The sequence below is a fragment of the Clostridium sulfidigenes genome (assembly GCF_052067195.1).
Taxonomy (GTDB): Bacteria; Bacillota; Clostridia; order Clostridiales; family Clostridiaceae; genus Clostridium_J; species Clostridium_J sulfidigenes.
Genome location: NZ_JBQHQR010000020.1, coordinates 1 through 57,671 on the forward strand (window position 1 = coordinate 1; position 57,671 = coordinate 57,671).

54 protein-coding genes and 2 riboswitches are annotated in these 57,671 nt (G+C 29.0%); of the genes, 35 read left to right on the plus strand and 19 right to left on the minus strand.

Going from position 1 to position 57,671, the window contains the following annotated elements; all coding sequences use genetic code 11:
• Positions 1-113 precede the first annotated feature (113 nt).
• The 3 genes from ACTNBA_RS17420 (at position 114) to ACTNBA_RS17430 (ending at position 3,532) form a co-directional block, all read left to right on the plus strand.
• Entirely contained in the window at positions 114-704 is a 591-nt protein-coding gene (locus ACTNBA_RS17420) for a DUF1836 domain-containing protein (protein WP_441075555.1), read from the plus strand.
• A 203-nt stretch (positions 705-907) separates the two neighbouring features.
• On the plus strand, positions 908-1,261 hold the full coding sequence (locus ACTNBA_RS17425) for an ArsR/SmtB family transcription factor (RefSeq protein WP_035135755.1): 354 nt from the start codon (positions 908-910) through the stop codon (positions 1,259-1,261).
• Between the two features lie 24 nt (positions 1,262-1,285).
• Complete coding sequence (locus ACTNBA_RS17430; protein ID WP_441075556.1) at positions 1,286-3,532, plus strand: heavy metal translocating P-type ATPase; 2,247 nt, start codon at positions 1,286-1,288, stop codon at positions 3,530-3,532.
• A gap of 101 nt (positions 3,533-3,633) precedes the next feature.
• On the opposite strand, the gene ACTNBA_RS17435 is transcribed toward ACTNBA_RS17430, so the two are convergent.
• Together ACTNBA_RS17435 and ACTNBA_RS17440 are read right to left on the minus strand one after the other, a co-directional pair.
• Positions 3,634-4,089 carry a CBS domain-containing protein gene (locus tag ACTNBA_RS17435; protein ID WP_035135753.1) on the minus strand — a complete coding sequence of 152 codons (456 nt, stop codon included), beginning with the start codon at positions 4,087-4,089 and terminating at the stop codon, positions 3,634-3,636.
• Between the two features lie 121 nt (positions 4,090-4,210).
• Positions 4,211-5,452 carry a patatin-like phospholipase family protein gene (locus ACTNBA_RS17440; RefSeq protein ID WP_441075558.1) on the minus strand — a complete coding sequence of 414 codons (1,242 nt, stop codon included), beginning with the start codon at positions 5,450-5,452 and terminating at the stop codon, positions 4,211-4,213.
• 271 nt (positions 5,453-5,723) lie between these two features.
• Here ACTNBA_RS17440 and ACTNBA_RS17445 point away from each other — a divergent pair, with 271 nt between their 5' ends.
• The gene (locus ACTNBA_RS17445; protein WP_441075559.1) at positions 5,724-6,182 is read left to right on the plus strand and encodes a hypothetical protein; all 459 of its coding nucleotides are present in this window, start codon (positions 5,724-5,726) and stop codon (positions 6,180-6,182) included.
• A gap of 100 nt (positions 6,183-6,282) precedes the next feature.
• Here ACTNBA_RS17445 and ACTNBA_RS17450 read toward each other — a convergent pair whose 3' ends face one another.
• The 4 genes from ACTNBA_RS17450 to hemA all read right to left on the minus strand — a co-directional run bounded on the left by ACTNBA_RS17450 (position 6,283) and on the right by hemA (position 11,095).
• Entirely contained in the window at positions 6,283-6,726 is a 444-nt protein-coding gene (locus ACTNBA_RS17450; protein ID WP_441075560.1) for a ferritin-like domain-containing protein, read from the minus strand.
• Positions 6,727-6,850: 124 nt separating this feature from the next.
• The gene (nhaC, locus tag ACTNBA_RS17455; protein WP_441075562.1) at positions 6,851-8,296 is read right to left on the minus strand and encodes a Na+/H+ antiporter NhaC; all 1,446 of its coding nucleotides are present in this window, start codon (positions 8,294-8,296) and stop codon (positions 6,851-6,853) included.
• A 269-nt stretch (positions 8,297-8,565) separates the two neighbouring features.
• Entirely contained in the window at positions 8,566-9,840 is a 1,275-nt protein-coding gene (gene hemL / locus ACTNBA_RS17460) for a glutamate-1-semialdehyde 2,1-aminomutase (RefSeq protein WP_441075563.1), read from the minus strand.
• Positions 9,841-9,853: 13 nt separating this feature from the next.
• On the minus strand, positions 9,854-11,095 hold the full coding sequence (gene hemA, locus ACTNBA_RS17465; RefSeq protein WP_441075564.1) for a glutamyl-tRNA reductase: 1,242 nt from the start codon (positions 11,093-11,095) through the stop codon (positions 9,854-9,856).
• A gap of 199 nt (positions 11,096-11,294) precedes the next feature.
• Here hemA and ACTNBA_RS17470 point away from each other — a divergent pair, with 199 nt between their 5' ends.
• Positions 11,295-11,942: a TIGR01906 family membrane protein gene (locus tag ACTNBA_RS17470; RefSeq protein WP_441075566.1), complete on the plus strand. Its 648-nt coding sequence runs from the start codon at positions 11,295-11,297 to the stop codon at positions 11,940-11,942.
• 24 nt (positions 11,943-11,966) lie between these two features.
• On the opposite strand, the gene ACTNBA_RS17475 is transcribed toward ACTNBA_RS17470, so the two are convergent.
• Genes ACTNBA_RS17475 through ACTNBA_RS17485 form a run of 3 tightly spaced genes read right to left on the minus strand, consistent with a single transcriptional unit; the run spans position 11,967 to position 15,092 of the window.
• Positions 11,967-13,142: a SpoIIE family protein phosphatase gene (locus ACTNBA_RS17475; protein WP_150845551.1), complete on the minus strand. Its 1,176-nt coding sequence runs from the start codon at positions 13,140-13,142 to the stop codon at positions 11,967-11,969.
• A 1-nt stretch (position 13,143) separates the two neighbouring features.
• Positions 13,144-14,850: a [Fe-Fe] hydrogenase large subunit C-terminal domain-containing protein gene (locus tag ACTNBA_RS17480; protein ID WP_441075567.1), complete on the minus strand. Its 1,707-nt coding sequence runs from the start codon at positions 14,848-14,850 to the stop codon at positions 13,144-13,146.
• Positions 14,841-15,092: an NAD(P)H-dependent oxidoreductase subunit E gene (locus ACTNBA_RS17485; protein WP_346848118.1), complete on the minus strand. Its 252-nt coding sequence runs from the start codon at positions 15,090-15,092 to the stop codon at positions 14,841-14,843. Before ACTNBA_RS17485 ends, ACTNBA_RS17480 begins: the two co-directional genes overlap by 10 nt.
• 150 nt (positions 15,093-15,242) lie before the next feature.
• Between ACTNBA_RS17485 and yfcE the strand changes: the two genes are divergently transcribed.
• Positions 15,243-15,788: a phosphodiesterase gene (yfcE, locus tag ACTNBA_RS17490; RefSeq protein ID WP_441075568.1), complete on the plus strand. Its 546-nt coding sequence runs from the start codon at positions 15,243-15,245 to the stop codon at positions 15,786-15,788.
• A 36-nt stretch (positions 15,789-15,824) separates the two neighbouring features.
• On the opposite strand, the gene ACTNBA_RS17495 is transcribed toward yfcE, so the two are convergent.
• Positions 15,825-16,007: a hypothetical protein gene (locus ACTNBA_RS17495; RefSeq protein ID WP_035132251.1), complete on the minus strand. Its 183-nt coding sequence runs from the start codon at positions 16,005-16,007 to the stop codon at positions 15,825-15,827.
• Positions 16,008-16,385: 378 nt separating this feature from the next.
• On the opposite strand from ACTNBA_RS17495, the gene glyA reads away from it, so the two are divergent.
• From glyA to ACTNBA_RS17555, 12 genes are all read left to right on the plus strand, one after another.
• A complete protein-coding gene (gene glyA, locus ACTNBA_RS17500; RefSeq protein WP_441075601.1) occupies positions 16,386-17,618 on the plus strand; it encodes a serine hydroxymethyltransferase in 1,233 nt (410 codons plus the stop codon).
• 135 nt (positions 17,619-17,753) lie between these two features.
• Positions 17,754-17,926: riboswitch (cobalamin riboswitch) on the plus strand.
• 260 nt (positions 17,927-18,186) lie between these two features.
• Positions 18,187-19,683 carry a cobyric acid synthase gene (locus ACTNBA_RS17505; protein WP_441075569.1) on the plus strand — a complete coding sequence of 499 codons (1,497 nt, stop codon included), beginning with the start codon at positions 18,187-18,189 and terminating at the stop codon, positions 19,681-19,683.
• Between the two features lie 17 nt (positions 19,684-19,700).
• Positions 19,701-20,663 carry an adenosylcobinamide-phosphate synthase CbiB gene (cbiB, locus tag ACTNBA_RS17510; RefSeq protein WP_167403113.1) on the plus strand — a complete coding sequence of 321 codons (963 nt, stop codon included), beginning with the start codon at positions 19,701-19,703 and terminating at the stop codon, positions 20,661-20,663.
• Positions 20,664-20,701: 38 nt separating this feature from the next.
• The gene (locus ACTNBA_RS17515) at positions 20,702-21,826 is read left to right on the plus strand and encodes a pyridoxal phosphate-dependent aminotransferase (RefSeq protein WP_441075570.1); all 1,125 of its coding nucleotides are present in this window, start codon (positions 20,702-20,704) and stop codon (positions 21,824-21,826) included.
• A gap of 30 nt (positions 21,827-21,856) precedes the next feature.
• Positions 21,857-22,495 carry an NAD(P)-dependent oxidoreductase gene (locus tag ACTNBA_RS17520; RefSeq protein WP_150845543.1) on the plus strand — a complete coding sequence of 213 codons (639 nt, stop codon included), beginning with the start codon at positions 21,857-21,859 and terminating at the stop codon, positions 22,493-22,495.
• A 32-nt stretch (positions 22,496-22,527) separates the two neighbouring features.
• Positions 22,528-23,400, plus strand: a complete 873-nt coding sequence (hemC, locus tag ACTNBA_RS17525; protein ID WP_441075571.1) for a hydroxymethylbilane synthase — start codon at positions 22,528-22,530, stop codon at positions 23,398-23,400.
• A gap of 19 nt (positions 23,401-23,419) precedes the next feature.
• Positions 23,420-24,874 carry a uroporphyrinogen-III C-methyltransferase gene (gene cobA / locus ACTNBA_RS17530; RefSeq protein WP_441075572.1) on the plus strand — a complete coding sequence of 485 codons (1,455 nt, stop codon included), beginning with the start codon at positions 23,420-23,422 and terminating at the stop codon, positions 24,872-24,874.
• A gap of 60 nt (positions 24,875-24,934) precedes the next feature.
• The gene (hemB, locus tag ACTNBA_RS17535) at positions 24,935-25,900 is read left to right on the plus strand and encodes a porphobilinogen synthase (RefSeq protein WP_441075573.1); all 966 of its coding nucleotides are present in this window, start codon (positions 24,935-24,937) and stop codon (positions 25,898-25,900) included.
• A gap of 202 nt (positions 25,901-26,102) precedes the next feature.
• Positions 26,103-27,881 carry an aminopeptidase P family protein gene (locus ACTNBA_RS17540; RefSeq protein WP_441075574.1) on the plus strand — a complete coding sequence of 593 codons (1,779 nt, stop codon included), beginning with the start codon at positions 26,103-26,105 and terminating at the stop codon, positions 27,879-27,881.
• A 366-nt stretch (positions 27,882-28,247) separates the two neighbouring features.
• On the plus strand, positions 28,248-28,679 hold the full coding sequence (locus ACTNBA_RS17545; RefSeq protein ID WP_035132265.1) for an NfeD family protein: 432 nt from the start codon (positions 28,248-28,250) through the stop codon (positions 28,677-28,679).
• Entirely contained in the window at positions 28,680-29,621 is a 942-nt protein-coding gene (locus ACTNBA_RS17550; protein WP_035132267.1) for an SPFH domain-containing protein, read from the plus strand.
• A gap of 188 nt (positions 29,622-29,809) precedes the next feature.
• Entirely contained in the window at positions 29,810-30,283 is a 474-nt protein-coding gene (locus ACTNBA_RS17555; RefSeq protein WP_346848128.1) for a hypothetical protein, read from the plus strand.
• Positions 30,284-30,340: 57 nt separating this feature from the next.
• Here ACTNBA_RS17555 and asnB read toward each other — a convergent pair whose 3' ends face one another.
• Complete coding sequence (gene asnB / locus ACTNBA_RS17560; protein ID WP_035132270.1) at positions 30,341-32,206, minus strand: asparagine synthase (glutamine-hydrolyzing); 1,866 nt, start codon at positions 32,204-32,206, stop codon at positions 30,341-30,343.
• 307 nt (positions 32,207-32,513) lie between these two features.
• Between asnB and ACTNBA_RS17565 the strand changes: the two genes are divergently transcribed.
• The 9 genes from ACTNBA_RS17565 to ACTNBA_RS17600 all read left to right on the plus strand — a co-directional run bounded on the left by ACTNBA_RS17565 (position 32,514) and on the right by ACTNBA_RS17600 (position 42,987).
• Positions 32,514-33,080, plus strand: coding sequence for a DEAD/DEAH box helicase family protein (locus ACTNBA_RS17565; protein ID WP_441075576.1), 567 nt, complete (start codon positions 32,514-32,516; stop codon positions 33,078-33,080).
• A 195-nt stretch (positions 33,081-33,275) separates the two neighbouring features.
• A complete protein-coding gene (locus ACTNBA_RS17570) occupies positions 33,276-33,605 on the plus strand; it encodes a HesB-like protein (RefSeq protein WP_035132274.1) in 330 nt (109 codons plus the stop codon).
• Positions 33,606-33,827: 222 nt separating this feature from the next.
• Positions 33,828-33,938 carry an iron-sulfur cluster assembly accessory protein gene (locus ACTNBA_RS19145; RefSeq protein WP_479723507.1) on the plus strand — a complete coding sequence of 37 codons (111 nt, stop codon included), beginning with the start codon at positions 33,828-33,830 and terminating at the stop codon, positions 33,936-33,938.
• Positions 33,939-34,322: 384 nt separating this feature from the next.
• Positions 34,323-34,493: a hypothetical protein gene (locus ACTNBA_RS17575; RefSeq protein ID WP_167403110.1), complete on the plus strand. Its 171-nt coding sequence runs from the start codon at positions 34,323-34,325 to the stop codon at positions 34,491-34,493.
• Between the two features lie 216 nt (positions 34,494-34,709).
• The gene (miaB, locus tag ACTNBA_RS17580) at positions 34,710-36,068 is read left to right on the plus strand and encodes a tRNA (N6-isopentenyl adenosine(37)-C2)-methylthiotransferase MiaB (RefSeq protein ID WP_441075579.1); all 1,359 of its coding nucleotides are present in this window, start codon (positions 34,710-34,712) and stop codon (positions 36,066-36,068) included.
• A 47-nt stretch (positions 36,069-36,115) separates the two neighbouring features.
• Positions 36,116-38,740, plus strand: a complete 2,625-nt coding sequence (mutS, locus tag ACTNBA_RS17585) for a DNA mismatch repair protein MutS (protein ID WP_441075581.1) — start codon at positions 36,116-36,118, stop codon at positions 38,738-38,740.
• Between the two features lie 29 nt (positions 38,741-38,769).
• Positions 38,770-40,623 (plus strand): DNA mismatch repair endonuclease MutL, encoded by a 1,854-nt coding sequence (gene mutL / locus ACTNBA_RS17590; protein WP_441075583.1) that lies wholly within the window; start codon positions 38,770-38,772, stop codon positions 40,621-40,623.
• 18 nt (positions 40,624-40,641) lie between these two features.
• Positions 40,642-41,583 carry a tRNA (adenosine(37)-N6)-dimethylallyltransferase MiaA gene (gene miaA / locus ACTNBA_RS17595; RefSeq protein ID WP_441075585.1) on the plus strand — a complete coding sequence of 314 codons (942 nt, stop codon included), beginning with the start codon at positions 40,642-40,644 and terminating at the stop codon, positions 41,581-41,583.
• Between the two features lie 120 nt (positions 41,584-41,703).
• Positions 41,704-42,987, plus strand: coding sequence for a methionine gamma-lyase family protein (locus ACTNBA_RS17600; protein ID WP_441075586.1), 1,284 nt, complete (start codon positions 41,704-41,706; stop codon positions 42,985-42,987).
• Positions 42,988-43,062: 75 nt separating this feature from the next.
• Here ACTNBA_RS17600 and lexA read toward each other — a convergent pair whose 3' ends face one another.
• Entirely contained in the window at positions 43,063-43,671 is a 609-nt protein-coding gene (lexA, locus tag ACTNBA_RS17605; RefSeq protein ID WP_035132284.1) for a transcriptional repressor LexA, read from the minus strand.
• A 114-nt stretch (positions 43,672-43,785) separates the two neighbouring features.
• Here lexA and ACTNBA_RS17610 point away from each other — a divergent pair, with 114 nt between their 5' ends.
• The 4 genes from ACTNBA_RS17610 to ACTNBA_RS17625 all read left to right on the plus strand — a co-directional run bounded on the left by ACTNBA_RS17610 (position 43,786) and on the right by ACTNBA_RS17625 (position 47,846).
• Positions 43,786-45,042: a DEAD/DEAH box helicase gene (locus tag ACTNBA_RS17610; protein WP_441075587.1), complete on the plus strand. Its 1,257-nt coding sequence runs from the start codon at positions 43,786-43,788 to the stop codon at positions 45,040-45,042.
• A 66-nt stretch (positions 45,043-45,108) separates the two neighbouring features.
• Positions 45,109-45,711, plus strand: a complete 603-nt coding sequence (locus ACTNBA_RS17615; RefSeq protein WP_441075588.1) for a protein kinase — start codon at positions 45,109-45,111, stop codon at positions 45,709-45,711.
• 137 nt (positions 45,712-45,848) lie between these two features.
• A complete protein-coding gene (locus ACTNBA_RS17620) occupies positions 45,849-46,538 on the plus strand; it encodes a peptidylprolyl isomerase (protein ID WP_441075589.1) in 690 nt (229 codons plus the stop codon).
• 444 nt (positions 46,539-46,982) lie between these two features.
• The gene (locus tag ACTNBA_RS17625; protein ID WP_441075590.1) at positions 46,983-47,846 is read left to right on the plus strand and encodes a hypothetical protein; all 864 of its coding nucleotides are present in this window, start codon (positions 46,983-46,985) and stop codon (positions 47,844-47,846) included.
• A 65-nt stretch (positions 47,847-47,911) separates the two neighbouring features.
• On the opposite strand, the gene ACTNBA_RS17630 is transcribed toward ACTNBA_RS17625, so the two are convergent.
• The 3 genes from ACTNBA_RS17630 to ACTNBA_RS17640 all read right to left on the minus strand — a co-directional run bounded on the left by ACTNBA_RS17630 (position 47,912) and on the right by ACTNBA_RS17640 (position 49,497).
• Positions 47,912-48,355, minus strand: a complete 444-nt coding sequence (locus tag ACTNBA_RS17630; protein WP_035135877.1) for a MarR family winged helix-turn-helix transcriptional regulator — start codon at positions 48,353-48,355, stop codon at positions 47,912-47,914.
• A gap of 184 nt (positions 48,356-48,539) precedes the next feature.
• A complete protein-coding gene (locus tag ACTNBA_RS17635; RefSeq protein ID WP_035135880.1) occupies positions 48,540-48,788 on the minus strand; it encodes an AbrB/MazE/SpoVT family DNA-binding domain-containing protein in 249 nt (82 codons plus the stop codon).
• 217 nt (positions 48,789-49,005) lie between these two features.
• Entirely contained in the window at positions 49,006-49,497 is a 492-nt protein-coding gene (locus ACTNBA_RS17640) for a YajQ family cyclic di-GMP-binding protein (protein WP_035135882.1), read from the minus strand.
• Positions 49,498-49,677: 180 nt separating this feature from the next.
• Here ACTNBA_RS17640 and ACTNBA_RS17645 point away from each other — a divergent pair, with 180 nt between their 5' ends.
• Together ACTNBA_RS17645 and ACTNBA_RS17650 are read left to right on the plus strand one after the other, a co-directional pair.
• Positions 49,678-50,097 carry a hypothetical protein gene (locus tag ACTNBA_RS17645; RefSeq protein WP_441075591.1) on the plus strand — a complete coding sequence of 140 codons (420 nt, stop codon included), beginning with the start codon at positions 49,678-49,680 and terminating at the stop codon, positions 50,095-50,097.
• A 427-nt stretch (positions 50,098-50,524) separates the two neighbouring features.
• On the plus strand, positions 50,525-52,126 hold the full coding sequence (locus tag ACTNBA_RS17650; RefSeq protein ID WP_441075592.1) for an ABC-F family ATP-binding cassette domain-containing protein: 1,602 nt from the start codon (positions 50,525-50,527) through the stop codon (positions 52,124-52,126).
• A 49-nt stretch (positions 52,127-52,175) separates the two neighbouring features.
• On the opposite strand, the gene ACTNBA_RS17655 is transcribed toward ACTNBA_RS17650, so the two are convergent.
• From ACTNBA_RS17655 to thiW, 3 genes are all read right to left on the minus strand, one after another.
• Positions 52,176-53,174: a tyrosine recombinase XerC gene (locus tag ACTNBA_RS17655; RefSeq protein WP_441075593.1), complete on the minus strand. Its 999-nt coding sequence runs from the start codon at positions 53,172-53,174 to the stop codon at positions 52,176-52,178.
• Positions 53,175-53,265: 91 nt separating this feature from the next.
• Positions 53,266-54,099, minus strand: coding sequence for a hydroxyethylthiazole kinase (gene thiM / locus ACTNBA_RS17660; RefSeq protein ID WP_441075594.1), 834 nt, complete (start codon positions 54,097-54,099; stop codon positions 53,266-53,268).
• Positions 54,100-54,148: 49 nt separating this feature from the next.
• A complete protein-coding gene (gene thiW / locus ACTNBA_RS17665; protein ID WP_441075595.1) occupies positions 54,149-54,652 on the minus strand; it encodes an energy coupling factor transporter S component ThiW in 504 nt (167 codons plus the stop codon).
• A gap of 94 nt (positions 54,653-54,746) precedes the next feature.
• A riboswitch (TPP riboswitch) is annotated at positions 54,747-54,848 on the minus strand.
• A 141-nt stretch (positions 54,849-54,989) separates the two neighbouring features.
• On the opposite strand from thiW, the gene ACTNBA_RS17670 reads away from it, so the two are divergent.
• Entirely contained in the window at positions 54,990-55,676 is a 687-nt protein-coding gene (locus tag ACTNBA_RS17670; RefSeq protein WP_441075596.1) for a CPBP family intramembrane glutamic endopeptidase, read from the plus strand.
• A 27-nt stretch (positions 55,677-55,703) separates the two neighbouring features.
• Here ACTNBA_RS17670 and purB read toward each other — a convergent pair whose 3' ends face one another.
• Positions 55,704-57,134, minus strand: a complete 1,431-nt coding sequence (gene purB, locus ACTNBA_RS17675; RefSeq protein WP_035135775.1) for an adenylosuccinate lyase — start codon at positions 57,132-57,134, stop codon at positions 55,704-55,706.
• Positions 57,135-57,346: 212 nt separating this feature from the next.
• Here purB and ACTNBA_RS17680 point away from each other — a divergent pair, with 212 nt between their 5' ends.
• A complete protein-coding gene (locus tag ACTNBA_RS17680; protein ID WP_035135773.1) occupies positions 57,347-57,553 on the plus strand; it encodes a DUF378 domain-containing protein in 207 nt (68 codons plus the stop codon).
• Positions 57,554-57,671 lie beyond the last annotated feature (118 nt).

Here is a 57,671-nt window from a genome sequence, read left to right on the forward strand (position 1 = left end):
GCTATAGGTGATTGAACTAATCCACAGCGTCTTATGTTAAGTATAGTAAAAATTATTATGAAAGGGAAAGTATAGTGAATTTTTACTATGAGTTCATTATACAAGGTGATTATGTGAACTTTAATATAGAAAATTTAGAAGAGCTTTTAACTAATATGAACTTAGATGATAGGATTAATATTAATAAAATACCAGATATTGATTTATATATGGATCAGGTAATTCAATTATTTGAAAATAACTTAGAGCATATAAAAAGAAACCCTACGGACAAGATTTTAACCAAAACTATGATAAATAACTACTCTAAAGACAAATTGCTTTTTCAAAATAAAAATAAAAAATATTCTAAAGATCATATTCTTTTAATGATTTTAATTTATGATTTAAAGCAAACTTTGTCTATAGCTGATATAAAAAAATTATTTACCCCTATGGTAAAAATATTATCAGAAGAAAAATCAAATTTTGATTTAAGTAATATATATAATGAATATCTTTCATTAAAGAAAAATCAAATTGATAAAGAAAAAGAATTCTTAACTTCAATTGTCAATGATACAACTAATTTATGTGAAAAAGAAACTACTAAAAATTATGAGGATTATAAAAAAATATTTTTGATTATATTAACACTTTTAAATTCAGCTTCCTTAAATAAGAGAATTGCAGAAAAGATGATAGATACTTATTTTAATGAATAAATTTTAAATCAATGAATAAATAAAATGACTGCCTTTATAGACGGTCATTTTATTTTTAGGTGTAAATTTATAATTAATGCTTATATTATAAATTATATGAAATATTTAATTAAATATATTGTTTGAAAAGTATTGACAAAAAAAAGAAATGAGCATAGTATAAACATATGAACAAGTATTCATATGAAAGGGGTATGTAATATATGTATAAAGAAGAGGTTTGTATGCAAGTTTGCATACATGATGAAATTACTGAAAAATTAAAAGATAAAACTTTAAATGATACTACAGTAGAAGAACTGTCAAATTTATTTAAGTCCATGGCAGATCCTACTAGGGTTAAAATATTAAATATTTTGTTAAATACAGAAGCTTGTGTTTGCGACATAGCAGCTTTAACTAATATGACACAATCTGCAATATCTCATCAATTAAGAGTACTAAAGCTAGCTAGGATTGTAAAATCAAGAAAAGATGGAAAAGTTGTATATTATTCTTTAGATGATGATCATGTTAAAGATATTTTCTATAAAGGACTTAGCCACGTTAATGAATAAACTAGTTATAGGGGGAGTAAAATAATGGGACAAACAAAAAGGCTTTATGAAATTCAAGGATTGCATTGCGCAAATTGTGCTTTGAAAATCGAACGTGAACTAAATCAATTATCTTACGTACAAAGTGCTGTAGTCAACTCTGTGACATCAAAAGCTATTTTAGAGGTTGATGAGGACACTAATAGAGAAATAATATTTGATGATGTGGAAAGCATATCTACTAGAATTGAACATGGAGTTAGAGTTAAAGAAATTGAAAAAAATATTATAAGTAAAAAAAATGTTAAGGTTCAGGGAAATATAAAAAGTATTAATTCTAATTCAAATGATAATAAAGTTAAGGAAGAAAAGGTTACCTACAATGATTCTCATAGTGATGATTATATTCATAATCATAACCATGATCATGGAGAAGGGTTTAAAAAGAAACAAATAATAAAATTTATTATAGGAATTTCTTTGGCAGTTGCTGGAGTATTAACTAAGGATATGATAAGTTTATTTTTATTTATAGCTTCTTATCTAGTAATTGGTGGAGATATTCTGCTTATTGCCGGCAAAAATATAATAAAAGGTCAAGTTTTTGATGAGAACTTCTTAATGAGTATAGCTACAATTGGTGCATTTTTAATTGGTGAATATCCAGAAGCTATTGGAGTAATGCTATTTTATCAAATAGGAGAGTTTTTTCAAGAATTGGCAGTTAATAAATCTAGAAATTCTATATCAGAGTTAATGGATATTCGTCCAGACCATGCAAATTTAAAATTAAGTAACGGGGATATATCTTCTGTCTCTCCAGAAGAGGTAGGCATTGGTGATATAATAGTTGTTAAGCCGGGTGAAAAAATTCCTTTAGATGGAGTTGTAGTAAGGGGAGATTCTCAAATAGATACTTCTGCTTTAACAGGAGAATCTGTTCCAAGAGTAGTTAAGGAAAGAGCTGAAGTTTTAGCTGGATCAATAAATAAAACTTCTCTTATTGAAGTTAAAATAACTAAGGAATTTAGTGAATCTACAGTATCAAAGATTCTTGAATTAGTAGAAAATGCTTCAAATAAAAAAGCACCAACAGAAAAATTTATAACAAAGTTTGCTAGATACTATACTCCTATTGTGGTTATATTAGCAATTCTACTAGCTTTCTTACCACCGTTAGCTATGGGTGAAGATTTATATACCTGGTTATATAGAGGACTATCATTTTTAGTTGTATCTTGTCCTTGTGCCCTTGTGATATCAATACCTTTAAGTTTCTTTGGCGGGATTGGAGGAGCATCTAGAAGTGGGGTGCTTGTCAAAGGAGGGAACTATCTTGAAGCATTGAGCAAAGCAGAAGTGGTAATTTTTGATAAAACAGGTACATTAACAGAAGGAAGCTTTGAAGTTACAAAAATTACTCCTTATGGATTCATTACTGAGGACATGTTAATGGAATATGCGGCATATGCTGAAATATATTCTAATCATCCTATTGCAAAATCTATTGTAGAATCCTATAAAAAAATTAGTACGAAGGCTATTATTGATAAAAGTAGAATAAAGAGTTATGAAGAGATTCCAGGTAAAGGTGTAAAAATATACTTTGGTGATAGATATATATATGCAGGAAATTATAAACTGATGGAAGAACTTGAAATTAGGTATGTAAAATCAAATGAAGTGGGTACTATTATATATGTTGCAGTAAATAATAATTTTGTAGGAAGTTTAGTGATTTCTGATAGAATAAAAAATACTTCACCTATGGCTATTGCAAAGTTAAAAGAACTAGGGATTAAGAAAACTGTTATGCTTACTGGAGATAATAAAACAATTGCTGAATATGTTGCAAAGGTTATTTCTATTGATGAGGTTAGAGCCGAATTAATGCCACATGAAAAAGTAAGTGAAGTAGAAAAAATATATAATGGCCTTTCTAAGAAGGGAAGATTAATATTTGTTGGAGATGGAATAAATGATGCTCCCGTATTAGCTAGAGCAGATATAGGGATAGCAATGGGGGGAATAGGCTCAGATGCAGCTATAGAAGCTTCTGATGTTGTTATTATGACTGACGATCCTGAAAAAATATCTACATCTATAAAAATAGCTAGGAAGACACAAAAAATTGTAGTTCAAAATATTGTATTTTCCTTATTGATAAAAGCTATAGTCTTAGTATTAACAGCTCTAGGAATTACCAATATGTGGATGGCGGTATTTGCAGATGTAGGAGTTACAATAATAGCTGTATTAAATGCTATGAGAGCTATGAAGATGGAAGAATAAATAAAAGTTTAACTTAAAAATACTAAAATGAAGAATTAAAATATATTAAAACCCTTTAATGTTTTTAGCATTAAAGGGTTTTTAAACTTAAGTGATAATTATTAACTTATTTTTGACATAGTTTTAAATTCGCTAAACTCATCACTATTATCTACCTCAAATAATTTCTTATAACAATATGATATTATATCTCCTCTTTTTATAATTCCAATGAATATATTTGAGTCATCAACTACTGGAACGAAATTTTGTGATTTAGCAACAAGTATTAGACTTTCAATATCAGAATTAATTGATACGGGTTTATCTTTAAAATGTCTTGGTATATCCTTTATTAAAACATTTTCTGTATCCTTTAAGCTTAATTCGGAAGAATTTTTTAATTTCCAAAGAAGATCACCTTCTGTTAAAGTACCTACATATTTTCCTTTATCATCCACTAAAGGTATAGAAGTATATCTATGATATTCCATTCTCTCCATTGCTCTTCGCATAGTAGAACTAACCTTTTCAAAAATTACTTCGCTTTTAGGAGTTAGAAAAAAGGCAATGTTCATATTTTATCATCCTCCAATAAATCAATATTCAATAAGTATACTAAAAAGCTATACTTTAATTATAACATAGTTTTTAGACTAAAAGAGAGTAAAGTTTTTAATAATTTAAGAACATGTAATGCTATAAATTGATTCTATAATTAATTAAACACAAAAACATATGAGCAATAAACTCTTTAGGAAATGTAATTGCTAAAGTGTTTCTAAAGGCTATTGTAGATTTAGATGTATCTAAAAGATTGCAATTTTTTAAAATTAAATAATCTTTTAGTGAAAGTTCCTTACTATTTATATTTTTTTTGTATACATTTACTTTTTGTAAAATTTTATTTAAAAGTTCATCATATCTATATACAATATTTCTTTCAATTTCTAAAATTTCTGCAGTGATTTCCATAGCCATGATAATATTAACACGGCTTTTTGTTATTATGCCTGAAAAGTTTTCAATTTTTTTTATAGTTCTTAATAGTTTTAAATGATTGTATATGGAATTATTAAAATTTAATGAATCAGTTATAAGTTTAAACTCAATGGCATTAATATTTACTAATAATCCCTTAGGGAACTCATCTTTGAAAAAATAATAGTTTTGTCCTGTTAATTGCTTAAAAGTTTTTAATGTATCTAAATATCCTATACTTATATTTCTTTTAATTCTTTCACTATCAAAACTAATAATTGGACCAAGATTTTCACTACATTTTATTTCTATTATAGGTATATCATTTATATTATTAATTTTTTGACTGAATCCAGGTCCATCTATATCCACTTGGATTATAGCAGAACAAGGGCTATTTAAAAGCATGCTGGTTGGAATATTATTATACATACCTCCATCAACAAAAGTGACACCATCAATAACCATATGCTTTAGGCCAGGCAGAGAGCAACTTGCCATTATATAGTCAATAATTTTTCCGTAAGGAATATCAGTCTTAAATATTTCTATAGGTTTTAGGGGATACATAGTAAGGGTAACAATACCAAAATCTATAGGTGAATTCCTTATTATATCTTCATTTAAATAGCGTTGTAGTAATCTTTTTAAAGGTGTATGATCTAACCCTCTATTAGATATAATATTTTTCATGAATTTAGGAAGGTTTTTAAATGATAGATTTTCATCTATAGAAAAATTATCATCAATATTGAAGCAAGTTGAAAAATCTATTGATAGCCATAACTCTTCTAAGTCATTATAATTATTGCTACATATAAAAGCACTATTAATAGCTCCAATAGAAGTTCCAACTACCGAAGATATATCTATATTTAATTCTATTAAAGCTTTCCACACTCCAACTTCATAAGCACCCCTAGAACCACCACCACCTAATACTAATCCATAACTATTCAAGCGTTATAACACCCCTTTGGTAAGCAAAATTAACTTAAATATAATTCTACTTAATATTATATTATACTAAATGAGTTAAATTTGATAATTATTATAATGATTATATTATATATACTAATAATTACTATTTATTCGTTGAACTTTTATGTAAAAAACTATATAATTAGTATATACTAACAATAGAATTATAGTATAGTAAACTATTTTAAATGATATAATTTAAAAATGTCGGAAGATTTCAATAATAACCAAGATGAGAAGGAGATTAGTTATGGAAATAAGTTTAAATTTAATAGAAGAAGCAATTAAATCCAATAGTATTGAGGAAGTTAGAAAAGCATTAATTGAATACATAAGAGTTGAGCCGGAAAATTCAGAAAAAATTATAAATGCATTAAATTATGCTAAAGAAAACATTAAGGCATTATTTGAAATTCATGATGGAGCAAAACTAGAAGAGGATAATAAGTGGACTAAAGAATATTTTTTGAAAACTCTTCAAGATTTATCGAATAACTTTTCAGAAGAAAGATTTAACCATTTGTGCTTAGTAGGAGCTTTTATATATCCAAATGAAGATATTATAGAACAGGATACAGTTATAATTAACAATGTGAAACCTATTTCAGATGCTGAAATTAAATTTGAAAAAGTAAAGTCTGCTCTTGCATTAGGAACTGGACTTTTAATAGGATACATCATTGGTAAAAAGATTAATAAAAAAAGATAATATATATTAAAATGCCCTATTAGTATTTTATTGAATTAATACTAATAGGGCATTTTAATGTTTTTAGGAATTATAATGTATTGAAATTATTTTACAATTTTTATTGAAAACTACCACTATATAATTCACATCTTTCAATATGATTAATATGTTTTTGATAATCTTTATTCATTAAATTTATAGTAGTATAGCTTTCACGATTAATAAAATTAGGATCTGATATTAATTTACAACCTAAATTTAATACATTATTTGCAGCTTCACAAGTTTTTTTTAAAAGCTCTTTGTCAATAACTGTAGCATCAATATTAATATATGAATTTATATCAACACAATTATCAATTTCTATAGGATTACCACCTAAATCAGTTATTATATTACATATTCTATATGCATGTTTTTGGTAGTCATTTCGAACTTTAGATATTTGAGAAATAACATCTTCGTTTTTAGAGTGCTTTATATAATCTTCAAAAATGTTTATATCAATATATATGCCCTGTAATAATTCATTTAAACTATTAACTATATATTTTTTATCCAAGAAAATCAACTCCTTGCAATAATATTCATTATATTATTGCCTAAGTGGTATTGACATTATTCATATTAGAAAATATTATAAAAGGATAAAAAGGCCATTTAATATATGACCTTTTCAAAGCATACTAGGATTTGATAACTGGTTTGTCTAGTTTTTCTGGGTCTTCTAGTTTTTCCATTGAGAATCCTGTGTATCCATAAACTATTGATATTATAGGATTTATATAGTTCAAGAAGCAGAATGGTGCATATAAGAAACAAGAAACACCAAGAGTAGTAGACATAAATGCTCCACAGGTGTTCCATGGAATAAATGGTGATGTTAATGTTCCAGAATCTTCTAGAGCTCTAGATAAATTCTTAGGTGCTAAGCCACGTTTAGCATACTCATCTTTATACATTCTACCTGGAATAACTATAGATAAATATTGATCTCCAGCAAGTATATTAACAACAATGCAAGAAATTATAGTAATTAGTACAAGAGAACCTGTATTAACGGCAAGTCTAAGTAATTTTTCAGCAAGTACATTTAAGAATCCAGCTTTCTCCATTATACCACCAAAGGTCATCGCACATATAATTAAAGAAACGGTATACATCATACCTTGAAGGCCGCCTCGAGTTAATAGTTCATCTACAATTTCAACTCCAGTTTCACTTACATATCCATCATTTAAAATGTTAACTATATCACCATAATTAGAACCTTGTACTAAAACAGCTAAAAGAACTCCCGTAGCAACACCTATTAGTAGTCCTGGAATTGCAGGCATTTTTTTTATAACAAGTATTATTACTATTATTGGAGGTAGCAATAGAATTGGGTTAATTACACCAGAGGCTTTTAGTCCATCAAATATTATATTCAACTTTGATACATCCAATTCTTGGCCTGCATATTTCATCCCAAGTATAGCGAATAGTATAAGAGATATTATTAAACTTGGCGTTGTAGTATAAAACATATGCTTAATGTGATCAAATAAAGTAGAACCAGCCATAGCAGGAGCTAAGTTAGTTGTATCAGAAAGCGGTGACATTTTATCTCCAAAATATGCACCAGATATTATAGCACCAGCTATCATTGGAGTAGGGATTCCTAAACCAATACCTACGCCTATAAGTGCAATACCTACAGTACCAGCAGTTGTCCACGAACTTCCAGTAGCTAATGAAACTATAGCACAGATTATGCATGTAGCAACTAAGAATATACCAGGAGATAAAATTTTAAGTCCGTAATAAATCATTGTTGGTACAGTACCACTTAATATCCAAGCACCAATTAAAACTCCAATTATCATAAGTATTATAATTGCTTGCATTGACATTTGAATAGTGTCGATAAATCCTTTTTCGAGATCTTCCCATTTAAATCCAATACATAAAGCTGTAATAGTTGCAGCTGCAGCTGCAATTATTAAAGGAATATGTGGACTTGATTCATAGAATATAATTGCAATAGATAGAGAAATAATGAGAACTAAAATAGGTATAAGAGCTTGCCAAACTTTTGGCTTTCTAGGGGGGGAAGATATCTTACTAGATTTTTGCTTTTTTTCTTTCATTAACAACACACTCCTATATTAAATTCCAATTTAAGTAATTAAATAAATTATATATCAGTATAATTATAATTGCAATACTATTCAGAAAATTTATGAATTAAAAAGTCGTATTTAATATTATGCAATTTTATAAAAAATAATTGATATAAACAGCTATTATAATTAGTTTATGAAACTTGATAAATTATTATATTCATTTTATTATAATAAAAAAAAGAGTACAAAAAAACTTTGTACTCCAAGTTATTATAAATGTTATAATTATACACTTATATATTGAATGATTTATAGGCTGTAAGAAATTTATTTATATCATCTTCGCTATGAGAAATTGATAGGAACATTGCTTCAAATTGTGACGGTGGTAAATTAATTCCTTTGTCTAACATATGCATAAAATATTTTCTGAATATGTTTGTATTACAACTTTTAGCCTCTTCGTAATTATTAATTTCATTTAAATCTGTAAAAAATACAGTCATCATTCCACCAACTCTATTAATTACTACATTTATATTTTTTTCTTTTGAAATTTCTTTAATACCATTTTCTAATCTTGTTCCTATGGTTTCTATATGGGTATATATATCTTGTTTTTCATGTAATTCTTTAACTGTTGCTATTCCAGCAGCCATAACAAGAGGATTACCTGACATGGTTCCTGCCTGATACACAGGGCCTAATGGAGCAAGTAGTTCCATGATTTCACGTCTTCCGCCATAAGCCCCACAAGGTAAGCCGCCTCCAATAATTTTACCATAGGTAATAAGATCAGGTTTAACATTTGGGAATAGCTCTCTTGCGCCTTTATATGCAATTCTGAAACCACACATTACTTCATCAAATATCAATAAAGTACCATTATCTTTACAAAGTTTATCTAAGTTCTCCATGAACTCCATAGAAGGTTTAACAACTCCCATATTTCCAGCAATAGGTTCAATAATAACACAAGATATATCATTACTATAAGTAGTAAATATTTCTTTTAAATTATCTATATCGTTATAATTAGCAACAATTGTATGCTCTATGTGTTCTTTAGGTATACCAGCACTTCCAGGTATGCCACAAGTCATAACACCAGAACCTGCACTTACTAAAAATCCATCATAATGACCGTGATAACAACCAGCAAATTTAACAATTTTATTTCTCTTAGTATAGCCTCTTGCTAATTTAATTGCACTCATAGTAGCTTCAGTACCAGAGTTAACCATCCTAATCATATCAATTGAGGCAGTTTCACATAAAAGTTTTGCTAAGTCTAATTCTAATTTTGTTGGTGCACCAAAGGCTATAGCTGTTTCTGAAGTATTTTTTATAGCATCAACAACTCTGGAGTTACAATGCCCTAAAATCATAGGTCCCCAAGCTCCAACAAAATCTATGTATTCTTTATTTTCTTCGTCATATATTTTAGAACCCATACCAGATTTTATAATAGGAGGGGTGATACCCATATCCTTAAGTGCTCTTACTGGACTATTAACTCCTCCGGGAATATACTTTTTGCTTTCTTCAAATATAGTTTTATTGTTCATTAAGCTCTTCCTCCTAATTAATTTTATTTAGAAAAATACGTTCAATTAACTCATAGGCGTCCTTATTATTTCCTTTTAAAGTTTCTTCTTTTAAAACTTCAATGGCACGATTTATATATGTGTTAGCACTACTTTTTAAAAGGGTAGCTACAAGCTTGTCATTATCTTTAGTGTACTTTTTATTTTTAAAGGTTTTAAGATTATTTTCCACAAGTAATTTACCTTCTTCTTTTACATCTTTAATTATACCACTTAAGGACATTAACTTTAAAAAATTATTATATTCATCATAGTATTTCTTTATTATATATTTATTTGAATTCATAATATTTCTTCGCTGAATCTTATTTTCTTTATCTACATTTTGAAGATTATCTAAATTAAATAAACATATATTTTTTAATTCACTACAAGAATCTTCAACATTAATTGGTAAGGAAAGATCAAAAATTAAAATTGGTTGTGAAGGGAGATCTTTCTTTAGTACAATTGGAGTAGGGGAAGAAGTACAGCATATTAAAGCATCTATATATTTATAAGTATATACCATATTATCAATGGGTATAATTTCAATCTTTTTATTTTCCATTAATTTTATATTTTTTATTATAGTACTATGATTAATAACCTTATCTGTATTTCTTACTACAATATATATTTTATCTAAGATATCTTGTTTTCCTATAAGATAATTTAAAGTTAATTGAGCCATTTTACCAAAACCTAATATTAATATATTTTTACAACCTTGGTCTATAGCTTTTTTAGCAGCAATAGATGAATAGGACACAGGTGTCTTATATAGTTTACTTTCGGTTTTAAACTCTTTACCACAACTAATAGCCATTGTAAATAGCTTATCAAAAGAAGCTTTTATAACTTTTAACTCTTTACTTTTTAAGTAGGCATCCTTTACTTGACCTAAGATTTGATCTTCACCTAAAATTTTTGAATGAAACCCACAACTAACTTCCAGTAAGTGAGTTATAGCCTTGCTATCATTAGAGTAAAATATATATTTAATAAATTCTTCATCCCAATTAAGTGTATTGAATACTTCTTGTATTATGATATTTTGAGATAGGGAAGATTTTAAGTATATTTCTGTTCTATTACAGGTATTAATTATAACAACTTCTTCGCATAGAGTTTCTTTCATTTTTAGTAATATTCCATCTATATTATCTTGGGATATTGCTAGTTTAGCTCTTAAAATTAAGTCAAGTTCTTTCTTTATTCCAATTAAATGAATCATTTTTACCCCCAAATCTATGAAATTACTAAATTTTATTTAATCAAATTTAAAACCCACTACAAGTGGGCACATTATAACTCATATATTGTAACATGAAAATTATACTATATGAAAATTTTTTTGACAATGATAAAATAGGATAATAAAATTGTATTGTATAGATTACTAATTTCTAACAAATAAAAGGTGAGGTAATACTATGAAAAAAATTATTCTAAATATACTTATTTCTATTACAGGTTTTGTTTTAGTTATTCTTATTTCTACTTTAATAGTAACAAGCATAAAACCTATTTATACTTACAGTATTAATAAATTTAATATGGAGGAGAGAACAAGCTTATCTATTGAGGAGATGAAAAAAAATTATTCTTATGTAATAGACTATTTGTTATATAATAACAACGACAAATTTGAACTACCATCTTTAGAATCATCAGATGCTGGTGCTTTTCATTTTAAAGAAGTAAAGGAATTATTTAAACTTGCTAAGATTACTATATTAAGTTTAATAATTACGTTAGCCATATTGTCTGTACTGTATACTAGCAGTTATAAGAGCTATATTTATATAAAATATATTTCCATTATATCAATTATAACTCCAGTTTTAATCTCAATAGTTGTAAGTATTAACTTTAATTTTTTCTTTACAATATTCCATAAAATTTTTTTTAATAATGATAAATGGATTTTTGATCCCAACACAGATCCTATTATAAACATACTACCTGAAGAGTTTTTTGCATTATGTGCTGTTTCTATTGGAATTCTTTGCATAGTCATTGGAATAGTATTATATGTGGCGTATTACAATTATAATAAAAAGATTTTAAAAAGATATTAGAAAAAATCTAATATCTTTTTGAAATTAAAGATAATTTACATTTACTTTTTTACCTAATGCAGTTAGTAATCTGGCTATGTCTTTAACAATCTTAATTTTTAAATTAAATTCATCTGGAAAAGATGGATTTTGATGAGCTGGATTAACTGCTTGCCCTATATATATATCTATGGATGTACCTTCATTAATTAACATATTAGTAATTCTAGAGGCTCCATCAGAGCCATTTATAGCACAGGGTATAGCATTCCTTTTAATAGAATTTAGATAATTTTTTAATAATTCTTTTACTTTATTTAAAGTTAGTATGCCTTCTGTAACCAAGTCTATACCTTTCATAAATCCCATAGGCGGGACTTCTGAAGTATAATGCTTTAAGTCTATCTCTATCGGGGTGTGTAATGCATTAGATATTATATTTGCAGTAGTGCCACCACATACAATTTTTTTACCTGTAGCATTTTTCACAAGATTTATAAGAATATCATCATCATCCTTATTTTTAGGCGGCCCTGTAAAGAGAGAGATGTTTTGTTCCTTTCTTATCTTAATAGTTACTACTGTTGTATCATCCCCAGGTTTATTATCATATAAGTCTTTACAAACTTCTAATAGTTGTCTACATATGTTTTGAGCAATCACCTCTTTGTGGAGTACATTAGTTAGATATCTATTTATATGAGGCCATTCCCAACCTAAATTTAAGAGTCCACCTACACCAGCATGTACAACTCCGTCACTTATAATAACTAGAGCATCAGATTCATTCATATAAAATCTACTTTCAAAAATAACTTTACCATTCACTATACGTCGATTCTTCTTGATGTCACAACTACGATTATTTCTAAAAAGAAAAACAGGTGGATTATCGTACTCTACCATATATACCTCGCCACTGTTTTTAATTTTCACAATTGTAAAAGTGGAGTAGGCTAACTTTCTAACTTGACATTCAGGCAATGTATTAATTATAGTATCTATAGTCTCATCTATAGTAGCTCCTTCTTTTAACATAGTAACTGCAATCTTAGATGTTAAAGTTCCTAGTATATTAGCTTTAACACCACTGCCAAGACCATCTGACATCACTACAATAATTCCATCTTCTGTATTAGCAATTTCAACGTTGTCACCACAAAGTTCTTCACCGTGTTTATTCATACTCATATTAGCTACATCTAAGTAATATTTTCTCATATTAGTCTTCCTCTTCTAATACTTTTTTTAACTCTAGGATAGCAACTTTAGTTTCTGCAGTAGTTTCACCAAGTAAGCTAGCAATTTCTTGAGCAACCATCATTTGCTTGTTTATAATTGTTTGGGTAACATCAATAGATTTACGCTTCAATTCAGTCAATTCTAATTTCCTATTTTCTTCCTCAGTTATGTCTGTAAATGTTATTAATAAAGATGAGTGATTTTTAATATAAATTACACTTTTATACCCATGAAAATCTAACTTACTGTAGAAAACTTTTTTACCTAAAATATTCTTTTTTGTGTCGGCTACTTTTTTAAAGTCTAAGTCGTGTATAATTTCTGTTATAGGAACTCCTATTATACTTTCTTTTTCACAATTTAAAAACATTCTTCTTCCAGAGGGATTAATGTCCTTAATCAATAAGTTATCATCAATTATAATTAAAGCATTAGGTGAATTTTTAAATATTTCACTATTCATATTTTCTGCTAATGATCTCATATAAGGTACACACATCTCAACCTCAGACATTCCATTGTAAACAGCAATAGCCTTTTCAACACAAGTGTTGTATCCACAAGCGCCACAGTTTAATTCATCTTCTTTAGTGTATTTTCCCATTTGTTTAAGAAGAACTTTAATTTCATCGTCTTTAGGTGTTAGCATATGGATTTTTTTATTTTCAAAGTTTCTTGTAAGATTAAGATTATCCTTATTTATATTAATAACTTTTGAATTATTATTTTTGGTTTTTAAGTAATCTTGAATTCTTTGGAGTCTAGTGTATACAGATTCATTATCGGATAATGTGCCTGGACCGCCAAGACAACTTTCATTACAGGCACTTAATTCTATACACACATTCTTTAAAGTGCTATTTTTAAGTTCCTCTAAAATAACTTTACAATTTTCCAGACCGTGAACCCTAATTACATTTAAATCTTTTTTATCAATAGTAGGTCTTATGGCATTTAATATTCCACCAACTACAGGATAGCGATCACCTCTTGTAGTACCGCTAAAATCTACTCCTCCATCTTCTAGTTCAGAATATTCAATACCATTTTCTTTTATATAGTCGATGATTTCGTCAAAGGTTAACACAGAATCAACAAATCCTAAATTAGATTCAGATAAAGCTTCATATTTTTTAGATACACATGGACCTATAAAAACAGTATAAGGTTCCTCATATCTATTTTTTATGCTTTTTCCATGGGCGACCATAGGAGAGGATACTGGTAAAACTAATGGAATTAATTCAGGATAATATTTTTCTATTAACATTACTATGGAAGGACAGCAACTTGTGATAAATTCACTACTTGAACTACAATCAATCCTACATTCATATTCTTGAGTTACTAGTTCTGCACCTATGGAAACCTCTTCAATATAAGAAAAACCTAATTTTCTTAGAGCAGTTATCAATTTAGAAGGATGAGAGAATACTCCTCTAAAAGCAGGTGCTAATTGAGCAACAACTGTTTTATTGCTATTTAATGCTGCTTTGACATCATCAATATCTGAAAGCACATGACGGGCGTTTTGAGGACATACGACTAAACAATGACCACAAAAAATACATCTATCTTCTTGGATTTTAGCTTGATCATTTAAGACTTCTATAGCTTTAACTGTACAAGTACGTACACATTTGTAGCAATTTTTACAGTTAGCGGAGGAAAAATTCATTACTTGCATAGATTCACCTTCTTAACTATATATTCTTCAAAGAATTTATCTACTTCATCTTCATTTACAGTATAAATGTTATCATCGACAGTAACACATACCGAATCAGTACAATGACCAAGACAAAATGAAGCTTTTAATTCTATTTTATCTGTTAAATTATTTAATTCTATTAAGCTCTTAATTCGGTTTATAACATTGTGAGAACCTCTTACATAACAAGCACTTCCAACACAAACTTTAACAATCAAAATAAAACCCCTCCTTAATCTGTATATATGTTATATAATAAATTATAGAACTTTGGTAAAATACCGTCAATCACATGTTGTTATACATTTGACAATGTTATAAAAGTAATGTAAATAATAAGTATAAAATTTATTATGGGAGGATATAAAATGAGATTAGTAGTTATTTCTGATATTCATGGTTCTTCAAAATACACAAAAAAAGCTATAGAAGTATTTAATAGAGAACAGGGTGATTATTTATTAATTCTTGGAGATATACTTTATCACGGGCCAAGAAATCCATTACCGGAAGAGTATGATCCTAAAGAGGTAGCAAAGATACTAAATGAATATAGATATAAGATAATTGCAGTACGTGGAAACTGTGATTCGGAAGTTGATCAAATGTTATTGGATTTTCCATGCATGGGAGATTATTCTGTAGTTTTATATAATAACAAAAGATTTTTTTTAACTCATGGACACAAATATAATGAGAATAATATGCCTAATATATCTACAGAAGATATAATGCTACATGGTCATACACATATATTAGGTATTAATAAAAAAGATGGCATTTCTATAATTAATCCAGGTTCTATTTCTTATCCAAAGGAAAATAATCCTCATAGCTATGGAGTTGTATATGGAGATGTATTCTATATAAAAACATTAGAGGGAACTATAATTCAAGAAATAGTATTGAACTAAATAATGTTCTATATTAAAAAGTAGAGGGTATTTCCTCTATTTTTTAATTATTTTATCAATTATATTAGATTCAATTAATTCACTTTTACTAAATCCGTTTCTAAAGTATCTCACTTGTTTATACTTAACTCCACCCATTTCAAAATCAAGGATATCAATTCTATCTCCCTTAAAAACTTCAGCTTCTTTCTTGCCTTTTAGAAATATATGAATTTCCATATCATTCCTCCTTATAGTTATTAATTAAATAGATTATATAACAACATAGATGATTTATTCAATAATATAACTAAAGGAATTATTAAATTAAGTTAAATAGTATTTTAAAAAGTTAAATATATAGAAACTATTTAAGGGTGTTTTTGTACACATAAAGTCATATAATTAAAAAATTTCAAGAATAATTAAAAAATTGAGTAGGTTAACATGAAAATAAATGTTATAATAATATGTAAAGGTTCTGGTGGTTATATTGTTGCTATCTGTGCTGCAAAACTAAGTACTAAAGCTTTACTAACGCAAAAGAAAAAACTTGTTAAAAAGCTATTCACATGGTTCCACCAAAAACAACTAATTTTAATTGCAGGAGGAGTATGTATGAACTTAGAACATGTTAAAAACATTGATACGGAAATTTATGAAGCAATTTGTCTTGAGACTGCTAGACAGGAAAGTAAAATCGAACTTATCGCTTCAGAAAACTTTACAAGTGAGGCTGTGAGAGAGGCTATGGGGTCCACTCTTACAAATAAATATGCAGAAGGATATCCAGGAAAAAGATATTATGGTGGTTGCGAATGTGTAGACGTTGCTGAAAACATTGCTAGAGATAGAATGTGTAAACTATTTGGCGCAGACCATGCCAATGTTCAACCTCACTCAGGTTCTCAAGCTAACATGGCAGTTTATATGAGTGTATTAGAACCAGGAGATAAAGTATTAGGAATGAATTTATCTGATGGTGGACACTTAACCCATGGAAGTTCAGTTAACTTTTCAGGAAAGTTATATAAATTTATATCTTATGGAGTAGGTGAAGATGGATTTATAGATTATGATGCATTAAGAACTGTAGCTTTAGAGGAAAAACCTAAAATGATAGTTGCGGGGGCTAGTGCTTACCCAAGAATAATAGAATTTGATAAAATAAGATCAATATGTGATGAGATAGGTGCATATATGATGGTAGATATGGCTCATATAGCTGGGCTTATTGCCGCAGGTGTACATCCTAGCCCAGCTCCATATGCAGACTTTATTACAACAACAACTCATAAAACTTTAAGAGGACCAAGGGGTGGGGCAATACTTTGTAAAGATAAGTATGCAAAACTAGTAGATAAAACTATATTCCCTGGAATACAGGGTGGTCCATTAATGCATACTATTGCAGCTAAAGCTATTTGCTTTAAAGAAGCTCTAGACCCATCTTTCAAAGAGTATCAGCAAAAAGTTTTAGAAAATGCTAAAGCTCTTGCAAGTGCATTAAAAGAAAGAGGATTTAAATTAGTGTCTGATGGTACCGATAATCATTTAATTCTTGTGGATTTAAGAAATAAAGATATTACAGGAAAAGCAGCGGAGCATCTATTAGACGAAGTTGGAATCACTGTAAATAAAAATACAATACCTTTTGAATCCCAAAGCCCATTTGTAACTAGTGGTATTAGAATAGGTACACCTGCTACTACTACTAGAGGTTTTGGAAAAGAAGAAATGATTGAAATTGCTGATATAATGAATTGGGCAATTGATAATAGGGATGCTGATTTATCACCTGCTAAGGAGAGAGTTAAAGCTCTTTGCAATAAAATTCCATTATATAAGTAAAATATTTGTCATAACTAAAGACCTATCATTTTCAATGCTAGGTCTTTACATTTTTTACAGAATATAAAAGTGAATGCAAAGTAAAATTTACATTATATTGACTTATGTGTTTAAACCTCTTATAATTATGGGTGAAAATTAAATAGTATTTTAGGTGCTTTTTAAAAGTGAAAAGGGAATATGGTTAAAATCCATAGCAGCCCCCGCTACTGTAAATGATGACGACCCTCAAATACCACTCTTAATAGGGGAAGGTGAGGTTAGAGTGATTCATAAGCCAGGAGACCTGCCTAAATATAAGCTTTCGGAGGGAAATGAGCTATTTTAGTGACTAAGTTAATATGTATAAGTAAAATTAAAGATTTTGGTAAGTTTATCTTACTTAGATTTAAACTTATATTTTTTATTTTACTAAGATGGAAATTTTAATTATTTGGCAAGGGAGCTTTTCTTCCTTGCTTTTTTATTTTATTTAAATTGAAACTCGACTCACTGCGTTCGCTGAGTAAGTGATTCACCCCAAATCAAAGATTTGGGTTCTCTACTTAATAGAAAGAAGGTATTATAAATGGCTAAAATAATGATTCAAGGTACAGCTTCTTCTGTAGGAAAAAGTATACTAGTTACTGCATTATGTAGAATATTTAAACAAGATGGGTATTCGGTATGTCCATATAAGTCACAAAATATGTCTCTTAATTCATATATAACTTTGGATGGAAAAGAGATGGGGCGTGCTCAAGTTTTGCAAGCTTATGCTGCGGGACTTGAACCGGAGGTATATATGAATCCTATTCTACTAAAACCTACTACAGATAAAAATTGTCAAATTATTTTTAATGGAGAAGTTTATGGTTATTCCAATGCAAAGGAATATCACAATTTAAAAGTTAAATTTAAGGATGATTTAAAGTCTGCTTTTGAAAAATTAGAAAATCAATTTGATATTATTGTTATGGAAGGGGCAGGAAGTCCAGCAGAAATAAACTTAAGAGACAACGATATTGTTAATATGGGGATGGCTGAACTAATAGACGCACCTGTTTTACTTGTAGGTGATATCGATAAGGGAGGCGTATTTGCTTCTTTGCTAGGTACTATTATGCTCCTTAGTGATAGTGAGAAGGATAGAGTTAAGGGAACTATTATAAATAAGTTTAGAGGAGATATATCTTTACTTAAACCTGGAGTAGATAGTTTAGAGGAGTTAACTCATAGGGATTGCTTAGGGGTTGTTCCATATTTTAAATTAGACTTAGAGGATGAAGATGGAGCTGTTGACCTTAATAAAAATATCACAGATAAAATTGATATAGCCATTATAAGGTTACCACATATATCAAACTTTACTGATTTTGATGCATTATCTATAGAACCAGATGTTTCTGTAAGATATGTGGAAACTGTAACTGAATTTAAAACTCCTGATTTAGTTATAATTCCTGGAACTAAAAATACCCTAGGGGATTTAGAATATTTAAAAAAATCAGGTTTATATAACAAAATTAGAGAATATGAAGTTAATGGGAAAATCATAGGTATTTGTGGAGGATATCAAATGCTGGGGAAGGTATTAGAGGATCCTTATGGAGTTGAAACTACACTAGAGTCTATGGAAGGATTAGATATTTTACCTATAAAAACAGTTTTTGAAGAGAAAAAGATTACAACTAGAGTTAATGGTATCATAGCAAAGGATTTAATAAACAATGATACACCTTTAAGTATTTATGGATATGAAATACACATGGGAAAAACTACGCTTTTAGATGAAGGTAAAAGCCTTATTAACATAAATAAGAGCAATAATGAAGAAGCTAATCATTTAGATGGAGTAGTAAATAATAAAGGAAATGTTATGGGAACGTATATTCATGGTATTTTTGATGGGGTTGAGTTTAGACAACACATTATTAATGAATTAAGAAGAGACAAGGGAATTGAAGAGAAGGTTTCTATGCCTTATGAGCACTTAAGAGAAAAGGAATTAGATAAACTAGCTGACCTTGTAAGAGCCTCTATAGATATGAATAAAATATATAAAATAATGGGCTTAAATAGATAGTGGGAGAAGTTATCATGATTAATTTTCATATATCCTTAAATATACTTTGTGTATCTTTAGCAGTTATTTTAGACTTTATTTTAGGTGATCCTAATTGGCTACCACATCCTATTATATATATAGGAAAACTTATTGGAGCTATAGAAAAGTGGCTAAGAAAACATTTCCCTAATAATATTAAATTGAAGTGGGCTTCTTTATTTATGGTGTTTATGGTTTGTATAATTACATACACTATTCCATATTTATTACTTAAGCTATCTATAATAAATAATATTGTTTTTATAGTAGTTAATACTTTAATAATATGGACAACGCTTGCTGCTAAGAGTCTTCATACAGCCGGAATTCAGGTCTATAATGCTCTTGTTCATGATGATATAAAAGAAGCTAGAGTTAAGCTTTCATATATTGTAGGTCGAGATACAACTTCTTTAAGTAAGGATGAAATAATTCGAGGTGATGTAGAAACTATAGCTGAAAATACTTCTGATGGTATAATTGCACCTATAATTTATGCCATCATAGGAGGGGCACCACTTGCTATGATGTATAAAGGAATTAACACCATGGATTCTATGGTAGGGTACTTAAATGAAAAATATAAGAATATAGGTTTTTTCCCAGCAAATGTTGATGATATATTTAATTTTATTCCTGCTAGACTAACTGGAGTATTAATGTGTCTTACAGCATGGGTAGTTAAGGGAAGGATAATTGAATCCTTTAAGATTATGATTAGAGACAGAAAGAATCATAAAAGTCCTAATTGTGCCTATCCTGAGGGAGCTACTGCTGGAGCCTTATCTATTCAATTAGGTGGTGCTAATACCTACTTTGGAGAAATAGTAGAAAAACCAACTATTGGAGATGCTACAGAAGCTTTAAGTCATCAACACATTAAGAAATCTATAATACTAATGTATAGTAGTGAAATTTTACTAATAATATTAAGTTTAGCATCTGTAATTATACTTTAGTTAAAGGTGAGTGTTTATATATACTTGCACATATTAAGATGAAAGGTGGTATATATATTTTGAAACATGGAGGAGATATATATACTGAAGGTACTTTAATTGGAAGAAAACTTTTAGACTTTAGCTCAAATGTAAATCCTATATCCATATCTAAGGATTTTAAGGGAAATATAGGAGAAGCTTTAGAAAAGGTACCTCTGTATCCAGATATAAAATATAGAGAATTAAAAAATAACCTATTAAATTATTTATTTAAAAGTAATGAGTATTTTAATGGAAATGCCTATGGTAAAGAGTATTTTAATAGCATAGGTATTGAAAATATTATAGTAGGAAATGGAGCAGCTGAAATTTTAGATTTAGTTATAAGCTACTTGAATTCTATAACCATAGTTGTTCCTTCCTTTGTAGAATACGAAGATTTTAGTAAAAAACATAAATTGAATATCAATTATTCTTTTTTAAATGAGTTTATGGAATATGATTATGAAGATATTTTTGCACAGATACAAAATACTGAGGGGTTAATAATAGCTAATCCCAATAATCCAAATGGTTGTATTATTGATCATTGTAAATTTAAAAACATATTAGATTATTGTGAAGCTCATAATAAATTAGTGATTATTGATGAAGCGTTTATAGAGTTTGTATTAGATAATAATAAGAGTATAATTAATTATATACATAATTATAGTTGTATTGTAATTGTTAGAGCTATAACAAAATTTTTCTCCATGGCAGGAGTTCGTTTGGGCTATGCTATAAGTAGAAATAATAAATTACTAGATTTCATTATTTGTAATCAAAATCCTTGGACAGTAAATTGTTTTGCAGAAGTTGCTGCTAAGTATGCATTATTTGATGAAAAGTTTATAGATGAAAGTAAAAATTGGTTGATATCCGAAAGAGCATTTATGAAAAAATCTTTGAATCATATAAACATTATACAAAATGTGTATGAAAGCAAGGCTAATTATTTTCTTTGTAAGATAAAAGGAATTACAAGCTCACAACTTTTAAAACAGCTTATGGAAAAGGGTATTTTAATTAGAAATTGTAATAACTATACTGGTCTTAATGATAGTTTTGTAAGGGTAGCTATAAAAACTAGAGATATGAATGAAACTATTATAAAAGCTTTAAGTGAAATTAGTAACTAAATAAATATTAAAATAAAGGATAGGATTCTCATGGATAGTTTTAATGATTCCGTATTTATTTCATTGAATGGTATGAATACTAAAGTTTTAATATTAGGAGGAGGAAAAAGTGCTTTAATAAAAGCTAAAACTCTTTTAAATAGTAAGTTTGTGGTTCATTGCATCTCAGAGCAGTTTACAGATGAATTTAAGTTGTTAGATGGTGCTTATGGTAATTTGAAACTTCTAGATAAAACTTTTACTAATGAGTTATTGGAGGATTATCATTTAATTGTAATTTGTACAAATGATTCTAAATTCAACGAAAATATTAGGAATATATGCAACAGTAAAAATAAAATTTTTATTGATACTACCCTTCCGGAGAATTCTAAAGCTGTTCTTTGTGCTACAGGAAGAAGTGAAAATATTGCTTTGGGGCTTCGAATTAAAGGAAAAAATCCTAAAGCATCGGTTTTTTTATGCAATAAGGCAAAGGAGTATCTTCAGAACTTTGACAATTATATAGAATTTATAACTCATATTAGAAATAATGTAACAACTTTAAATAATAAAAGTGAAATTCTAAATTTTATATGTTCTGAAGATTTTCTTTTCTTCTTTAACCATGGATACCATATTGAGATTTTGCAATTATTTTATTCAGATTTAATAAATGAATGGGTATAGATTTAAATTATACAATGAATGGAGGAGTAGAATTGAATTTAAAATTAGCTACACGAAAAAGTAAGCTTGCTCAAGTTCAAACTGATTATGTAATGGATTTGGTTGAAGAGCTACATAATATAAAATGTGAAAAGGTTCTTACAGATACTTTAGGAGATAAAAGACTTGATGTAACATTAGATAAAATAGGTGGAAAGGGAGTCTTTATAAAAGAGTTAGAAAAATTAATGATTGATGGAAAAGCACATGGAGGAGTCCATAGTATGAAGGATGTACCCTATGAGCTACCAGATGGTTTCTCTATTGCTGCTACACCAATAAGGGAAGATGTAAGGGATGCCTTTGTTTCTATGAATGGTGTTTCATTTTTTCATTTACCTAAGGGGGCTAGAGTTGGTACTAGTAGTAAAAGAAGAAGTGAGCAAATTCTTCTTCTAAGACCAGACATTGAAATAGTTCCTGTAAGAGGTAATGTTCAAACAAGAATTGATAAGATTGAAAATGAAAACTTAGACGGAATAGTATTAGCAGCTGCTGGATTAAAGAGATTAGGATTAGAAGGAATTATTACCAATTATTTTGAAACAAATGAAATAATTCCTGCTATTGCACAAGGAGCTTTAGGTATAGAAATTCATGAGAGTTGTGAATATGCAGATGAATTAAGGGCTCTAGATAATGAGGAAGTTAGAATTTGCGTAGAAGCTGAAAGAAGTTTTATGAGAGAGTTAAAGGGTGATTGTCATTCTACTATTGGTGCATATGCTTCTATAGAGGATGATGTAATGACTATTATGGGTATATATGAAGTCAATGGTAAATTAGTAAAAGACACTATAATAGGAAATAAAGAAGAATATTTAAACTTAGGAAAAAAATTATCACAAGTTATCTTAAATAAGTAGATATTTAATAGGAGGATTTATGGGAAAGGTTTATTTAATTGGAGGTGGTCCAGGATCACCAGACTTAATAACATTAAGAGCTATAAAGGTTTTAAGAGAATGTACAGCTATACTTTATGACAGATTATCTGGTTCTGAAATATTAAAATATGTAAATAGAGATGCAAAACTTTATTATTGTGGAAAAGAGCCAGGATGTCACTATAAAACTCAGGAAGAGATTAATGATACCTTAGTTAAATTAGCAAAAGAAGGACATATTGTTGGAAGAATTAAAGGTGGAGATCCATACATATTTGGTCGTGGTGGTGAAGAAGCTTTAGCTCTAATAGATGAAAATATTGATTTTGAAGTAGTGCCAGGTATAACTTCACCTATTGCAGCACTCAATTATGGTGGCATACCTGTAACTCATAGGAAAATTGCCCAAAGTTTTCATGTCTTTACTGCTAAAAGTGCAGCTGGTTTAAACTTAGATTTTGAAACTATAGCTAAATTAAAGGGTACTTTAATTTTTATGATGGGTTATGAACAATTAGGAGGCATTTGCAACGGTCTTATTACTGCTGGATTAGGAGAAGAAACTCCAGTAGCTCTTGTAATGAGTGGAACTACCTCTAATCAAAAGAAAGCAGTAGGAACTTTAAAAGATATAACTGAAATAGCAAAGGAAAAGGGCATATCAAATCCATCTATCATTGTAGTGGGAGAAGTAGTCAAATTCAATGATAAGTTGAATTGGTTTGAGAAGTTACCTCTATTCGGAAGAAATATTTGCATAACTAGGAGTAAAGCTCAAAGCAGGGAAATTGGCGATGAATTATCTAAATTAGGAGCTTCAGTTACAGAAATAAATTCTATTGCAATAGAACCTAATCCTGAAAGTATTAAAGCTATTGAAAATAAATTAGAAGACTATAAGTATATATTATTAACTAGTATTAATGGAGTTGAAATGCTATTTAATGCATTATACCATAACAGTATAGATATAAGAAAAATTAAAGGTGAGTTTGTTTCCATAGGAGATGCTACTACTAAAGCTTTAAAAGCTAAGGGAATAATTCCAACTTTAACAGCAGAGGAATTTACAGGTGAAGGTTTATTTAAAGCTATAGAACTAAAGGTTTCATCAGGAGATAAAATATTAATTCCACGCTCCAAAAAGGGGAGAGACTATATTGTAAATGAACTTCGAAATATTGGAGCTGAGGTAGATGATATACCAGTATATGACACAGTTATTGGTGAAAATCCTAATTTAGTTTCTTTTGATAATTGTGATACAGTTGTATTTACTAGTCCTAGCACCGTAGAAAATATGATTACTTTAGTTGGAATAGATAAGGTAAAAGAAAAATCAATTATATCAATAGGGCCTATTACTTCAAAGGCATTAAATGTTCATCAATTATCCTATACACAATGTGATAAAATTGGAACTCAAGGTATTATAGATACCTTAATAAAATAAATTTTTTTAAGACTGAAAGGTAGGTGTATCATGGCCTTGCATTAATAGGCCATGTTTATTATGTTCAAAAGATATAGAAGATTAAGAGAAACTAGTGCAATAAGAGATATGGTACGTGAAACTATTTTAAATAGTAATGATTTTATATACCCAATTTTTGTGGTTGAAGGAGAAAATATTAAAGAAGAGATTCCATCTCTAGTAGGGAATTACCACTGGTCTTTAGATAGATTACCAGAAGTTATAGATGAAGTTATTGCTGCAGGAGTAAAAGGTATAATCTTATTTGGACTTCCGGACGAGAAGGATGAAATTGCTTCTTCAGCTTTCTGTGAAGAGGGTATAGTTCAAAGAGCAATAAGAAAAGTCAAAGAAATCTCTAAGGAATTATTTGTTATTACTGATGTATGCATGTGTCAATACACTTCTCATGGTCATTGTGGAGTTATTAAAAATGAGAGAGTAGATAATGATGAAACCTTAAAGTACTTAGCTAAGATTGCACTTTCTCATGCTCAAGCTGGAGCTGACATGATTGCACCTTCAGATATGATGGATGGTAGAGTTAAAGCCATAAGGGATATCTTAGATGAAAACGGATTTAAGCATATATCTATAATGAGTTATAGTGCAAAATATAGTTCTGCTATGTATGGTCCTTTTAGAGCAGCTGCAAATTCAGCTCCTCAATTTGGAGATAGAAGCAGCTATCAAATGGATCCTGCCAATGGTAAGGAAGCTATGAGAGAAATTGCAGCTGATATTGAAGAAGGTGCTGATATAGTAATGGTTAAACCAGCTATATTATATTTAGACATAATAAAAGAGGCCAGTATGACTTTTAATATGCCTATAGCTGCCTACAATGTCAGTGGAGAATATGCTATGATAAAAAATGCAGGAGAAAATGGATTAATTGATGAAAAAAGAGCTGCTCTTGAAATGTTAACTTCAATAAAAAGAGCGGGTGCTAAATTAATTATAACTTACTATGCATTAGAAGCAAGTAAATGGATTAAAGAATAAATAGATTTAACATAAAAACTCATTGTAATAAAGCAATGAGTTTTTTTATACAACAATAATTAGAAATCAGAATTTAGATATTTGGTATAATGAATAATTTTAAAACAAAATTCATACTTATAAATTATATCATTGATTGTATAAAATTTTAGCAGTATAATAGGTTTAGATGTTTATTAGTAGAAAATAGGGGTGAATATGGATGAATGTTAAAGAAAAAATTGAAAGCCTAAGAAGGGCTATGAAGGAAAATCAATTATCAGCTTACATTATTCCTAGTTTTGATTCTCATCAAAGTGAATATGTAGCTGAATACTTCAAAGCTAGAGCATGGATTTCTGGCTTTACAGGTTCAGCAGGAATTGTAGTGGTAACTCTTAATAGAGCAATACTATGGGCAGATGGTCGTTATTATATTCAAGCTGAAAAGCAACTATCTGGTACAGGAATAGAGCTTTTTAAAATGGGACAACCTAAGGTTCCTACTTTCACAGAATTTCTAAAAAAAGAACTTAATCCAGGAGATATAGTTGGTTTTGATGGTTCTGTAATGCCTATTGGAATATATAAAACTATGACAGAAACATTTAAAAGCAGAAAAATAAAAATAAATCCAGAAAAGGATTTAATATCTCCAATTTGGAGTGATAGGCCAGCTATGCCTAATACAAAGGTGTTTCTTCATGATGTTAAATTTGCAGGTAAATCAGCATCAGAAAAACTTGCTATTATTCGTGAAAGGATGAAGGAAATAGGGGCTGAATATTACGTATTAAGTTCCTTAGATGATATCGCTTGGACATTAAATATTAGGGGAAATGATGTAGAAAGCAGTCCTGTAACAATATCTTATTTATTAATTAGCATGGATTATGTTAAGTTTTTCATAGATAATAATAAATTAACTGATGAAGTTATATCCAATCTAAAGGCTTCTTCTGTAGATATATTAAAGTATAATGAGATATTCAATAACTTAAAAGAACTTAAAGATACATCTATATTATTTGATCCAAATAAAACTAATGTGAAAATTCTTACCTCATTAAATGAATCTATTTCTAAAATCGAAAAAAGAAATATAACTACAGATTTAAAAGCTATAAAGAATGAAGTTGAAAGAAGTAACTTTAGAAACTGTACTATAAAAGATGGAGTTGCTATGGTTAAGTTTATAAAGTACTTAAAAGAAAATGTAGGTAAAGAACAAATATCTGAGATGTCAGCCACAGATACTCTAATTAAATTGAGAAGTGAACAAGAGTATTTTGTTGAACCAAGTTTTTCAACTATAGCTGCCTATAAAGAGCATGCTGCCATGATGCATTATTCTGCTACGCCAGAAAGTAATTATATTTTAAAGCCAGAAGGGTTATTTTTAGTGGATTCAGGTGGACAATATTATGATGGAACTACAGATATAACAAGAACAATAGTTCTAGGTGAATTGACCGAAGAAGAAAGAAGAGACTTTACTCTTGTAGTTAAGAGTAATTTAGCTTTAACTATGGCTAAGTTCTTATATGGAGCTACTGGATCTAATTTAGATGTTATTGCAAGAACACCACTTTGGGAAGCAGGAATTGACTATAAATGTGGAACTGGTCATGGAGTTGGATTTTTCCTTAATGTTCATGAAGGACCACAAAACTTCTCACAAGTTCCTAATACAGTAGTATTTGAAGAAGGAATGAATGTTACAAATGAACCTGGTGTATATAAAGAAGGTAAGCATGGTATTAGAATAGAGAATTTACTATTTGTTACTAAAGACAATGAAACAGAATATGGGGGACAATTTATGAAGTTTGATGTAGCTACCTATTGTCCTATAGATTTAGATGGTATAAAAATAGATATGCTTACAGAAAAGGAAAAATTATTCTTAAATAATTATCATAAAGAAGTATATAAATTGTTATCACCTTATCTAAATACAGAAGAAAAAGAATTTTTGAAGAAAGAAACTAGAGAAGTTTAAACTTATATTACAAATTATTGTTTCATAACAAAACAAAAATCATCTCTACATAATAGGGATGATTTTTATTATAGCATTTTAATATTATAGCATTTTAACTATTCCAGATATTATAATTAGTAACATACCTATAAACAAATAACTGAACATATTAGAATCACGGTTCATGGCAATACCTCCAAACTTACTGGTGTTTATATGTACACTTATAATATATACGCTATATAGGTGGAAAAAATACCTAATTAAATAATATAAAAAAATATAATATTTTACTATAATGTGATATAATTATACTTAATACACAAACATATAATAATTTATATATGCTTGTTAATATTATTTAAATTTGAGAGGTGATATTTAATGGATTTAAACTGGATTTGGTTTGGATTACTTATTTTTGTAATAGTTGTAGATATAACTACAAGTAGTTTTACCTTTTCATGGTTAGGGTTAGGATTTATTCCTGCTTTTATTGCAGGATATTTTGTAGACTTTACTACACAAATATGGATTGCTTTAATACTAGGAACTATTGCAATTATATTTGGATTAAAGGTGTCTAAAAAATATATTAACGTAAATCTACCAACTGAAAAACCATTGGTTGGCAAGTATGAAGATAGAGAGTTTGTATCTGAAGTTAAATTAGAAAGTAATAGGGAATGTAGAATAAAAGTTAACGAAGTTTATTGGACAGCTAGAAATATAGGTGAAGATATAAATATTGGTGATACTTTTAAGGTGTTAAAAATTGAAAATAATAAATTGATAATTAAAAAAGGAGTGATTTAAATGGAATTAGTAATTGGTGTTTTAGTCATACTATTTGTAGTTCTAGTCATCATAATTTCATCAGTTAAAGTAGTTAACACTGGTTCTAACTATGTTATGGAGAGGTTTGGTCAATTTTATAAGGTATTAGAACCTGGCTGGCACTTAACAATACCTTTTGTGGACTTTATTAGAAAGAAGGTATCTGTTAAACAACAAATACTTGATATACCACCACAAAACGTAATAACTAAAGATAATGTTAATATTTCTGTAGATAACGTTATATTTTATCAAGTTTTAAGTGCAAAGGATGCAGTTTATAACATAGAAAACTATGTTCAAGGTATAATGTATTCCACTATAACTAATATGAGAAATATTTTAGGTGATATGACTCTAGATGAAGTATTAGCAGGAAGGGACCTTATAAACTCAAAATTATTACAAATCGTTGATAATGTTACTGATGCTTATGGAATTAAGTTATTGTCTGTAGAAATTAAAAATATTGTACCTCCATCAGAAATTCAACAGGCTATGGAAAAACAAATGAGAGCTGAAAGAGATAAGAGGGCGATGATTCTTCAAGCAGAAGGATCAAGACAATCAGAAATTGAAAAAGCTGAAGGAGAAAAGAGAAGTAAAATACTTGCTGCTGAAGCGGAAAAAGAAGCAAATATTAGAAGAGCAGAAGGATTAAAAGAATCTCAATTACTAGAGGCAGAAGGTAAAGCAAAAGCTATTGAAAAAATTTCAGAAGCAGAAGCAGAAGCGATAAGAAGAGTAAATGAAGCTATAATTCAATCAGGAACTAATGAAACTGTTATAGCTTTAAAACAAGTTGAAGCTCTTAAAGAGATGGCTAATAATCCTGCTAACAAGCTTATATTACCAAATGAAACACTATCTTCCCTTGGAAGTATAGCAGCTATTGGTGAAATGTTAAAAAATAATAAATAGTAATAAAACAAAGCATTAGGATACACCCTAATGCTTTGTTTTATATATAAATAATCACAATATCTATATTAAAATGTTGAAATTATTAAATAAATATTGTAAAAAATTCTATATTAGCATATACTCTTAATACAGTGAAATGAGAAAGTTTATATAAATATATAATTTAAAAGGTAGGTGAAAATTTTATGAATAATTTAAACATTGATTTAGACTTAATGTTAGAGCTTAGCTTATCAGAAACAAGAGGTGAAGGGGAATGTTATTTAAACTTGAATGATGGTGAATTTTCTTATATTCCTCAAAGTATTATAGAAGCATTAAAGGATGAATCCAAATTTGATAAACTTGAAAGTTGGGAAAAGGAATTAGCTACAGAAGCAGAAGATGTTACTATGAATTATAGTGATAATTATCTTTATATTCCACTAATAGATGAAAGTATATTAGTGAATTCCATGAAAAGCTACTTAGATACTTTAAATCCTAATGACAAAAATGAAATTTATAGTAAGGTTGATTGGTCAAATCCTCTATTAACTTTTAATAGAGTTTTAATTAATAAAGACAAATTAGATGAATTTTATACCTTTAGAGATGAATTTTTAATTAATCATTTAATTGATTGGTTAAAAGAGAACAACATAAGTGTAGTTAAATAGTTTTATAATACAAATAAAAAGACGTAGAATTCTTATTAGAGTTCTACGTCTTTAATCTTAATCTAGAAAAGGAGTTTCTCTTTCTATATATACTTTATGCCAAATTAAGAATATAAGTATTGTCCAAATCTTTCTACTTAAGTCAAATGGACCCTTTCTATGATCTTCTACTAATTTAATAGCAGCAGCTTTATTTACAAATTCATCAGCGTTACTATTTTTTATTATGTCCATAGCCCATTGATAAAGTTCATCCTTAAGCCATAATCTTATTGGAACTGGGTATCCCAGTTTTTTTCTATCTAGAGCAGTTAAGAATGGTAATTCTGATTTAAAAGACTCTCTTAATAAGTATTTTGTTACATGACCATTGATTTTTTCATCTGCAGTGAGCTTTGAAGCAACTTTAAACACTTCTTTATCTAGGAATGGTACCCTAAGCTCTAAAGAATGAGCCATAGTCATTCTATCAGCTTTAACAAGGATATCTCCTGTAAGCCATGTATTAAAATCTACAAACTGCATTTGAGTAATAGGGTCATACTGAGCAGCTCTATCATAGATATCATTCATAGATCGCTTAATTGTATATTTTGACTCATACTTATTAAGTATTCCTTCTTTTTCATCATCTAAGAAGATTTTTGCATTACCCACATAACGCTCTCTCATAGGAGTACAGCCTCTATCAATAAAGCTTTTTCCTCTTGTTCCTTCTGGTATAAGTGATGCACCAGATTTTAAGGCTTTCTTTAAGAAGCCAGGTACATAATCAAACATTTTTAACGAATTAGGTTCATGGTAAATAGTATATCCACCAAATACCTCGTCAGCGCCTTCTCCAGATAAAATAACTGTAACATGCTTAGCTGCTTCTTTTGCTATAAAATAAAGTGGTATAGCTGCAGGGTCTGCTACTGGTTCATCCATATGCCAAATTATTTTAGGTAATTCATTGGCAAATTCTTCATAAGAAACTATTTTACTTATGTTTTCTAGCCCTAGTTTATCAGCTGATTCTCTAGCTAAGTCAATTTCACTATATCCATTTCGGTCAAAACCTATGGTAAAGGTCTTTAAGTCCGGCATGTGTTTTTTTGCTAAAGCAGTTACTACAGTAGAATCAATCCCACCTGATAAGAAAGATGCAACAGGAACCTCAGATTGCATATGCAGTTCAACAGAATCTTCTATGGCCTTACGAATTTCTTCCATCTTTTCATCTTTAGGTCCTGGAGTAGGGTTAAACTTGATGGAATAATAGCAACTTATTTCATGAGCTTTACCTAATTCTTTCTTTATAATATGGCCTGGTTTTAAAACCTTTATATCCTTTAGTAAAGTTTTAGGTTCAGGTACAAATTGGAATGTAAGATAGTCATGAAGTGCTCCATTATCAATATCAACACAGTCGCTATCTGGATTAGCATGAAAACTCTTAAGCTCAGAAGCTACATAAAGTCCAGTTTCATTTTCTGTATAATAAAATGGCTTTATTCCAAATGGATCTCTTCCACCTAAGAATACTTTTTTCTTTCTATCCCAAATAATAAATGAGAACATTCCTCTAAGTTTCTCAACAAACTTATCTCCTAAGTGAGTATATAATGTAGCTATTACTTCTACCTCTGAGTTAGTAGTAAAACTATAGCCTTCTTTTATTAATTCATCTCTTAAAGATATATAATTATATATTTCTCCATTAAAAACTATTTCTAATTCATCCTTATAAGAATAGGGTTGAATTCCGTTTGCCAAATCAAGAATACTTAGTCTTTTAAAACCTAAATAAACATTTTCGTCCATATACTCTCCATCTTGAGTTGGGCCTCTATGTTTAATAACTTCTCTCATATCACGAAGAGTTTCTTTCTTTTCTTCTAGTATTTTAGAATTGCTAAAAAACGTTACAAATCCGCACATCGATAATCCTCCTTAGTGTTTATACACATAAAAATATTTTACAATATATATCTATCTTAATCAATATATTCATTATTATATAATTAGTAGTACCTAACTATTATTTCTATCACATAGTATACCATATTTCTACATGAAAAGTTATATAAGTTGGATAACTTTTCAACCAGGATAAGAACTTTAAAATGGTTGTAATAAAATGTAAAAATAATCAGATAATTATTTTATGGAAAAAAAAGGTAATTAAATATTGTAATAGAATAATAATAATAGAATCAATATGGTATTAATTAAGGGGAGAGAGATTATGAGTAATTGTTGCGGTAAAAATATCTGTTTTTATTATTATGGAGAGGATCATTTGGTGATTAATCTATATAAATACATAAAACAGCAAATAGAAAATAATAACTATGTTTATCTTTATGTAGATGAAGATATATATAAATTACTTACTAATAATTTAGATTTAAATGAAAGATTAATGATAGAAAATATTAAGATGAGTAGTATATTAATGTCATCCTATAATGAAAATATAAACTCTACGATGATTTCAAAGTTTTTTAGAGATCTTAAAGCCAAAGCCTCAAATTCAGGATTTTGGGGAGGGTGCTTTATAATAGATGGTGCTAAGATATTAAATAATACATGCAATACAATATTTCAAGAATTTATTAAAGCTTTATCTAATATATGCGAAGAGGAACGTATAGATATATTGACATGCTATGACTTTTTAGATTATGTAAATAGAGGAAAAACTATTACTGAAGACATTATGAGAGGCTCTTATAAATACCATGATTATAGGATGTTTGGAAATGAAATTTTACCAATAGAATCCTTTCAAGTAGAAAGTAATATAGTATAGAAAAATTTGGATATTACATTCTCTTATAGGTAATAAAGTTCTATAGAAAAGAGTGATAAATAAGTCTATTGACACACATAACGGCTATGATATTATATAATTATAAATGACATTGAAATTATTTATATTTAATGTCATAAAGATTTAATTATATCTAGATAATAGTTAGTATATATAGAAAAGAGGAAGAAAAATATGTCAATAGTTAATATAAGTGATAAAGCTACTACTGAATTCTTACAATTTTTAAAGGATAATGAAGTTACCACAGATACAGTAAGAATTCATTTTGCAGGTATGGGTTGTGGGGGTGCTGTATTTAATCTAGTTTTAGATGAGAAAAAAGATACTGATAACATAGAAGTAGTAGAGGGACTTACATTTTTAGTAGATAAGGGAGTTACTGAGCAATTTGGTGAATTAACAATTCTTTCTGCAGATGAGAATGGTAGAGGTGGGTTCTCCATAGAACCAGAAAAAAAACCAGAAGGTGGCGGTTGTGCTGGTTGCACAAGTTGTGGTTAAATTTAATAAATAATAATTATATTACTGAAAGTGCAGTGTTAAACTTGTTTAATATTGCACTTTTTTTAGTATGTATATTTATTTCAAATAAAATCTATTAATAAATCCAATGATAAATACAATTGACATTCATAGTAATATTTATTAGTGTAATAAATATGTAGATTCATTGACACAATAGTAATGTATCTATAAAACTGAAAATGAAAAGAGGTAAAGATTATGTCAACAGTTAAAATAAGTGATAAAGCTACCGTTGAATTCTTACAATTTTTAAAAGATAATGAAGTTACAGCAGATACAGTAAGAATTCATTTTGCAGGTATGGGATGAGGCGGCCCATCATTTAATCTAGTTTTAGATGAAAAAAAAGATACTGATAACACAGAAGTAGTAGACGGACTTACATTCTTAGTAGATAAGTCTGTTACTGAGCAATTTGGAGCTCTTACTATTCTTTCAGGTGAAGAGAATGGTAGAGGTGGATTTTCTATAGAGCCTGAAAAGCAAGCAGAAGGTGGCGGATGCTCAAGTTGTAGTAGCTGCGGCTAATGAATAAGTAAAATCTTATATTAAAATAAAAGTGCAATGTTAATTTTATTTAGCATTGTACTTTTATTTTAATATACTTATTTCCATCTATAGAAAACATATTTGAGTATAAAACTTTTCATATTGTTTAAACTAATGGTGACAAATAAGTAGGAGGGAAATATTATGGCAAAAGCAGGAATGAGAAGACCAGATCCAAAAGATTCACATGGTACAGAAAGTAATAAACATAATCACTTTCCTAAAAATGAAGTTCATCCAGTACCAGAACTTCAAGGAAGGGCTAAAACTTCAGATAAAAAATCTAAGCCAATTAGCTATGATGGAAAATGGTAAAATAATGTGAGAATAAAAATAAAGTACACATTATGGTAGCAATTTAAACTAAAAGAAGTAATAAGCAGCACTTACTTAAATAAAGAGTAGGTGCTTTTATTATGGTTAGATTACATGGTTTAAAGGATTAATCATTGCTTACTAGACTTTCTTTTTATATCTTTTATATGCTATAATACTATAGAAATTCAAAAGGAAAAATGGAGGAAATAGTAAATGAATGAAAATAATAAGATTGATATATATGGTCTAAATAAAAATTTAAAATACTTTATAGAAACATGGGGTTGTCAAATGAATGAAGAGGACTCCGAAAAATTATCTGGTGGATTAAAACCATTAGGATATGTAAGAACTGACTCTAAAGAAGAGGCAGATATAATAATCTTTAATACATGTTGTGTTAGGGAAAATGCTGAGCAAAAGGTAGATGGAAACCTAGGGGCTTTAAAAAAACTAAAAAAAGAGAACCCTAATAAGGTTATTGCTGTTACAGGTTGCATGATGCAACAAGGGGGAATGGCAGACAAAATAATAGGTAAGTTTCCTTTTGTAGACATAATTATAGGAACTCATAATGCTTATAAGTTTACAGAATATCTTGGAAGAGCTTTAGGTGGCGAAAGACCTATAGTAGAAATTTGGGATAAAGAAGCAGATATAATAGAAGGAGCTCCTATTGATAGAGCAAGTACTATAAAAGGCTTTGTTACAATAATGTATGGTTGTAACAACTTCTGTACTTATTGTATAGTTCCCCATGTAAGAGGACGTGAAAGAAGTAGAAACTCTGCTGAAATAATAAAAGAGATAGAGAGTATGGTTAAAGAGGGATATAAAGAAATCACCCTTCTTGGACAAAATGTTAACTCCTATGGTAAGGGATTAGACGAAAATATTAACTTTGCAGAACTTTTAAGAAGAATAAATGAAGTAGATGGTATTGAGAGAGTGAAATTTATGACTTCTCATCCAAAGGACTTAAGTGATGAAGTAATTGATGTAATTGCAGCTGGAGATAAGTTATGTGAATCTATTCATCTTCCAGTACAATCTGGATCATCAAGAATATTAAAAAAGATGAATAGACACTATACTAGAGAGCAGTATTTAGAATCAATTAGAAAAATTAAAGAAAGAATTCCTAATGTAGCATTAACTACAGATATAATTGTAGGGTTCCCAGGAGAAACTGAAGAGGATTTTGAAGATACTTTAAGTCTAGTTAAAGAAGTTGAGTATGATTCTGCCTTTACCTTCTTATATTCTAGAAGGGGTGGTACTCCTGCAGACTTAATGTTTGACCAAGTAGATGAAAAAGTTAAAAAAGATAGATTCAATAGATTAGTTGAAGTCGTTAATGAAATTTCTGCTAAGAAAAATAAGCTTTATGATGGAAAAATTGTTGAAGTTCTTGTAGAAGGTGAAAGTAAAAGTGATGATACAAAATTAACCGGAAGGACAAGAACAAGTAAACTAGTTAATTTTACTGGTAATAAAGAAAATATAGGTAAGTTAGTTAATGTTAGAATCACTAAAGCAAATTCTTTTTCATTAATAGGAGAAGAAGTATAAAAGCGACTTTGTCGCTTTTTTTAAATAATTATGAAGGAGAGATATATATGGCATTAACTCCAATGATGCAACAATATTTTCAAATTAAAGATAAATATAAAGAGTGTATCTTATTTTTCAGACTAGGCGATTTCTATGAAATGTTCTTTGATGATGCTAAAGTTGCATCAAAGGAGTTAGAGTTAACACTAACGGGAAGAGATTGCGGTCTTGAAGAAAGAGCTCCTATGTGTGGGATTCCTTTTCATGCAGCTAAGAATTATATTGGAGCCTTAATATCAAAAGGGTTTAAGGTAGCTATTTGTGAGCAGGTAGAAGATCCAGCAGTGGCTAAAGGAATTGTAAAGCGTGATGTAGTAAAAATTTATACCCCAGGAACTTACACAGAAGCTTCCTATTTAGATGAGAGTAAAAATAGCTATACAGCTAGTTTATATGTGAAGGGAAATCACATTGCATTGGCCTTTTGTGATGTGTCTACAGGGGATTTCTATACTACTGAATTTAAATATAATATTAATGTACTTATAGATGAATTATGTAAATTTAATCCTCGAGAGATAATTATTACAGAAAACTTTAACCAAGAGATTATGGATGAAATTATAAGTAGAACATCCTTTTATATATCCCACTTCCAAGATGGTAATTTTAATATGGAAGAAAAAGATCTTAAAGAACAGTTCTTGAACATAGAAATAGATAAATTATCAGAAATAGTAATTAAAACTTGTAATGGATTAATTAGATATATAAAAGAAACTCAAAAGGTTTCCTTGACTCATATAAACCATATAGAGATATATGATATCTGCACCTATATGACCATAGATGTTAACTCAAGAAGAAACCTTGAACTGGTGGAGAATATCAGAGATAAAGGAAAAACAGGAACTCTTTTATGGGTTATAGATAAAACAAATACATCTATGGGTGGAAGAAGAATTAGAAAGTGGTTAGAAGAGCCTCTAATTATTAAGGAAGATATTTTAAATAGACAAGATGCCATTGAAGAGTTTACTAAGGATATAATCTTAATGGAAGATTTAAAGGAAGCTTTAAATAGCATTTATGATATTGAGAGATTGGTTGGTAAAATAAGCTCTACTGCAATAAATGCAAAGGAACTTATATCATTAAAGCATTCCATTGCTAAAGTTCCAAGGATTAAAGAACTTATTTCTAATCTTACAAGTCCTTTAATGAAGGATGTTTATTCTAACTTAGATGAGCTAAGAGATATTTGGACTTTTCTCGAAAGCTCTATTATGGATGAACCTTCTTTGTCTGTTAAGGAAGGTAATATTATTAAAATTGGTTATAATTCATTAGTAGATGAATTAAGAGAAAGTAAAACTAACGGAAAGCTTTGGCTTGCAAATTTAGAAAATGAAGAGAGAATAGCTACAGGTATAAAATCCCTTAAGATTTCTTATAATAAGGTTTTTGGATATTATATAGAAGTTACAAAATCTAATCTTTCCTCAGTGCCAGAAGGAAGATATATTAGAAAACAAACTTTGTCTAATGCTGAAAGATATATAACTCCTGAGCTTAAGGAGATGGAAGATAAAATCTTAGGAGCAGAAGAGAAATTAATTGCTCTTGAATACTCTATATTTACAGAGATTAGAGAGAAATTAGAAGAAAATATAGAGAGAATGAAAAATACAGCTAAGCTTATATCTGAAATTGACTGTATATGGGCTTTGGCTATGGTTGCTAGAGAACATAACTATGTGAAACCTGTAATTAACACTGAGGGAATCATAGAAATTCAAGAGGGTAGGCACCCAGTTGTAGAAGTTATTACAAAGGCAAATAGTTTTATATCTAATGATACTACCTTAAACCTTGAAGACAATAGACTTATGTTAATTACTGGTCCTAATATGGCTGGTAAGTCTACATATATGAGACAGGTAGCTTTAATTACATTATTAGCTCAAATGGGAAGTTTTGTTCCTGCCAAAGAAGCAAATGTTTCTATTTGTGATAAAATATTTACTAGAATAGGAGCTTCTGATGACTTAGCTGGTGGTAAGAGTACCTTCATGGTAGAAATGTGGGAAGTATCAAATATTCTTAATAATGCTACCAATAAGAGTTTGGTTCTTCTTGATGAAGTTGGTAGAGGTACTAGTACCTACGATGGACTTAGTATTGCATGGGCAGTTATAGAGTATATATGTAAAAATTCAAATATTAAATGCAAAACCCTATTTGCCACACATTATCATGAATTAACTAAGCTAGAAGGAGAAATTCCAGGAGTGAAAAATTACTCTATTTCAGCAAAAAAAGTAGATAATAATATTATATTCTTACGTAAAATTATAAAGGGTGGAGCAGATGAATCTTATGGTATAGAGGTTGCTAAACTTGCTGGATTACCTTCAGCAGTAATTTCTAGAGCAAGAGAAATTTTAGAAACTTTAGAAGATGGCACTTCAAAAGATATAATCAAAGAAGAAGCGAAAACTGTAATTCCATCTACAGAGAAATTAGAAAAAATAGAAAAAGAAATTTGTTTGACTCAGCAAATAGCTTTTGAAGATGTAGCTATGCAAAACTTAATTGACGAAATTAAATCTATAGATGTACTTAATCTTACACCTATGGATGGATTTAATAAATTATACGATATTATAAAAAAAGCTAAGAATATATAGATAAAATAATTATTTAAGGTGGGTGTATTATGAGAAGAATCAATTTATTATCTGAAAACACTGCCAATAAAATTGCAGCAGGAGAGGTTGTTGAAAGAGCTAGTTCTGTTGTTAAAGAATTAGTGGAAAACAGCCTTGATGCTGATAGTAAAAACATAACTATTGAAATAGAAGAGAGTGGCAATAAGCTTATAAGAATCACAGATGATGGACGTGGTATTCATCCTGAAGATATAAAAATAGCTTTTTTGCCTCATGGTACAAGTAAGATAAGTTCCGTGGAGGATATTTACGACATTCAATCCTTTGGATTTCGTGGAGAAGCTCTTGCTAGTATAGCTGCTGTTTCAAAGGTAAGACTAAAATCAAGGATGGAAACTTTTGATTATGGTAGAGAGATCTATATTGAAGGTGGAAAAGTAATCTATGAGAAAGATGTAGGTTGTAATTTAGGAACGGAAATTGAAGTTAAGGATTTATTCTTCAATACTCCAGGGAGGCAAAAGTTTTTAAAATCACCTCAAAGAGAGAAATCTATAATAAATGACTTGGTATTAAAGCTAGCTCTAGGAAATTATAAGACTTCTATAACCTTAATTAATGATGGCAAACAAACCCTTAGAACCTTTAGTGAAGATGAACTAGATAAAACCCTTAGAATTTTATATGGAAAAGAAGTATATGAAAATGTAATACCAATAGAAAACCATAGCGATATTTTATCTGTATATGGATATATTGGAAAAGAGAGTATTAGTAGAGGTAGTAGAAATAGACAAAGCATTTTTGTAAATAAGAGACTTATAAAAAGTTCTTTAATAACTGCTGCGGTAGAGAATGCATTTAAATCCTTTATTATGGTAAATAAATTTCCTTTCTTCGTTATACACATTGATATATTTCCAGAATTTATAGATCCCAATGTACATCCAACTAAAAATGAAGTTAAGTTTTTAGAGGAAAGAGTTTTATTTAAAACTATATTTGATGGAGTTCATAGTGCATTAAAAGAAAGCTTAAAGAAGAGTTTTATTATACCAGAAGAAATAGAGGATTTAGCTATAGTTCAAGAGGATAAACTACATAAAATCTATACTTCTTCAGAACCTAGTCAAATTGGATATTTAAATGATAATCACTATACTAGTGAGGATAATAATTTAGGTTATAATAAGGATTTTGGATTTAATAAAGAAGCAAATTATAATGACAAACCTTCTTATATAAGAGAAATTCCTATTGAAAATCAAGTTGAACCTAAAAGAGATAATATATATTCTAATAAGGAAATATCAAGGATTCCTAAAATTCCACCAATTAAACTTATTGGACAGTGTTTTAATAGTTATATAATTGGTGAATATTTAGATGAATTGTATTTAATTGATCAGCATGCTGCTCATGAGAAGATATTATTTGAAAAGTATAGAAAAAATATAGGTAATTTCAATGTGGTAAGTCAGATTTTAGCTGTACCTACAATCATTCCATTAACCTTTGATGAATATGCAATTTATAAAGATAATGAAGAAGTTTTCTTAAATGCAGGATTTATGGTTGAAAGTTTTGGCGAAAATGACGTGTTAGTTAGAGAGGTTCCAGTGTTTTTGGGGAAACCTCATATAAACAATTTGTTTCATGATATGATAGAAAATATAAAATCCATGGGTAGTGGTTTAACCATAGATATAAAATATGACAAAATAGCTTCTCTTGCTTGTAAGGCAGCTGTAAAGGCTAATGATAAATTATCAGATGTAGAGATCTTATCCCTCCTTGAAGAGTTAAGGTATATAGATGAACCATTTACATGTCCACATGGTAGACCTACTATAATTAAATATTCATTAAAGGAAATAGAAAAAAGTTTTAAAAGAATTTAGTATGAAGGGATTAAAGCAATGAAAGATTTATTTATATTAGCAGGACCTACTGGTATTGGCAAAACAAAGATTTCAATTCATATTGCCAAAGAACTTAATGGGGAAATAATATCTGCTGATTCTATGCAGATATATAAGAAGATGGATATTGGATCTGCTAAGATATCCAAAGAAGAGATGAATGGTGTGAAGCATCATCTCATTGATTTTTTAGATCCTAGTGAAAACTTCAGTGTGGCAGAGTTTAGTTCTTTGGCAAAGGAAACCATTGAAGAAATAAGTAGTGAGAATAAGCTTCCCATGCTGGTAGGTGGCACTGGGCTTTATATTAATTCTCTTATTTATAATTATAGTTTTGCTGAAACTAATAAAGATGAAGCTTATCGCAAAGAACTAGAACAGTTAGCCTTAGAAAATGGAGTAGAATATGTTCATGAGTTGTTAAAAGCCGTTGATGAAGTGAGTTATAACAAGTTATATCCAAATGATCTTAAAAGGGTAATTAGAGCTTTAGAGGTTTATAAGGTAACGGGAATTCCTATATCTAAAGCAGCTAAAAATGATGAGATTTTTGATATACCTTACAAAGTTTATTATTATGTATTAAATATGAATAGAGATAAGCTTTATGAAAGAATTAATCATCGTGTTGACTTAATGTTAGACGCTGGTCTTCTAGAAGAAGTAATAAGGTTAGAAAAAGAAGGATATACCACAGATATGCAATCTATGAAGGGAATAGGTTATAAAGAGCTATTACAACATCTTCATGGTGAAGTTTCTAAAGAGAAGGCTATAGAAAATATAAAGCAATTTAGTAGAAATTATGCTAAACGTCAGCTTACTTGGTTTAGAAAAGACCCAAGGGTTAAGTGGATAGACAAGGATGATTTTTCTAATGATGAGGATGTAGCAAAATTTATTATTAATGATTATAAAGAGAAAAAATATAAAGACTAAGTTAATTTTAAATATTGTATAAGATATATAGATAGCTATGAATATTAAGGAATTATTTGCTTAATATTTATAGCTATGTTAGTATTAGAATGTTATTTTATGTTTAAGGAGCGATTTTTTATGATAGAAAAAACTAAAGAGTTTTTAATAAATAACTTTAAAATAAATGAAGAAGTTTTTAAAGTATCAGAAGAAGCTTTAAAGGATATTCAAGAGCAATTTTCTATGATGGATGATATTCGAGAATATAATCAATTAAAAGTTCTTAGTGCTTTGCAAGCTGAAAGAGTTAGTGATATGCATTTTACTAATTCTAGTGGATATGGTTATGGTGATGTTGGTAGAGATACTTTAGATAAGGTTTTCGCTAGAGTATTTAATACAGAAGCAGCCCTAGTTAGGCCACACTTTGTAAATGGAACTCATGCTATTGGATGTGCTTTATTTGGCAACCTACGACCAGGAGATACAATGCTGAGTATATGTGGTTCACCTTATGATACCTTACATAACATTATAGGAATAACTAAGGATGTAAATATAGGCTCTTTAAAGGAATATGGGGTAAACTATAAGCAATTAGAGTTGACAAGTGCAGGTAAAGTTAATATTGAAGAGGTTCAAAAGACTTTAAAAGAAGACCATAGCATAAAACTTGTACATATTCAAAGATCTACAGGATATGGGTGGAGAAATGCACTGTTAGTAGAGGAAATAGGTGAAATAATAAAGTCAATTAAAGAGATCAAACCAGAGGTAATTTGCTTTGTTGATAACTGTTATGGCGAATTTATAGATACTATAGAGCCAACAGATGTAGGAGCTGATCTTATAGCTGGTTCTTTAATAAAAAATATTGGTGGGGGAATTGCGCCAACAGGGGGGTACATAGCAGGTAAAGAAGCCTATGTAACTCAAGCAGCTTATAGATTGACCATTCCAGGTATAGGTGGAGAGTGTGGTTCTACCTTTGGTGTTATGAGAAGTTTATATCAAGGATTGTTTTTAGCCCCTCACGTGGCTGTGGAAGCTGTAAAGACAGCTATATTCTGTTCAAGGGTAATGGAACTTTTAGGTTTTGAGGTACTCCCAAAATATGATACTAAGAGAAGTGATATCATACAAGCTGTTAAATTTAATGATAAAGATAAATTAATTCAGTTTTGCAAGGGTATTCAAGCGGGTTCTCCAATAGATTCATTTGTAGAATGTGAACCTTGGGCTATGCCTGGTTATGAAGATGAAGTAATTATGGCTGCGGGTGCATTTATACAAGGTTCTTCCATTGAACTTTCTGCTGACGCTCCAATAAGAGAGCCATATATAGCATATCTTCAAGGTGGATTGACCTTTGATCATGGAAAAGTTGGAGTTTTAATGGCTATATCTAGAATATTATCTTAATTAGGAGTTAAATTAATAGATGTATAATAAATTTATTTTATTATATAAAAAATATTAAGAAGCTATTATAGCTTCTTAATATTTTCTATAGATTCCTGATAGTTTACCTAAGATTTTGCAATCGTCAACAATTATTGGCTCCATGGTGGAGTTTTCTGGTTGTAGTCTAATATGCCCATCTTCTTTAAAAAAAGTTTTTATAGTGGCTTCATTTTCTATTAGAGCAACTACAATATCTCCATTAGATGCAATAGAAGTTTTTTCTATTATAGCTAAGTCTTTATCATGGATTCCAGCTTCTATCATACTGTCACCTTGAACTTTAAGTATAAATAATTCATTTGTACTGTTTACAAAGTCAAGGGGGATAGTTAGATAATCTTCTATACTTTCTTGGGCAAGTATAGGAATTCCAGCTGTAACTTTACCTATAATAGGAATATTAATCATTTCTTTTTTATTATGAGGTTCTTGCAGTAATTCTATTGCCCTTGGTTTAGTTGGGTCACGTCTTATTAAGCCTTTTTTCTCAAGTCTAGTAAGATGACCATGAACCGTAGATGTTGAACTTAAATTTACAGCTTCACAAATTTCTCTTACTGAAGGGGGATACCCTTTAGTATTAACTTGATTTTTAATAAACTCATAAATTTCTGATTGTTTACCACTTTTAATTTCAATCATGAAAACACCTCTCAATCTAGATAATTATACCATAAGAAATAAAGAATATCAAACCTTTGTTCTCATATAGGAAAATTATTGTAGTAAATTTAAATAAAAACTGGAGATGAAAAAATGGAAAATTTTTTAGAATTAAATATAAATGCGGAAATAATAAAGGTATTGGAGGAATTAAAGATAACAAAGCCAACTCTAATACAAGAATTATCAATTCCTAAAATATCAGAAAATATGGATGTGATAATGCAAAGTGAAACAGGCAGTGGTAAAACCTTGGCTTATTTGCTACCACTAATTGAGAGAATTGATTATGAAAAAAGAGAAAATCAATTTATAGTCTTAGTTCCTACCCATGAATTAGCCCTTCAAGTAAATGAAGTTTTAAGTACTTTGGGAGATAAATCTTCTTTGAATATAAAGTCTACGGTTATCATGGGGGATGTAAATATAAAAAGACAGGTTGAAAAACTAAAGGAAAAACCTCAATTTGTAATAGGTTCTCCAGGAAGAATACTAGAGCTAATAAAAATGAAAAAAATAAGTGCTCATACAGTTAAAACTATAGTAATTGATGAGTGTGATAAACTTTTAGACAAAAATAATTTAAATATAGTTAAGGATGTTATAAAAACTACACTTAGAGATAGACAATTAGTAATGACTTCTGCCACTTTAACAGAAGAAGCTTTAAGTATTGGGGAAAGCTTAATGAAATCCCCTAAAATCATAAAGTGTAATGATGATTCAACTATAAATCCTAACATAAACAATTTATATATAGTTTGTGATAGGAGGGATAAGATACTTATTCTTAGAAAATTAATGGCAAGTATAAATCCTAGAAAAGCTATTGCCTTTATTAATAAAAGTGATGAAATAGAAATATTAACTACTAAGCTAAAATACCATGGACTAAAGGTGGATGGAATACATGGTAGTTTTGTTAAAAATCAAAGACAAAAAACCATGTTAGACTTTAAATCGGAGCGTATAAACCTTTTGGTATCTTCAGATTTATCTGCAAGGGGATTGGATATAGAGGACGTTACTCATATATTCAATGTAGACTTACCAGAAGATATAAATACTTATGTGCATAGAAGTGGTAGAACAGCTCGTGGAGATAAAAGTGGTACTGTTATATCTATTATTTCACCTAAGGAGATAGCGCAATTGAAAGCTTATAGTAAAAAACTGAATTTTAATCTTACTGAGAAGACTATATCTCACGGAAATATTGAAGATGTAGCTGTTGTGGTTAAAAACTATAAGAAGAGTAATGCACCTTCAGATAAAAGGTCAAAACCATCTGAGAAATCATCAAAACCTAGGAAGAATACTGCTAAAAAAGACAAAAGAGATAAAAGATAGGTATAAGGATAATATAAAGTATATCTTATGCATATAATCTAATAGAGTTCTATCTAGGGAGGAATTATGTCTAGACATTTTACAAATGCAATTTACTTAAGTGATGAAGTGGAGAACATTATAAGGAGTTCTAAATTCCTAGGGAAGGGCAATAATGGAGTGGTATATAGAATTGATAATGAGAGAATTATAAAAATATTTAATGATAAAAAAGTTTGCGAAACAGAGTATGTAATTCTTAAATCATCTATGCATCATCCATCCTTTCCTAAGGTTTTTGACTATGGAGATTTTTTTATTGTAAGAGAGTTTGTAGATGGGATAAGACTTGATAAGTATCTAAATCATAACCCTCTAAATCAGAAACTAGTAAGAAGCCTAGTAGATTTAATAAATGATTTTAAAGAACTTGGTTATAAAAAGTTAGATATACGTTGCAAGGATCTTTATGTACAAGAGGACTTTTCTATCAAAGTTATAGATCCAAAGGATAACTTTGATAGGGAGATGCCTTTTCCACGGCATCTGATGAGAGGTATACTAAAGAGAGATAGTATAGGTGAATTTTTCTATTATCTACAAAGAATAGATAGGAATCTATACGAATCTTGGAGAAGTCAATTTAAAGAATATCTAAAAAAATTAGCTGAGAAAGATAAAAAGCTCTAAGAATGACAGTCTTAGAGCTTTTGTGTTTAATTGGATAATTTTAATCAAAAATTAACTAATTATAGGTTTTATTTTAAAAGATACAATGGTAAACTTATCTAGTAAAACATATAAACCTATGAAAGGAGACGTTTTAAATGAAAAAAAGTACATTAGGAACTTTGATTATTACAGCAATACTTTCCCTTGCATTAATAGGATGCAGTACCTCTAATAAGACTAGTAAAGAGGAAACTAATACTGGAAGTAATGATAATAAAGAAATATATCTTTCAAAGGAAACGGAGAAGAAGGAGGGGGATAAAAATCCAGTGGCTACCATAGAAATGGAAGACGGAAAAATTATAAAGCTGGAGCTTTATCCCGAAATAGCACCAAATACCGTTAGAAACTTTATAAGTCTTGCTAATAGTAAATTTTATGATGGTTTAATATTTCATAGAGTAATTTCAGGCTTTATGATTCAAGGTGGAGATCCAGAAGGAACTGGAATGGGTGGACCTGACTACTCCATATATGGTGAATTTACAAATAATCAGTTTGAAAATACTCTTTTACATACTAAGGGTGTTATATCGATGGCTAGATCGAATGATAATAAGAATTCTGCTGGATCTCAATTTTTTATTATGAGTAAAGACGCCACTCATTTAGATGGAGACTATGCATCCTTTGGTAAGGTTATAGAAGGTATGGATGTAGTAGACTCTATAGAACAAGTAGAAACTGGCAGTAATGATAGACCTAAGAAGGATATAAAAATTAAATCCATTTCGGTAGATACCTTTGGAGTTACTTATAATGAACCTGTAAAATATACAAAATAATTTTAAATAAACCTAGCTGTGTTATGGCTAGGTTTATTTTTTTTATAAACTGAGTTCTTGGCTTCAGAGAGATTTTCGAATTGAAGCTTACTAGCAGACTTCTTAGTATCAGTATTTTTAATACTAAGAAGTCGTTATCTTTTAGGAGAAAACGTAGCCCTTCGTTGTTCTCATCGAATAAATACACTGCTACCTCTTTTTGAAGTGTTTAATTTTCCTACGTATACATATTTTTTTATCTACTTCCTCTTTTATTATTACTTAATTATTTCAATATAGTAATCATTCAATATAATGTTAGTTATATTGAATGGTAATTATAATAATTTACGATAAAAATATGTTTACATAATGTAAACGTGGATTAAATGCTTGTTTACAAAGGTAAAATAATGTATACTTAAATCAAGGTGTAATTTTATAAATTTTAAGGATGTGTAATTAATGGATTCAATTTTAAGTGTAAGGATAAGCGAGGAACTAAAAGAGAAATTTCAAAGTTTAGCTGAGGTAGAAGGGATAAATAATAAAGAATTCATGGATCTTATAATAAGGAACTACGAATTAAACAAAGCTTCAACGGGTACAGACTTTATTAAAAGCGATGTAGAAGAGTTACAGAGCATAACAAAAAGAATTTTAGATATATACATAAATATGATAGAAAAGAGCAAGGTTAAGAACTCAGAAATTGTTAATAGTTTTAAAGGAACTTTAGAGGAAGAGACTAATAGAAGTGAAAAATTAAAGGGGAATATAGAAAGTTTAAAAAAAGAACTAGAAGATTTAAAGTCTCATAATAAAGAACTGAAGGATTCGTTAAAGGAATATAAAGAACTTTTAGAAAAAGAGAGAGAAGATATCAAGGGATATAAAGAGTTAAACCTCATGTTAAAGGATAAGGTAAATGAGTTAAATGCCTATAAAAATGAAGCAGAAAGTTTAAGATCAATAAACCGAAACATGGAAGAGAACTTAAAAAACCTAGAGAGAGAAAAGGAAAGCCTTACTAATAAATTAAATGAGGAATTAAATCATAGTATTGCATTAGAAGATGAAATTCAGGATATGAAGAGTTCTTATGAAAATAAGATTAAGCAGATCTCAGAGGAGTTTAGCAGAGAATTAAGATTAAAAGATGATGAAATAAGGATTTCTATGCAAAAAGAAGTACTACAAAAAGAGGAAGAGTACAGAAAAGAAATTTGGTCTATGAAATCTCATTATGATGATAAAATTTCTAAATTGATGGATGATAAAGAACAATTACTACTGAAAATAAGAGACGATATAAACAACAATAAATAATATAAAAAATAGTATAAAAAATGCTGAAGTATTTCTAATTTTAAAATTAGGCTCCAGCATTTTTGTTATTTACCTTCTGTATAAGCATGTTCTAGTATATCTAAATATTCAGTAAAACTATCCTTGTCTTCTTTAGAAACGTTTTCTAAGGAATAATCGAGAAATTTACATCTTTCCATAATTACTGCTTCTAATATGTTATGTCCCTTTTCTAAACCTTCTATTCTAACTATTCGTCTATCTTTTGAATCTCTGACTCTCTTGACAAGATCCTTACTTTCCATTCTATCAACTAAATCAGTGATGGTGCTAGGGGCTTGATATAGTTTATTGCTAAGTTCACTAATAGTTACTTCTTTATGATTTACTATAATTTGTAAAGCTTCAAATTGTGCAGGAGTAATATCATAATCTTCTAATATAGTTCTTCCTTTTTTCTTTATATAAAAGCATACTCTTCTTAATAGTTTCTCTATCTTTTCTATTTGTGGATCTTCATAAATTTTCAAAAAATCACTCCTAAATTATATTATAAAAAACATTAAAGTTTATTATACTTCTGTATTATTATACACTTTTTTTCGAATATAGTCAATTAATTACAATTCAATGATAAAATTCAATAAAAAACAGCATCTTGAATTAAAATCAAAATGCTGTTTTTGTATTTTAAATTAATTATGTAAGAATTTATTATTCTTGCATTTTAGCAATACTATCAAGACATTCTTCACAAATATTTTTACCTTTGTAGTTTTTAACGTCTCTAGCATTACCACAGAATAAACATGCTGGCTCATATTTTTTTAATATGATTTGATCTCTATCTACATAAATTTCTAAAGCATCTTTTATCTCGATGTCTAAAGTTCTTCTTAACTCTATTGGAATTACTATTCTTCCTAATTCGTCTACTTTTCTTACTATACCTGTTGATTTCATAATATTTTCCTCCTAAATGTTTGTTATTTATTTTTTCATAAGTATAAGTGGGATTATATATAACTATTATATATAATTATTGTAATTTGTATACATTATTAAATTATCCAATTCCCATTAAATTATACATTAATAGTTAATATATATCTATTATAACTTATTCTTTTAAATTTTAACAGAGATTTTTTGCATTTGTCATATTTTACAAATGTAAACCTTACCTATAGTTAGTGAATTGTACATCTATACCATAGTCTTTAGATTTTAATAGCTGCATTGTTTCTTGTAAATCATCCTTATTCTTTCCAGATATCCTTAACTGATCATCCATTATTTGAGGCTGAACTTTTATTTTACTAGCTTTAATATCTGCCACCATAGCTTTAGCTTTCTCAGTAGAGATACCTTTTATTAATTTACAAGTAACTTTAGCTGTACCTAGAGAACCTGAATCAATTTTACCAACTTCAAGAGCTTTGGAAGAGACACCTCTTTTAATAAATTTCCCCTTGAGTATGTCGATTACAGTATCTAACTTAAACTCATCATCAGATATGAGCTTAACTTCATCTTTTAGTAAAGTTATTTCTGTCTTAGTACCTTTAAAGTCATATCTTTGTTTAATTTCCTTTAGGGCTTGATTAATAGCATTATCAACTTCTTGCATATTAATTTCAGAAACCACATCAAAGGAATATGAACTTGCCATACTTAGAACCTCCTTAAAATAATCTATATGTAAAAAACATATAAATATATAATAATTTATATATTTAAAAATGTCTATATAAATTTTAAAAAATTTAGATTTATTTTTAGTTGATGTTTTTCAATAGTTTTGTTAAAATAGTCTAATGATTTAATAAAGATAAAACAGGAAGTGATGATAATGAAATACTGTATTTTTGATGAAAAGAAAGTATGTAATGATTGTGGAGAGTGCAATGTATGTGAATACAATAGAGATAAGATCTGTGATAACTGTGGTAAATGTCTAGAGATTGAAGGATATGATGTTAAGGCTGTAAAAATAGATGAGGTATTTGAAAAGAATAAAGAAGAAGAAATCAAAATCGATTTGGAAGACTTTAGTGATTTTGATACAATTGAAGAAGAGGATAGCTTTGAAGAAGATGTAGTACCATTAGAAGAAGATGAAATACCATATATAGATGCTCTCGATGATGAATCTAATTGGGATTATATATCTGATGTAGAAGGCATGGATGAACTTATGGAAGAAACGGGTACAGATGGACTGCTACATGAAGAATATCCAGGTTTATATGTAGTAAATAATAAAAGATAGCTACACAAAACTATTATATATGATATAATAGTTTTATAATATTTTACTACGGAGGTACAAAAGAATGAGCATTACTATTCTTAATTAATTTTATAGGCATAACAAAATAAATACTTATTACAATTTAAATGTAGTTTTATGTTTTTTGTTGTGCAATTAATTAGGCAGTGGTAATCTATTCTTTTAATTCTAATCATATAATAAGTATAAAACTGTTTTGATAGGTAAAGGTATGTAATTATGGTTTACTATAATTAATTTATTTTAATAGTTTCTATTTACCCTTAACCAGTTTATATTATATGAATTAATAATAGAGTTGTAAGTTTGGTTTTAATTGCTTATCGTGATTAAAACCTTTTTTGTTTCTTAAAATTGAAGTACCACCATTGCCTTTTGATAGACTTTATTAAAAGGAGTGTTATAAATGGGTAAGATAATTATAAAAAATATTTCTAAATCCTTTCAAAATCGCACGATTTTAAATAATATAAGTTTTGAAATAGGAGATAATTTTAAGATAGGTCTGGTAGGAGAAAATGGCGTAGGTAAAAGTACCTTAAAACAAATAATAACTAAGGAGATTTCCTACGATGAAGGAAGTATCAATTATATTCCTTCAAATATTCTTATCGGAATTATAGATGAAAACTTATATAATAGTAATACTTTTTTAAGTGGTGGTGAAGCTACTAAAAAAGAAATTCTTAATATATTTCATAGTAACTATGATTTGTTTATACTAGATGAGCCTACAAATCATTTAGATTTAAGTGGTGTTCAATGGTTAGAAAGGCTTATAAATTCTATAAACAAACCTATGATTATAATAAGTCATGATAGGTTTTTCTTGGATGAAGTTACAAATAAGACCTTCGTTTTAAGTAATAACGGAATAAAAACCTATGAAGGTAATTATTCTTCCTATGAAAAACAGCTATTAATGGAAAAGATAACCAATGAGAATTTATATAACAAACAACAACAGGAAATAAGAGCTTTGAAAGAAAATATCAGTCAAAGAAAACAATGGTTTAACAAAGCACACAAAATGGCGGGTACTAATGACCACTTAAGGGCATTAAGTAAAAAGCATGTTTCTATAATGAGATCAAAAGAAAAAAAGTTAGAAAAATTAAAAGAAAATGGAGTTGAAAGAATAAAGGATAATTCTTCAATTAAACTTAAACTTAATAATAATAATAGTTTTAAAACAGCCATAAGAGTTGAAAATCTTAGTAAATCTTTCGATAAGAAATTATTATTTAAAGATGGGAATTTTACTATAAATGGTGGAGATAAAGTCGGCATCATTGGCAATAATGGTAGTGGGAAGACTACATTACTAAATATTCTTCTAGGTGAAGATAAGAATTACATTGGTGATGTTTATTTAAACTCAAATATGAAAATTAGCAGTTTATCTCAATATCTAGAAGTAGTAAATGAAGAAATAACTATATTAGACTATTTATTAACCACCAATGAAACTGAAAATATAATTCGGTTATATTTAGGAAGTGTATTTATAAAAGGGGATAGAGTAAATACATTAATTAAAAACTTAAGTATGGGCGAAAAATGCAGAGTAATATTTACTAAAATAATCATTGAAAATCCTGATTTAATAATTCTTGATGAGCCAACTAATTATATGGATATCTTATCTAAAGAAAGTGTAAGTTTGCTTTTAAAAAGTTATTCTGGAACAGCTTTGGTAGTTTCCCATGATAGACATTTAATTTCTACAGTATGTAATAGAATTCTAAAAATAGAAAATAACAAAATTATTAATTTTACTGGAAATCATACTGAGATAATTGAGTTTTTCACTTGTAATAAGACTAGTAATAGTAAATTAAAGGTTAATAAAGATGAAATATTAATGCTTCAGTGTCGACTTTCCCAGCTAAGTGGTTTACTAGATGATCCTTCATTAGAAAAGGATGCTAAGTTAAATTATGAAAAAGAATTTTTGAATACGAGCAGGCGTATATCTGAATTGAGAGATATAAAATATAAAAAGTAATAAAAAGAAGGATAGTAGCCATAGATTTGATAGCTGCTATCCTTCTTTATTATTCATCCCCTAAGGGGTGAGTGTTAATAGCATCTCTTAGGGTTTCATCATCAACATGAACATATATTTGAGTAGTACTTACATTTTCATGACCTAATATCTCTTGGAGAGTTTTAACATCTACACCACCATGTTTATGAAGTAATGTTGCAGAGGTATGCCTTAATTTATGAGGTGTGTATTTATCGGTATCAAGACCTGCTGCACCTACATATTTTTTTATTATTCTTTCTACAGTGCGTTTATTGATTCTTCTATACTTTCCACTTATGAATAGAGCCTCTGTATCCTCACTATGAACTTTATCTGCAATATCGTTTCTTACAACAAGATACTTATTTATAGCCTTAATTGATGCTTTATTAAGATATATAGTCCTTTCTTTATTTCCTTTACCAATGACAGTAAGGGTATCACCTTTAATATTGGCAATATTGATGCTGCAAAGCTCTGATAGTCTCACACCACAATTTAAGAATAGGGTAATTATACATAAATCCCTAGGTGAATTTTTATCTCTATTATTAGCTACAGCTAATAAGTCTCTACTTTCATCTAAAGTTAAGTAAATGGGGGAGCGCTTTCCTATTTTAGGACTTTCTAAGTCTAAAGTAGGATCTGTAGGTATAATTTTAGCTTTAGAACATAAATAGTGAAAAAAGGACTTTAGAGAGGCAACTTTTCTTGCCTTTGCATAGGTTCCATTTTCTCTCATATTCTCTAAAAAAGATAGATAGGTGTAAAAATCAACCAATTCTAAATTTTTAAGATAATCAGAAGAGATGTTATCAATAGGAATATTTTCAAAAATTACATCCTGTGATAAAGTTACTTCATTATTATGTACTTTAAGAAATTTAAAGAATAAAGTTAGATCATAAGCGTAGGCAACTAAAGTATTGCTAGAAACACCTTTAACAGAAGAAAGGTAACTTAAATAATCCTTTAGTATTTTGGGTAGAGAATTATCTTGCATATAATTTAATTTCGAATCCATAAAATCCATTCCCCTTTAATTTTTATAGCATAATGTCGCGAAACTTACATTTCACGACATTAATTATTCTATGAAGAGAGGTAAAAATCCTTTAATTTTTAAAAAACTTTTCTATTTTAATTTTTTCTTCTAAAATTTTATAATCTATATTACTCACAGAATCAATCAAATGTATTTTTAAAGATCCACTTCCCTGAAACTTTTCTACTATTTTATTATAAGCAAGTTCACCACATACTCCCATAATACAGAAAGCAGTTACCGTTGCATCAAAGATTCTATGAGGATTAGCACCAACTAAAACTCCTATAATTGATGAAAGCATACATCCTGTTCCGGTGACATTTCTCATAGATGGATGCCCATTTCTAATAATATATACTAAATCTTTATCTGCAACTATATCTATAGCCCCTGTAATGGCTATAATTGCCCCTAGATCCTTAGAAAGTTCCCTGGCTAGAGTAATTGCACCTTCTATATTATCTTCTGTTATAGACTCAATTTCACTGGCATCTACACCCTTACATATAGTTTTTTTCTTTCCTATAGTTTTTATTTCAGATATATTACCTTTTATAACTTGAAAATCTACAGTGTTTAAAAGTTCCTTTACAGCCTGTTGTCTAAAGGATGATGCACCAATACCCACAGGATCCAATATTACAGGATGCTTTAATTTATTAGCTCTCCTCCCTGCCTTAATCATAGCTTCTAACTTTCTTGGATTTAAAGTGCCTAAATTCATTACTAAAGCATTACATAAGGTGGTTATCTCCTCTACTTCCTCTGGATCATCTGACATAATAGGAGAACCACCACAAGCTAAGGTTATATTAGCACAATCATTAGCTGCTACATAATTAGTTATATTGTGCACAAGAGGGTTTGTTTTTCTTGCTGAATCTAAAATATCTTTAATCATTTTATATCCTCTCCCTAAGATCTATTTTAAAATACTAAGATATTAAGTTCTAATTACCTTCATTAGAAACTTTATATAATATGCCTGTTTTCTTAAGAGCTATTAAAAATAATATGGCAATTAGTGCGCCACCAATAGAGCTTACGCTAAATGGCACCACAAAGCCCCATAGCGCGGCTTCCTTTGATAGGATGAACTTTGCTACCGGATAGGCTATTAAAGCTCCTATTACACCTGTACCGAAGATTTCTCCTATGGATGCCATAGTTATTTTTTTATTATATTTATATAGGATTTCAGCTAAAAGAGCTCCACACATACTTCCAGGAAAAGCTAGGAAGGTACCTGTACCAATAAGCACTCTAATTGTGGAAGTAAGGAAAGCTATAGCTACTCCATAAAAAGGACCTAAAATAACAGCTGATAAAACATTTATCAAATGCTGAACTGGAGCACATTTTGCAATTCCTACTGGTATAACTATAACTGTAGATAAAATAACTCCCATGGCAATGAAAATTCCAGCTAAAGTTAGTTTTTTTGTTTTTAACATTACATATCATCCCCTCAAAATCAATATTTTTAATTTACTTACCCTCCCCTATATGAACAAAAATAAAAGGCATACCAACTAAGTGGTATACCTATAATTATATAAATCTACTTCCTACGTTGGCATTATCCAAATCAGGTACGGTCGAAGTTTACACTCCCTCTCAGCCTGTACACAAGCTCCCGAATATTAAGTTAACTAAATATTATCATAATGAATTACTATAGTCAATTAAGGATATACTTGCTATTTTAGAAAAATAATATGCTATAATTATTTTAAAGCCTTGAGTCATTATTTAAAGCTGTATACATAAAATTTTCAAGGAGGATGATCTATGGAAAATAAACAAGCCACTCTATCTATTATTTTAGTAGTAATATTAGGTTGTATTATTATGGCCCTAGTGGAAATTTTAATTGTACCTAATTATTTTACAAAGTCTTTAATAAAAATATGTATCTTTTTACTATTGCCCTTAATTGTATGTATAAAACAGAGAGCTATTTCCTTTAAAGCACTTTTTAAAGGAAGTAAAAAAAGCATATTTTTTGCACTTATATTTGGTATAGTTGTATATGTATTTATACTAGGAGCTTATTTTATTCTAGGTCCATTTTTTGATTTTTCTATGGTCACTACTAATTTAGAGAATAATTTAGGAGTAACTAAAGAAAACTTTTTATTTGTAGCACTATACATTACATCAGTTAATTCCCTTTTGGAAGAGTTTTTCTTCCGTGGTTTTTCCTTCTTATCTTTAAAACAGGTAAGTTCAAGAAAAGCTGCTTATATTTTTAGTGCTTTAGCCTTTGCAATTTATCATGTGGCTATTATGAATAATTGGTTTACTCCCCCACTGTTCATTTTGCTTATAGTTTCACTATTTATAGCTGGACTTCTTTTTAATTACCTGAATGAAAGGTTTAATAATATTTATGTCTCTTGGATAGTTCATATGTCTGCTAATTTAGCTACTAACACTGTGGGATTTATCCTCTTTGGCATCATAAAAATAAGCTGAAATGCATTAGCATTCCAGCTTATTTTATTATACGTTTATTTCTACTTCTTCACCTAATTCATTTTTATGAGCTTCTAATATAGGGTTTATATATTCCTCTATAAAATCAACTACCTGCCCACTAGATCTTCCAGTGAACTTACTTGGATCTATTATAGATAGAATTTCTTCTTTTGATAATCCAAAGGATTCATCAGCTAATATTCTTTCTATTAAATCATTCTTTTCTCCAAACTCTTTTACTTGTCTTGCAGCAGCTAAAGAATGAACTCTTATTTTTTCATGAAGTTCTTGTCTATCCCCTCCACGCTTAACAGCTTCCATCATAATATTTTCTGTAGCCATAAATGGTAACTCACTATTAACATGGGCAGCTATTACCTTTTCATATACCACCATATTAGAAGTTATGTTTATATACAGGTTAAGCACTCCATCAAGAGCTAAGAAAGCTTCTGCAACGGATATACGTTTATTAGCAGAATCATCTAGTGTTCTTTCAAACCATTGAGTTGCAGCAGTAATTGCCGGGTTAAGAGAGTTTACAATTATATATCTTGAAAGTGCACTAATTCTTTCACTTCTCATAGGATTTCTCTTATATGCCATAGCTGAAGATCCTATCTGATGTTTTTCAAAAGGTTCTTCCATTTCCTTCATGTTTTGAAGAAGTCTCATATCATTACTAAATTTGTATGCACTTTGTGCTACTTCAGATAATGTATTTAATATTATAGAATCTAATTTTCTAGAGTAAGTTTGGCCAGTAACAGGATATGCTTTTTCAAAGCCCATTTTTTTACATACAATTTTATCAAGCTCTTTAACTTTTTCTTCATCATTGTTAAATAAAGACATAAAGCTAGCTTGAGTTCCTGTTGTTCCCTTAACTCCTCTAAATTTCATTTTATCAATTGCAAAATCAAGGTTTTCTAAATCCATTAATAACTCTTGCATCCAAAGAGTAGCTCTCTTTCCTACAGTTGTAAGCTGAGCCGGTTGAAGATGTGTAAATCCAAGAGTTGGAACGTCTTTATATTTTAAAGCAAACTTGCTTAGTTGATCTAACACATTTATTACTTTTTTTCTAATTAATATAAGAGCATCTCTCATAATAAGTAGGTCCGTATTGTCACCTACATAACAGCTAGTAGCTCCTAGATGTATTATTCCTTTAGCAGATGGAGCTACAACCCCATAAGCATATACATGACTCATTACATCATGTCTAACTTCTTTTTCTCTAGCAGCAGCTAATTCATAGTCAATGTTTTCAATATTGTCTCTAAGCTCTTTTATTTGTTCATCAGTAATATTTAATCCTAATTCTTGTTCTCCCTCAGCTAATGCAACCCAAAGTTTTCTCCAAGTTTTAAATTTCATTTCCTCAGAAAAAATATAGCTCATTTCCTTAGATGCATATCTAGAATTTAATGGTGAATTATATGTATCTCTCATAGTAACCTCCGTACAAAAATGTTTTTTTATCTAATATCATTCACTATTATAACATATTATATAAATATAAGTCCAATTAAAATTCGTGTTATTTATAATAATAGGTTATTCTCATTGTTCTATTTTATCCAAATATATCATATATATTAAACATAAAATATATTAATGGATTTAAACATATCATAATATAATTAAAATGGGGGGAAGTTTTTATGTGCAAAATTAATTTATTAGACAAAATATCATTTGTACTTGTTATTATAGGCGCAATTAATTGGGGAATATTTGGACTCTTCAATTTTGATCTTGTTCATTTCATCTTTAGTTTTTCAGATATGCTAGTTAGAGCAATATATATATTAGTAGGACTAGCAGGCATAAATATGATTAGATTTTTATATTGTCTCAATAAAAAATAGTATCTCTAATATTAAGAAATAGTTCTATATGTAAATATTTATATATGGAACTATTTCCATTTTTATGTAGGAAACTATTAAACTATGAAAAAATATAAATAGTTAAATAGTTGTACTG

Bases quoted from the DNA above. Each gene is read 5' to 3' on its own strand.
- ACTNBA_RS17425 (WP_035135755.1), top strand. From the start codon at position 908: ATGTATAAAGAAGAGGTTTGTATGCAAGTTTGCATACATGATGAAATT.
- ACTNBA_RS17430 (WP_441075556.1), top strand. From the start codon at position 1,286: ATGGGACAAACAAAAAGGCTTTATGAAATTCAAGGATTGCATTGCGCA.
- ACTNBA_RS17435 (WP_035135753.1), bottom strand. From the start codon at position 4,089: ATGAACATTGCCTTTTTTCTAACTCCTAAAAGCGAAGTAATTTTTGAA.
- ACTNBA_RS17445 (WP_441075559.1), top strand. From the start codon at position 5,724: ATGGAAATAAGTTTAAATTTAATAGAAGAAGCAATTAAATCCAATAGT.
- nhaC (WP_441075562.1), bottom strand. From the start codon at position 8,296: ATGAAAGAAAAAAAGCAAAAATCTAGTAAGATATCTTCCCCCCCTAGA.
- hemL (WP_441075563.1), bottom strand. From the start codon at position 9,840: ATGAACAATAAAACTATATTTGAAGAAAGCAAAAAGTATATTCCCGGA.
- hemA (WP_441075564.1), bottom strand. From the start codon at position 11,095: ATGATTCATTTAATTGGAATAAAGAAAGAACTTGACTTAATTTTAAGA.
- ACTNBA_RS17470 (WP_441075566.1), top strand. From the start codon at position 11,295: ATGAAAAAAATTATTCTAAATATACTTATTTCTATTACAGGTTTTGTT.
- ACTNBA_RS17475 (WP_150845551.1), bottom strand. From the start codon at position 13,142: ATGAGAAAATATTACTTAGATGTAGCTAATATGAGTATGAATAAACAC.
- ACTNBA_RS17480 (WP_441075567.1), bottom strand. From the start codon at position 14,850: ATGCAAGTAATGAATTTTTCCTCCGCTAACTGTAAAAATTGCTACAAA.
- yfcE (WP_441075568.1), top strand. From the start codon at position 15,243: ATGAGATTAGTAGTTATTTCTGATATTCATGGTTCTTCAAAATACACA.
- ACTNBA_RS17495 (WP_035132251.1), bottom strand. From the start codon at position 16,007: ATGGAAATTCATATATTTCTAAAAGGCAAGAAAGAAGCTGAAGTTTTT.
- glyA (WP_441075601.1), top strand. From the start codon at position 16,386: ATGAACTTAGAACATGTTAAAAACATTGATACGGAAATTTATGAAGCA.
- ACTNBA_RS17505 (WP_441075569.1), top strand. From the start codon at position 18,187: ATGGCTAAAATAATGATTCAAGGTACAGCTTCTTCTGTAGGAAAAAGT.
- ACTNBA_RS17515 (WP_441075570.1), top strand. From the start codon at position 20,702: ATGAAAGGTGGTATATATATTTTGAAACATGGAGGAGATATATATACT.
- ACTNBA_RS17520 (WP_150845543.1), top strand. From the start codon at position 21,857: ATGGATAGTTTTAATGATTCCGTATTTATTTCATTGAATGGTATGAAT.
- cobA (WP_441075572.1), top strand. From the start codon at position 23,420: ATGGGAAAGGTTTATTTAATTGGAGGTGGTCCAGGATCACCAGACTTA.
- hemB (WP_441075573.1), top strand. From the start codon at position 24,935: ATGTTCAAAAGATATAGAAGATTAAGAGAAACTAGTGCAATAAGAGAT.
- ACTNBA_RS17540 (WP_441075574.1), top strand. From the start codon at position 26,103: ATGAATGTTAAAGAAAAAATTGAAAGCCTAAGAAGGGCTATGAAGGAA.
- ACTNBA_RS17545 (WP_035132265.1), top strand. From the start codon at position 28,248: ATGGATTTAAACTGGATTTGGTTTGGATTACTTATTTTTGTAATAGTT.
- ACTNBA_RS17550 (WP_035132267.1), top strand. From the start codon at position 28,680: ATGGAATTAGTAATTGGTGTTTTAGTCATACTATTTGTAGTTCTAGTC.
- ACTNBA_RS17555 (WP_346848128.1), top strand. From the start codon at position 29,810: ATGAATAATTTAAACATTGATTTAGACTTAATGTTAGAGCTTAGCTTA.
- asnB (WP_035132270.1), bottom strand. From the start codon at position 32,206: ATGTGCGGATTTGTAACGTTTTTTAGCAATTCTAAAATACTAGAAGAA.
- ACTNBA_RS17565 (WP_441075576.1), top strand. From the start codon at position 32,514: ATGAGTAATTGTTGCGGTAAAAATATCTGTTTTTATTATTATGGAGAG.
- ACTNBA_RS17570 (WP_035132274.1), top strand. From the start codon at position 33,276: ATGTCAATAGTTAATATAAGTGATAAAGCTACTACTGAATTCTTACAA.
- ACTNBA_RS19145 (WP_479723507.1), top strand. From the start codon at position 33,828: ATGTCAACAGTTAAAATAAGTGATAAAGCTACCGTTGAATTCTTACAA.
- ACTNBA_RS17575 (WP_167403110.1), top strand. From the start codon at position 34,323: ATGGCAAAAGCAGGAATGAGAAGACCAGATCCAAAAGATTCACATGGT.
- miaB (WP_441075579.1), top strand. From the start codon at position 34,710: ATGAATGAAAATAATAAGATTGATATATATGGTCTAAATAAAAATTTA.
- mutS (WP_441075581.1), top strand. From the start codon at position 36,116: ATGGCATTAACTCCAATGATGCAACAATATTTTCAAATTAAAGATAAA.
- mutL (WP_441075583.1), top strand. From the start codon at position 38,770: ATGAGAAGAATCAATTTATTATCTGAAAACACTGCCAATAAAATTGCA.
- miaA (WP_441075585.1), top strand. From the start codon at position 40,642: ATGAAAGATTTATTTATATTAGCAGGACCTACTGGTATTGGCAAAACA.
- ACTNBA_RS17600 (WP_441075586.1), top strand. From the start codon at position 41,704: ATGATAGAAAAAACTAAAGAGTTTTTAATAAATAACTTTAAAATAAAT.
- lexA (WP_035132284.1), bottom strand. From the start codon at position 43,671: ATGATTGAAATTAAAAGTGGTAAACAATCAGAAATTTATGAGTTTATT.
- ACTNBA_RS17610 (WP_441075587.1), top strand. From the start codon at position 43,786: ATGGAAAATTTTTTAGAATTAAATATAAATGCGGAAATAATAAAGGTA.
- ACTNBA_RS17615 (WP_441075588.1), top strand. From the start codon at position 45,109: ATGTCTAGACATTTTACAAATGCAATTTACTTAAGTGATGAAGTGGAG.
- ACTNBA_RS17620 (WP_441075589.1), top strand. From the start codon at position 45,849: ATGAAAAAAAGTACATTAGGAACTTTGATTATTACAGCAATACTTTCC.
- ACTNBA_RS17625 (WP_441075590.1), top strand. From the start codon at position 46,983: ATGGATTCAATTTTAAGTGTAAGGATAAGCGAGGAACTAAAAGAGAAA.
- ACTNBA_RS17635 (WP_035135880.1), bottom strand. From the start codon at position 48,788: ATGAAATCAACAGGTATAGTAAGAAAAGTAGACGAATTAGGAAGAATA.
- ACTNBA_RS17640 (WP_035135882.1), bottom strand. From the start codon at position 49,497: ATGGCAAGTTCATATTCCTTTGATGTGGTTTCTGAAATTAATATGCAA.
- ACTNBA_RS17645 (WP_441075591.1), top strand. From the start codon at position 49,678: ATGAAATACTGTATTTTTGATGAAAAGAAAGTATGTAATGATTGTGGA.
- ACTNBA_RS17650 (WP_441075592.1), top strand. From the start codon at position 50,525: ATGGGTAAGATAATTATAAAAAATATTTCTAAATCCTTTCAAAATCGC.
- ACTNBA_RS17655 (WP_441075593.1), bottom strand. From the start codon at position 53,174: ATGGATTCGAAATTAAATTATATGCAAGATAATTCTCTACCCAAAATA.
- thiM (WP_441075594.1), bottom strand. From the start codon at position 54,099: ATGATTAAAGATATTTTAGATTCAGCAAGAAAAACAAACCCTCTTGTG.
- thiW (WP_441075595.1), bottom strand. From the start codon at position 54,652: ATGTTAAAAACAAAAAAACTAACTTTAGCTGGAATTTTCATTGCCATG.
- ACTNBA_RS17670 (WP_441075596.1), top strand. From the start codon at position 54,990: ATGGAAAATAAACAAGCCACTCTATCTATTATTTTAGTAGTAATATTA.
- purB (WP_035135775.1), bottom strand. From the start codon at position 57,134: ATGAGAGATACATATAATTCACCATTAAATTCTAGATATGCATCTAAG.
- ACTNBA_RS17680 (WP_035135773.1), top strand. From the start codon at position 57,347: ATGTGCAAAATTAATTTATTAGACAAAATATCATTTGTACTTGTTATT.